Annotated in this window: 53 protein-coding genes (1 of these 53 only partly in view); 18 read left to right on the top strand and 35 right to left on the bottom strand. The window is 70.5% G+C overall.

The window, feature by feature from the left end:
* Positions 1–301 precede the first annotated feature (301 nt).
* Positions 302–1,408: an IS110 family transposase gene (locus ACO0LV_RS15990; RefSeq protein WP_424788012.1), complete on the bottom strand. Its 1,107-nt coding sequence runs from the start codon at positions 1,406–1,408 to the stop codon at positions 302–304.
* Between the two features lie 144 nt (positions 1,409–1,552).
* Between ACO0LV_RS15990 and ACO0LV_RS15995 the strand changes: the two genes are divergently transcribed.
* Positions 1,553–2,632, top strand: coding sequence for an LLM class flavin-dependent oxidoreductase (locus tag ACO0LV_RS15995; RefSeq protein ID WP_424788915.1), 1,080 nt, complete (start codon positions 1,553–1,555; stop codon positions 2,630–2,632).
* Between the two features lie 22 nt (positions 2,633–2,654).
* Here ACO0LV_RS15995 and ACO0LV_RS16000 read toward each other — a convergent pair whose 3' ends face one another.
* The 12 genes from ACO0LV_RS16000 to ACO0LV_RS16055 all read right to left on the bottom strand — a co-directional run bounded on the left by ACO0LV_RS16000 (position 2,655) and on the right by ACO0LV_RS16055 (position 16,132).
* Positions 2,655–3,560, bottom strand: a complete 906-nt coding sequence (locus ACO0LV_RS16000) for an NADP-dependent oxidoreductase (protein WP_424788916.1) — start codon at positions 3,558–3,560, stop codon at positions 2,655–2,657.
* A 23-nt stretch (positions 3,561–3,583) separates the two neighbouring features.
* Positions 3,584–3,823 (bottom strand): heavy-metal-associated domain-containing protein, encoded by a 240-nt coding sequence (locus ACO0LV_RS16005; protein ID WP_424788917.1) that lies wholly within the window; start codon positions 3,821–3,823, stop codon positions 3,584–3,586.
* A gap of 144 nt (positions 3,824–3,967) precedes the next feature.
* Positions 3,968–4,909, bottom strand: coding sequence for a 4-(cytidine 5'-diphospho)-2-C-methyl-D-erythritol kinase (locus ACO0LV_RS16010; RefSeq protein ID WP_424788918.1), 942 nt, complete (start codon positions 4,907–4,909; stop codon positions 3,968–3,970).
* On the bottom strand, positions 4,906–5,814 hold the full coding sequence (rsmA, locus tag ACO0LV_RS16015; RefSeq protein WP_424788919.1) for a 16S rRNA (adenine(1518)-N(6)/adenine(1519)-N(6))-dimethyltransferase RsmA: 909 nt from the start codon (positions 5,812–5,814) through the stop codon (positions 4,906–4,908). The genes ACO0LV_RS16010 and rsmA overlap by 4 nt, the downstream gene beginning before the upstream one ends.
* Before the next feature lie 2 nt (positions 5,815–5,816).
* Complete coding sequence (locus ACO0LV_RS16020; RefSeq protein ID WP_424788920.1) at positions 5,817–6,638, bottom strand: SDR family NAD(P)-dependent oxidoreductase; 822 nt, start codon at positions 6,636–6,638, stop codon at positions 5,817–5,819.
* An 83-nt stretch (positions 6,639–6,721) separates the two neighbouring features.
* A complete protein-coding gene (locus tag ACO0LV_RS16025) occupies positions 6,722–8,080 on the bottom strand; it encodes a transglycosylase family protein (protein WP_424788921.1) in 1,359 nt (452 codons plus the stop codon).
* Between the two features lie 178 nt (positions 8,081–8,258).
* The gene (locus ACO0LV_RS16030; protein ID WP_424788922.1) at positions 8,259–9,269 is read right to left on the bottom strand and encodes a G5 domain-containing protein; all 1,011 of its coding nucleotides are present in this window, start codon (positions 9,267–9,269) and stop codon (positions 8,259–8,261) included.
* 308 nt (positions 9,270–9,577) lie between these two features.
* Complete coding sequence (locus tag ACO0LV_RS16035; protein WP_424788923.1) at positions 9,578–10,480, bottom strand: TatD family hydrolase; 903 nt, start codon at positions 10,478–10,480, stop codon at positions 9,578–9,580.
* A 115-nt stretch (positions 10,481–10,595) separates the two neighbouring features.
* Positions 10,596–12,401: a methionine--tRNA ligase gene (gene metG / locus ACO0LV_RS16040; protein ID WP_424788924.1), complete on the bottom strand. Its 1,806-nt coding sequence runs from the start codon at positions 12,399–12,401 to the stop codon at positions 10,596–10,598.
* Between the two features lie 130 nt (positions 12,402–12,531).
* Positions 12,532–14,055 (bottom strand): MFS transporter, encoded by a 1,524-nt coding sequence (locus ACO0LV_RS16045; RefSeq protein WP_424788925.1) that lies wholly within the window; start codon positions 14,053–14,055, stop codon positions 12,532–12,534.
* A 158-nt stretch (positions 14,056–14,213) separates the two neighbouring features.
* Positions 14,214–14,945: a pyrimidine reductase family protein gene (locus tag ACO0LV_RS16050; RefSeq protein WP_424788926.1), complete on the bottom strand. Its 732-nt coding sequence runs from the start codon at positions 14,943–14,945 to the stop codon at positions 14,214–14,216.
* Entirely contained in the window at positions 14,942–16,132 is a 1,191-nt protein-coding gene (locus tag ACO0LV_RS16055; protein ID WP_424788927.1) for an aminotransferase class I/II-fold pyridoxal phosphate-dependent enzyme, read from the bottom strand. Before ACO0LV_RS16055 ends, ACO0LV_RS16050 begins: the two co-directional genes overlap by 4 nt.
* Positions 16,133–16,288: 156 nt before the next feature.
* On the opposite strand from ACO0LV_RS16055, the gene ACO0LV_RS16060 reads away from it, so the two are divergent.
* On the top strand, positions 16,289–16,867 hold the full coding sequence (locus ACO0LV_RS16060; RefSeq protein ID WP_424788928.1) for an isochorismatase family protein: 579 nt from the start codon (positions 16,289–16,291) through the stop codon (positions 16,865–16,867).
* A gap of 15 nt (positions 16,868–16,882) precedes the next feature.
* Here the strand turns inward: ACO0LV_RS16060 and ACO0LV_RS16065 are convergent, their stop codons facing one another.
* Together ACO0LV_RS16065 and ACO0LV_RS16070 are read right to left on the bottom strand one after the other, a co-directional pair.
* The gene (locus tag ACO0LV_RS16065; protein ID WP_424788929.1) at positions 16,883–17,905 is read right to left on the bottom strand and encodes a 6-phosphofructokinase; all 1,023 of its coding nucleotides are present in this window, start codon (positions 17,903–17,905) and stop codon (positions 16,883–16,885) included.
* A 175-nt stretch (positions 17,906–18,080) separates the two neighbouring features.
* On the bottom strand, positions 18,081–18,650 hold the full coding sequence (locus ACO0LV_RS16070; RefSeq protein WP_424788930.1) for a helix-turn-helix domain-containing protein: 570 nt from the start codon (positions 18,648–18,650) through the stop codon (positions 18,081–18,083).
* Between the two features lie 70 nt (positions 18,651–18,720).
* On the opposite strand from ACO0LV_RS16070, the gene ACO0LV_RS16075 reads away from it, so the two are divergent.
* Positions 18,721–19,725 (top strand): NAD(P)/FAD-dependent oxidoreductase, encoded by a 1,005-nt coding sequence (locus tag ACO0LV_RS16075; RefSeq protein ID WP_424788931.1) that lies wholly within the window; start codon positions 18,721–18,723, stop codon positions 19,723–19,725.
* Between the two features lie 92 nt (positions 19,726–19,817).
* Here ACO0LV_RS16075 and ACO0LV_RS16080 read toward each other — a convergent pair whose 3' ends face one another.
* Together ACO0LV_RS16080 and rsmI are read right to left on the bottom strand one after the other, a co-directional pair.
* Positions 19,818–20,423, bottom strand: a complete 606-nt coding sequence (locus tag ACO0LV_RS16080; RefSeq protein ID WP_424788932.1) for a class I SAM-dependent methyltransferase — start codon at positions 20,421–20,423, stop codon at positions 19,818–19,820.
* A gap of 181 nt (positions 20,424–20,604) precedes the next feature.
* Positions 20,605–21,522 (bottom strand): 16S rRNA (cytidine(1402)-2'-O)-methyltransferase, encoded by a 918-nt coding sequence (gene rsmI / locus ACO0LV_RS16085; protein WP_424789015.1) that lies wholly within the window; start codon positions 21,520–21,522, stop codon positions 20,605–20,607.
* 29 nt (positions 21,523–21,551) lie between these two features.
* On the opposite strand from rsmI, the gene ACO0LV_RS16090 reads away from it, so the two are divergent.
* Positions 21,552–23,288: a dolichyl-phosphate-mannose--protein mannosyltransferase gene (locus ACO0LV_RS16090; protein WP_424788933.1), complete on the top strand. Its 1,737-nt coding sequence runs from the start codon at positions 21,552–21,554 to the stop codon at positions 23,286–23,288.
* A gap of 44 nt (positions 23,289–23,332) precedes the next feature.
* Here the strand turns inward: ACO0LV_RS16090 and ACO0LV_RS16095 are convergent, their stop codons facing one another.
* Positions 23,333–24,163 (bottom strand): aldo/keto reductase, encoded by an 831-nt coding sequence (locus ACO0LV_RS16095; protein WP_424788934.1) that lies wholly within the window; start codon positions 24,161–24,163, stop codon positions 23,333–23,335.
* 85 nt (positions 24,164–24,248) lie between these two features.
* On the opposite strand from ACO0LV_RS16095, the gene ACO0LV_RS16100 reads away from it, so the two are divergent.
* Positions 24,249–25,301, top strand: coding sequence for a glutathione S-transferase family protein (locus ACO0LV_RS16100; protein ID WP_424788935.1), 1,053 nt, complete (start codon positions 24,249–24,251; stop codon positions 25,299–25,301).
* Between the two features lie 21 nt (positions 25,302–25,322).
* Here the strand turns inward: ACO0LV_RS16100 and ACO0LV_RS16105 are convergent, their stop codons facing one another.
* The 7 genes from ACO0LV_RS16105 to ACO0LV_RS16135 all read right to left on the bottom strand — a co-directional run bounded on the left by ACO0LV_RS16105 (position 25,323) and on the right by ACO0LV_RS16135 (position 31,167).
* Positions 25,323–25,994 carry an OmpA/MotB family protein gene (locus tag ACO0LV_RS16105; protein WP_424788936.1) on the bottom strand — a complete coding sequence of 224 codons (672 nt, stop codon included), beginning with the start codon at positions 25,992–25,994 and terminating at the stop codon, positions 25,323–25,325.
* Between the two features lie 5 nt (positions 25,995–25,999).
* The gene (locus tag ACO0LV_RS16110; RefSeq protein ID WP_424788937.1) at positions 26,000–26,686 is read right to left on the bottom strand and encodes a hypothetical protein; all 687 of its coding nucleotides are present in this window, start codon (positions 26,684–26,686) and stop codon (positions 26,000–26,002) included.
* 87 nt (positions 26,687–26,773) lie between these two features.
* Positions 26,774–28,093, bottom strand: coding sequence for a serine/threonine-protein kinase (locus tag ACO0LV_RS16115; RefSeq protein WP_424788938.1), 1,320 nt, complete (start codon positions 28,091–28,093; stop codon positions 26,774–26,776).
* A complete protein-coding gene (locus ACO0LV_RS16120) occupies positions 28,090–28,797 on the bottom strand; it encodes an RNA polymerase sigma factor (protein ID WP_424788939.1) in 708 nt (235 codons plus the stop codon). The genes ACO0LV_RS16115 and ACO0LV_RS16120 overlap by 4 nt, the downstream gene beginning before the upstream one ends.
* Before the next feature lie 58 nt (positions 28,798–28,855).
* Positions 28,856–29,203, bottom strand: coding sequence for a hypothetical protein (locus ACO0LV_RS16125; RefSeq protein WP_424788940.1), 348 nt, complete (start codon positions 29,201–29,203; stop codon positions 28,856–28,858).
* A 72-nt stretch (positions 29,204–29,275) separates the two neighbouring features.
* Positions 29,276–29,932 carry a LuxR C-terminal-related transcriptional regulator gene (locus ACO0LV_RS16130; protein WP_424788941.1) on the bottom strand — a complete coding sequence of 219 codons (657 nt, stop codon included), beginning with the start codon at positions 29,930–29,932 and terminating at the stop codon, positions 29,276–29,278.
* A complete protein-coding gene (locus ACO0LV_RS16135) occupies positions 29,929–31,167 on the bottom strand; it encodes a PspC domain-containing protein (RefSeq protein ID WP_424788942.1) in 1,239 nt (412 codons plus the stop codon). Before ACO0LV_RS16135 ends, ACO0LV_RS16130 begins: the two co-directional genes overlap by 4 nt.
* Positions 31,168–31,326: 159 nt before the next feature.
* On the opposite strand from ACO0LV_RS16135, the gene ACO0LV_RS16140 reads away from it, so the two are divergent.
* Together ACO0LV_RS16140 and ACO0LV_RS16145 are read left to right on the top strand one after the other, a co-directional pair.
* A complete protein-coding gene (locus ACO0LV_RS16140) occupies positions 31,327–32,928 on the top strand; it encodes a PspC domain-containing protein (protein WP_424788943.1) in 1,602 nt (533 codons plus the stop codon).
* Positions 32,929–33,025: 97 nt separating this feature from the next.
* A complete protein-coding gene (locus tag ACO0LV_RS16145; RefSeq protein ID WP_424788944.1) occupies positions 33,026–33,292 on the top strand; it encodes a hypothetical protein in 267 nt (88 codons plus the stop codon).
* Between the two features lie 89 nt (positions 33,293–33,381).
* Here the strand turns inward: ACO0LV_RS16145 and ACO0LV_RS16150 are convergent, their stop codons facing one another.
* Entirely contained in the window at positions 33,382–34,575 is a 1,194-nt protein-coding gene (locus ACO0LV_RS16150) for a glycosyltransferase family 4 protein (protein ID WP_424788945.1), read from the bottom strand.
* A 423-nt stretch (positions 34,576–34,998) separates the two neighbouring features.
* Between ACO0LV_RS16150 and ACO0LV_RS16155 the strand changes: the two genes are divergently transcribed.
* Positions 34,999–35,823: a methyltransferase domain-containing protein gene (locus tag ACO0LV_RS16155; RefSeq protein ID WP_424788946.1), complete on the top strand. Its 825-nt coding sequence runs from the start codon at positions 34,999–35,001 to the stop codon at positions 35,821–35,823.
* On the opposite strand, the gene ACO0LV_RS16160 is transcribed toward ACO0LV_RS16155, so the two are convergent.
* From ACO0LV_RS16160 to ACO0LV_RS16170, 3 genes are read right to left on the bottom strand one after another with little or no spacing between them, the layout of a single operon-like run.
* The gene (locus ACO0LV_RS16160) at positions 35,787–36,185 is read right to left on the bottom strand and encodes an MmcQ/YjbR family DNA-binding protein (protein WP_424788947.1); all 399 of its coding nucleotides are present in this window, start codon (positions 36,183–36,185) and stop codon (positions 35,787–35,789) included. The two genes, ACO0LV_RS16155 and ACO0LV_RS16160, sit on opposite strands and share 37 nt — an antisense overlap.
* Positions 36,186–36,226: 41 nt before the next feature.
* The gene (gene guaA, locus ACO0LV_RS16165; protein ID WP_424788948.1) at positions 36,227–37,801 is read right to left on the bottom strand and encodes a glutamine-hydrolyzing GMP synthase; all 1,575 of its coding nucleotides are present in this window, start codon (positions 37,799–37,801) and stop codon (positions 36,227–36,229) included.
* Positions 37,802–37,834: 33 nt separating this feature from the next.
* Positions 37,835–38,734: a DUF3626 domain-containing protein gene (locus ACO0LV_RS16170; protein WP_424788949.1), complete on the bottom strand. Its 900-nt coding sequence runs from the start codon at positions 38,732–38,734 to the stop codon at positions 37,835–37,837.
* A 153-nt stretch (positions 38,735–38,887) separates the two neighbouring features.
* Here ACO0LV_RS16170 and ACO0LV_RS16175 point away from each other — a divergent pair, with 153 nt between their 5' ends.
* Positions 38,888–40,054: a nucleotide sugar dehydrogenase gene (locus ACO0LV_RS16175; protein ID WP_424788950.1), complete on the top strand. Its 1,167-nt coding sequence runs from the start codon at positions 38,888–38,890 to the stop codon at positions 40,052–40,054.
* 61 nt (positions 40,055–40,115) lie between these two features.
* On the opposite strand, the gene ACO0LV_RS16180 is transcribed toward ACO0LV_RS16175, so the two are convergent.
* Positions 40,116–40,607, bottom strand: a complete 492-nt coding sequence (locus tag ACO0LV_RS16180; RefSeq protein WP_424788951.1) for a DUF3817 domain-containing protein — start codon at positions 40,605–40,607, stop codon at positions 40,116–40,118.
* Positions 40,608–40,797: 190 nt separating this feature from the next.
* On the opposite strand from ACO0LV_RS16180, the gene ACO0LV_RS16185 reads away from it, so the two are divergent.
* From ACO0LV_RS16185 to ACO0LV_RS16200, 4 genes are all read left to right on the top strand, one after another.
* The gene (locus ACO0LV_RS16185; protein WP_424788952.1) at positions 40,798–41,814 is read left to right on the top strand and encodes a hypothetical protein; all 1,017 of its coding nucleotides are present in this window, start codon (positions 40,798–40,800) and stop codon (positions 41,812–41,814) included.
* A 131-nt stretch (positions 41,815–41,945) separates the two neighbouring features.
* Positions 41,946–43,829 (top strand): ABC transporter ATP-binding protein, encoded by a 1,884-nt coding sequence (locus tag ACO0LV_RS16190; protein WP_424788953.1) that lies wholly within the window; start codon positions 41,946–41,948, stop codon positions 43,827–43,829.
* Positions 43,826–45,559: an ABC transporter ATP-binding protein gene (locus tag ACO0LV_RS16195; RefSeq protein WP_424788954.1), complete on the top strand. Its 1,734-nt coding sequence runs from the start codon at positions 43,826–43,828 to the stop codon at positions 45,557–45,559. The genes ACO0LV_RS16190 and ACO0LV_RS16195 overlap by 4 nt, the downstream gene beginning before the upstream one ends.
* A 70-nt stretch (positions 45,560–45,629) precedes the next feature.
* The gene (locus tag ACO0LV_RS16200; protein ID WP_424788955.1) at positions 45,630–46,235 is read left to right on the top strand and encodes a DUF1349 domain-containing protein; all 606 of its coding nucleotides are present in this window, start codon (positions 45,630–45,632) and stop codon (positions 46,233–46,235) included.
* A gap of 17 nt (positions 46,236–46,252) precedes the next feature.
* Here ACO0LV_RS16200 and ACO0LV_RS16205 read toward each other — a convergent pair whose 3' ends face one another.
* On the bottom strand, positions 46,253–47,179 hold the full coding sequence (locus ACO0LV_RS16205) for an SURF1 family protein (RefSeq protein WP_424788956.1): 927 nt from the start codon (positions 47,177–47,179) through the stop codon (positions 46,253–46,255).
* Positions 47,180–47,405: 226 nt separating this feature from the next.
* Here ACO0LV_RS16205 and pta point away from each other — a divergent pair, with 226 nt between their 5' ends.
* The 5 genes from pta to ACO0LV_RS16230 all read left to right on the top strand — a co-directional run bounded on the left by pta (position 47,406) and on the right by ACO0LV_RS16230 (position 53,071).
* Positions 47,406–49,511 carry a phosphate acetyltransferase gene (gene pta / locus ACO0LV_RS16210; protein ID WP_424788957.1) on the top strand — a complete coding sequence of 702 codons (2,106 nt, stop codon included), beginning with the start codon at positions 47,406–47,408 and terminating at the stop codon, positions 49,509–49,511.
* The gene (locus tag ACO0LV_RS16215; RefSeq protein WP_424788958.1) at positions 49,511–50,830 is read left to right on the top strand and encodes an acetate kinase; all 1,320 of its coding nucleotides are present in this window, start codon (positions 49,511–49,513) and stop codon (positions 50,828–50,830) included. The genes pta and ACO0LV_RS16215 overlap by 1 nt, the downstream gene beginning before the upstream one ends.
* A 178-nt stretch (positions 50,831–51,008) precedes the next feature.
* Positions 51,009–51,500, top strand: a complete 492-nt coding sequence (locus ACO0LV_RS16220) for a GNAT family N-acetyltransferase (protein WP_424788959.1) — start codon at positions 51,009–51,011, stop codon at positions 51,498–51,500.
* Positions 51,501–51,568: 68 nt separating this feature from the next.
* A complete protein-coding gene (locus tag ACO0LV_RS16225; protein ID WP_424788960.1) occupies positions 51,569–52,423 on the top strand; it encodes a sugar phosphate isomerase/epimerase family protein in 855 nt (284 codons plus the stop codon).
* A gap of 120 nt (positions 52,424–52,543) precedes the next feature.
* On the top strand, positions 52,544–53,071 hold the full coding sequence (locus tag ACO0LV_RS16230; protein WP_424788961.1) for an aminotransferase class V-fold PLP-dependent enzyme: 528 nt from the start codon (positions 52,544–52,546) through the stop codon (positions 53,069–53,071).
* A gap of 6 nt (positions 53,072–53,077) precedes the next feature.
* On the opposite strand, the gene ACO0LV_RS16235 is transcribed toward ACO0LV_RS16230, so the two are convergent.
* The 4 genes from ACO0LV_RS16235 to ACO0LV_RS16250 form a co-directional block, all read right to left on the bottom strand.
* On the bottom strand, positions 53,078–54,469 hold the full coding sequence (locus ACO0LV_RS16235) for a class II fumarate hydratase (RefSeq protein WP_424788962.1): 1,392 nt from the start codon (positions 54,467–54,469) through the stop codon (positions 53,078–53,080).
* 152 nt (positions 54,470–54,621) lie between these two features.
* Entirely contained in the window at positions 54,622–55,137 is a 516-nt protein-coding gene (locus ACO0LV_RS16240) for a hypothetical protein (RefSeq protein ID WP_424788963.1), read from the bottom strand.
* Positions 55,134–55,829 (bottom strand): GNAT family acetyltransferase, encoded by a 696-nt coding sequence (locus ACO0LV_RS16245; RefSeq protein WP_424788964.1) that lies wholly within the window; start codon positions 55,827–55,829, stop codon positions 55,134–55,136. The genes ACO0LV_RS16240 and ACO0LV_RS16245 overlap by 4 nt, the downstream gene beginning before the upstream one ends.
* A protein-coding gene (locus ACO0LV_RS16250) for a GuaB3 family IMP dehydrogenase-related protein (protein WP_424788965.1) crosses the window boundary here: on the bottom strand, positions 55,829–56,709 show its 3' portion. The gene runs 244 nt beyond the window's last position; only the last 881 of its 1,125 coding nucleotides appear in the window; its start codon lies beyond the right edge, outside the window; it ends in the stop codon at positions 55,829–55,831. The genes ACO0LV_RS16245 and ACO0LV_RS16250 overlap by 1 nt, the downstream gene beginning before the upstream one ends.

Consider the following 56,709-nt stretch of genomic DNA (forward strand, 5'->3'; position numbering starts at 1 on the left):
TCGCCTGATATGTGGGGCTTGTTTGTCAAGTGGGCAGGGTGAAGCGCCGCCGGACTGGCCGTGTCTGGCGGCGCTTCGTCGTTCGCTGGGGGCGGGTCGGGGTGCGGCGTGTCTGGTGACGCGTGGTCAGTCTGATATGCGCGGGTTGGTTACCGCATGACCGTGTTCCGGCGAGAGCGTCCGAGCGTGTCTGAGGTCGAGCGTGGCCGGCGGGTGCCGGCTGCTCACAGGCGAATCGCTGGTGCGCTCCTCACGCTGCATGCTCCCCGGCCCGGTGGCCGGCGAACGAGCTTTCGGGTGGCTAGTCCATGGTGGCCAGGGACCAGCACCAGCCGGCGAGTTCGCGGGCGATCGCGGTGTTGGCGATGGTGTGCTTCTTCTTGTGGCTGGTCAGGACCTGCCAGCGGTGGTGCAGGCGCCGGTTGCCGGCGTCGCCGCGCGCGGCCACGGTGGCGGGCGCCAGGGCCCACCGGTCCCGCATGGTCTTCCCGGGCCGGTAGGCGCTCTTGTGGTGCCAGGCGGCCTCGATCAGCAGCCGGCGGGCGTGGGTGTTGCCGGTCTTGGTGATCGCACCCAGGTGTCGGGTGCCGCCCGAGGAGTGCTCACTGGGCACCAGGCCGAGGTAGGAGGCGATGGTGCGGCCGGTGAACCGGTGCCAGTCGCCGATCTCCACCGCGAGGGCGAACCCGGTCAGGGTGGAGATCCCGCGCAGGCAGCCCAGCCGGCGAGTGGTCGCGGTGAACTCGCTGTCCGCGGCCGCGGTGAGGATCTCGCGGTCGAGGCGGTCCCGGCGGGCACCGATCGTGGTGACCGCGTCGTAGGCGGCGTCGAACGCCGCCAGAGTCCCGGCCCCGGCATCCTCGAGCCCCTCCCAGCGGACCCGCCGCAGCCACGCGTCGTGAACCCCGGTCCAGGCCGCCTTGCCCTGGTCGTAGACGATCCCCCGGCGCAGCAGCAGCTTGCTCAGCCGGTGCCTGGCAGCCATCAACTCCACCCGGGCGTCATCACGGGCACGCACCAGGTCCCGGGCGGCCTCCTCGGCCACCGTCGGGACGCGCACCGCCACCAGCTCCTCCATCCGCAGCAACCGCGCCAGAAGCAGCGCGTCGCGCTTGTCGGTCTTGACCCGCTCCCCGGCGGGACGCAGGATCTTCGATGGCGCCGCGACCGTGACCGGCACCCCCGCCGCGATCAGCTTCCGGGCGAGCCCGAAACCCGTCGGGCCCGCCTCGTACGCTGCGTGCACCGGCCCATGACCAGCCGCGATACCTGCCACCCACTCGGTGACCTGCCCGCCATCCGCAGGTAGCCCCACCTCGATCAACTCACCGGTCGAGGTGTCCAACGCCGCCGCTCGCACGCTACGCGCGTGCACATCCAACCCAATCGCCGTAACCTCACTGAACACCAGGGCCTCCGCTGCATGTCGGCACCCCCAGCCACTCTGGGGGATGATCCACGAATCTGCACCGTGAGGCCCTGGACCCGTCAAGACTCAGAACCCCACCACCCTCATATGGTCTGAGCCTGCGCCCGGGCGTATCGTGTCCGGATGAGTGAGTCGACGCCTCCGCTGCAGCCGGTCCTTGCCCCCTCCCAGGTCGAGTTGGGCCTCGACACCTTCGGGGACGTCACCGTCGACACCTCCGGCGCCCCGCGCACCCAGGCCCAGGTGCTGCGCGAGGTGGTCGAGCAGGGCGTGCTGGCCGACGAGGTCGGGGTGGGCGCGATCGGCCTGGGCGAGCACCACCGCGACGACTTCGCCATCTCCGCCCCGGAGATCGTGCTAGGGGCCATCGCCAGTAGGACCGAGCAGATCCTGCTGGGCACTGCCGTCACCGTGCTGAGCTCGGATGACCCGGTGCGGGTGTACGAGAAGATGGCCACCCTGGACGGCATCTCATCCGGGCGTGCCGAGGTCACGCTGGGGCGGGGATCGTTCACCGAGTCCTTCCCGCTGTTCGGCCTGGACCTGACCGACTACGAGAAATTGTTCAGCGAGAAGCTCGACCTGTTCGCCGACCTGCGCTCGGAGGGCCCGGTCAGCTGGGAGGGAACGGTTCGGGGTCCGCTGCAGGGCGCCCAGGTGTACCCCAAGACCGAGGCCGGGACGCTGCGCACCTGGATCGGGGTGGGCGGGTCCCCGGAGTCGGTGCTGCGGGCGGCGCGCTACAACATCCCGATGATGCTGGCGATCATCGGAGGCGACCCGGCCCGGTTCGCGCCCTTCGCCGACTTGTACCGGCGCGCCCTGGGCGAGTTCGGTCTGCAGGAACTCCCGGTGGGGGTGCACGCCCCGGGATTCGTGGCCGCCACCGACGATGAGGCGCGCGAGTTGATGTTCCCCCACTTCAAGGCCAACCGGGACCGGATCGGCGGGGAGCGTGGCTGGCCACCGACCACCCGCTCCGACTTCGAGGCCGAGGTGGCCTCCGGAGCGGTGTTCGCCGGATCACCGGAGACGGTGGCTGCCAAGATCGCCCGCACCGTGCGTCAACTCGGACTGTCCCGGTTCGATCTCAAGTACAGCAACGGGCCGATGCCGCACGTCCACACGATGGAGGCGATCCGACTGTACGGCACCGAGGTGATCCCGCGGGTGCGCGAGTTGCTCGCCGGCGGCGCCGACTAGCCGGGGCGACCAGTGGCGCCGGTCAGGGCTCGATGATCACCTTGCCGGTGGCGTGGCCGGACTCGACCAGGGCCAGCGCCTCGCGGGCCTGGTCCAGGCCGAAGGTGTGACTGACCTGAGGCGTGATCACCTGATAGCCGATCACATCGGTGATCTTGGAGAGGGACTCGGGGTCGGCCTCCCGCCCCGACCCACCGAGCGCAACCGCGGTGTCCCCGTCGGCCGCGGAGACGATCAGGCCCGGCGACTTGGCCACCGCGGCGAGGTCACGCAGGGCCTGCCCCCCGACCAGGTCCACCAGCAGGTCCGCGCCCTCGGGCAGCAGGTCGCGCACCGCGTCGGCCGCCCCCGCACCGGCTGCCACGAACACCGCGCCGGTGGACTCCACGAGTTCCCGCTTACCCTCGGAGGCCACACCGATCACGCGGAACTGGTGCACCCGACCGATCTCGGCGGCCAGGTGCCCGACCCCGCCGCCGGCGCCCAGGATCACCAGGCTCTGCCCCTCCTCCAGTTCGATCTGGTGGGTGAGGTCGTAGGCAGTCGTTCCGGCCACCGGGATCAGGGCGGCGGTGGCGAAGGAGATGTCCTCCGGCTTGGCCACCAGGTCGGCGGCGTCCAGGAGGGTGTGGTCGGCGAATCCGCCCTCGCCGTGAGCGACCAGCCCGAGCACCTCGTCCCCGGCCGTCAGGTCCGCCACGTCCGCGCCCACGGCGGTGACCACCCCGGCGACTTCCCGGCCCATCGGCACCGGAACCGGCTCGCGGGTGCCCAGCAGGCCCTGGCGGATCTTCCAGTCCACGGGGTTCACCCCGGCTGCCTTGACCTGCACGGTCACCTGGCCGGTACCCGGCTCGGGCACCGGCCGTTCGGTGAGTTTCTCGCCGTCGGGTCCGCCGTAGGTGGTGAAGACGTACTGCCTCGACATCGTGTGATTCTCCTCGGCTCGGTTCAGAAGGCGGATGGGCGCGCGGTGTAGCCGGCCTTGGCGATAGCGGCGACCAGATCGTCGGTGGTGGCGACCTCGGGGTCGTGCACGACCTCGACGCGGGCAGAGGCGAAGTGGACCTTCACCGAGTCCACACCCTTGACCTTGCCGACGCGCTTTTCGATCTTGGCCACGCACGAGGGGCAGGAGAAGCCTTCGGCCCGCAGGATCGTGGTGGTCGTGTTACTGGTGGTGGCGCTCATCGTGGCGCTCCTTTCGTGGTTGTCTGGGTCCGTTCCGGACACCTCGCCCGGGCTGGTGATACTCAAACTACGCACGTTGGGACTCCATCTCCTTGATACAGATCAAGTCCGACGGCAGTCCCGCCCGGTTCCTCGTGGCCGGGTTCAGCGATCGGTACGGACCTGCTCGGTGAGCCGAGCACCCGGCACCGGCCCGTGCACCACAAGCACCTCATCGGCCACCCGGGACCGGCGCACCTGCTCGGCGATCGCCACCGCCGCGGTGTGATCGGCCGCGAGCGCGGCGATGGTGGGACCGGACCCGGAGACGATTGTGGCCAGGGCATCGGTACCCTCGAACGCGGCCAGCACCTGCGTCAGGTGTGGGCGCAGGTGCACCGCCGGTTCGGCCAGGTCGTTGACCAGGTGACGGGTGAGTCGACTGGGTTCCCCGGTCAGCAACGCCTTCATCATCGACGGCGGCACGCTCACCCGTCGGTTGGGCGGGATCGTTCCGGAGGCGTCCAGGGAAGCGAACACCTCGGGGGTGGGCAGCCCGGTCTCGCTGACCGCCAGCGCCCAGTGGTATCGCCCACGCGCCAACGCCGGCGTGAGCATGTCTCCCCTGCCCACGCCCAGCGCGGTCTGCCCGGTCAGCGCGAACGGCACGTCCGCGCCGAGTTCGGCGGCCAGGTGGCCCAGTTCCTCCCGGTCCAGGCCGGTGCCCCACAGCTGATCGCACGCCAGCAGCGTGGCGGCGGCGTCGGCGGAGCCACCCCCCATGCCGCCGGCCACCGGGACCTCCTTGGTGATGTGCAGGTGCACCCCCGCGCTGGTGCCGGTGGCATCGGCCAGCAGGGTGGCCGCGCGATGGGCCAGGTTCCGCTCATCGGTGGGCACCCGCTCGGCGTGCCGGCCGCTGACGCTGACGGAGATGTCATCGGCGACCCGGGCGTGCACGTCCTCGAACAGGCTGACCGCTTGGAACACCGTGGCCAACGGGTGGTAACCGTCCCGGCGGACCGGGCCCACTCGCAGACGCAGGTTGATCTTGCCGGGTGCGCGCACATGCACCGCATCCGGCCGGGGCATGGTGGCCGCGCTCACCGGGACTCCTCCGTGCCCTGGGCGGCGCGCTCGCCGGTGCTGCCCACCGCGACTCCGGCTGCCGCGATAGCGGCGAAGCCCGTGATGTCCACCCGCTCCCCACGCAGGGTGGGCTCGATCCCGGCGCGACGCAGCACCTGCTCGGCCCGCGCCGTCGTCCCGGCCCAGGGGGCCAGCGCCGAGCGCAGCATCTTGCGACGCTGGGCGAACGCGGCATCGATCACCCCGAACACCTGCTCCCGGGTGGCGGTGGTGGGCGGCGGATCCCGCCGGACCAGGCGCACCAGGGCCGAGTCCACATTGGGCGCCGGCCAGAACACCGAGCGCCCGATCGATCCGGCTCTGCCGGCCGAGGCGTACCAGGCCACCTTGGCCGAGGGCACCCCGTAGGTGCGCGATCCGGGCGGTGCCGCGAGCCGGTCGGCGACCTCCGACTGGACCATCACCAGGACCTCGCGCAGGCTGGGGAAACGCTCCAGGAAGGTCAACAGCACCGGGACGGCCACGTTGTATGGCAGGTTCGAGACCAGTTTCACCGGATCGGCCGGCAACTCCCCAGGGTCCAGCGCGTCCATGGTGAGCACGGTCAGGTCGGCGCCGCTGCCGGGCGCCTGCACCGCCACCGTCTCCGGCAGCGCCCCGGCCAGCACGGGATCGACCTCCACCGCGATTACCCGGGCACCGGCGTCCAACAGTCCCAACGTGAGGGAGCCCAGACCCGGCCCCACCTCCACCACCACCTCCCCGGGGGTGACCGCGGCGGCGCGCACGATCCGGCGCACGGTGCCGGGGTCGGTGACGAAGTTCTGCCCGAGCGCCTTGGTGGGACGCACGCCCAGGCGCTGGACGAGGTCGCGCACGTCGGAGCCGGTGAGCAGGCGGACATCGGCTGTGGACTGGCTCACACTCACGACCCTAGGGCAGACCCGTCGCCGGTGGCGTCCAGGTAGTCCCGCCACGCGGCGGTGGTGGTGATCTGGCGCGGACCGGTCAGCATCCCGCCGTCCACCGGCAGGGTGATGCCGGTGATCCACGCGGCGTCGGCGGATGCGAGGAACGCGATCGCCGCGGCGATGTCCTCGGGTTCACCGGGGCGGCCCAGCGGGATCAGCGGGGCGTTCCGGTCCGCACCACCGCGCTGACCGTCCCACACCCGGGTGCGCACCGTGCCCGGAGCCACCACGTTGATCCGTAGCCCCCGCGCGGCCAGATCGATCGCCAGGTTCCTGGTCAGGGCAGTCAGGCCCGCCTTCGCCGAGGAGTACGGCTCAGAGCCGAAGGCGGCGAGGCCGTTGATCGAGCTGACCGAGACGATCGAGCCACCCTCCCGCAAGTGCGGTACCACCGCCCGGATACAGCGCATCACCCCGGTCAGGTTCAGATCAAGTTCGTGCGCCCACTCGTCGTCGTCCATCTCCTGGATCGGGGGGTGCGGCCGGGCTCCTCCGGCCACGTTTGCCAACACGTCCAAGCCGCCCGCCCATCGGGCGCCGGTGGTGACCGCCTCGTTCACACTCTCGGTGTTGGTGACGTCGCAGGCCAGGGCCAGGGCGTGGTCGCCCGGGTACTGTGCGGCCACCTCGCCCGCCGCATCGGCGTCGACGTCGGCGAGCACCACCCGGGCACCCTCGGCCAGGAATCGTTGTGCGGTGGCACGTCCGATCCCGTGCCCGGCGCCGGTGACCAGGACGGTGGAACCGGTGAAACGATCCGGAATGGGTGCGGGCATCGAGTACTCCATCGGGTCGGCGGTGCAGGCTCGGTCAGCCTAGCGACCGGACCGACCGACCGCCCGCCCGGGACCGGCTCGCGTCAGCGCAGCCCGAGCACCGAGGAGCAGTGCGGCCACTGGCCCCAACCGGAGCGGGCCTGCAGCGCCTGAGCGCGCTGGGTCTGCTCCGCCGGGGAGGCCTCCGAGGGCAGCCCCGAGCCGCCCACGGACTGCCACGTGGCCACCGAGAACTGGTAGAGCCCGTGGTAGGTGCCCGAGGGGGAGACCGCACGGGGGTTCCCGCCGGACTCGCACTGGGCCAACCGGGCCCAGACGTCACCTGAGACAGAGCCACCACCGGTGGAGTCCGAACCGGACGAACCCGACGAACCGGAGGAACTGGACGAACCCGACGAGCCCGAACCGGACGAACCCGACGAACTTGTGCCGCTGGAACGCGTGGGGGCCGGCTGCGGCGCCGGGCGTACGGCGGTGCCGACTTCCACGACCCGGTCCTGGGGTTCGGTGGTGACCTCCACCCCGATGTGCTTGGTGGACTCGACCTCACCGTCCACCAGGACCTGGGCACTGGTGTAGGTGCGTTCGCCGTCGGCGCCCTCGGCTACCACCCGGGATTGGCCGCGGTACAGGTCGGCGGTCTCGCGCTGGACCGATTCGTGCTCGATGGTCTCGGTGTGGGTGACGCGTTCGTTCTGAACCCGCTGCACGGTCAGTACCGGGGTGCCCTGGTCTCCCATGCTCAGGCTCACCCGGTCGGCCGGGTTGATCTCGATCTCGGCAAGGCGCAGCACACCGGCCAGATCGGCGGTGCCGCTGGGTGAGACGGTGCGCTCCTCACCGTCGATGTGGATCTGCACCGGGCCACCCTGGGTCAGCGGCATGGCCAGTTCGGCACGCCCGGAGGAGCGGGAGGCGGTCATGGCCACCTCGCGGCCGCTGGCTGCGAGGTGCTCCAGGGCCTCATCCGCGGTGAGCGCGGTGGTCCACAGGGTCTCGAACTCACCCTCGACCTGGAACTCGATCTGCTGGGCGCTGCGCACCACCACCTGGGTTCCGTCGCGCAGACGCTCCTGCGGGGCCGGCACCACCAGGTCACGCTCGGCCGGTTCGATGCCCTCGGCCACCAGGAGTGCCTCGATGTCCCGGCTGAACGTGGACACCTCGTGGATCTGCCCGTCGACGTCCAGTTCGACCGTCTTGTGTGCCGCGGCGGTCAGTCCGCCTGCTGCGCCCAGGGCCACGACCAGTACCCCGGCCGCCACCAGCCTGCGACGTCGACGCGGCGTGGCCGCGCCGGCTCCGGCGTCCTCCGTGGCGTGGTCACCGGTGTCCGGCTGCGGGTGGGAACCGTCGTTCGCGGCGGGGGCGTCGGCGGTTACGTCGACGTCGGACCGCGATTGGTCAGGGCTGTCGGATCGCGACTTACGGAAGAGACTCACAAACGTCCTACGGGTCGTGCCGGATCACCGGCGGGAGGGATAGCCGAGTTGGTGCTGAGCGGTCGTCGCGCGGGGCGCAACGTCACCGCGCGACTGTAATCGAATCGTGACCGTCGGGCCAGGGTCTGTGAGCGCACTCACGACCGGCCCAGGGCCAGTCGGCACGGGTTGGCGCCCCTCAGTACCAGTTCCGCTGCTGGGAGTGCGCCCAGGCTGCACAGGGGTTGCCGTACCGGCCGGAGATGTAGTTCAGGCCCCAGGTGATCTGGGTGGCGGGGTTGGTGCGCCAGTCCGAACCGGCCGAGGCCATCTTGCTACCGGGCAGCGACTGCGGGATCCCGTAGGCGCCCGAGGAAGGGTTCTGGGCGCGGTGGTTCCAGTTCGACTCCTTCTGCCAGAGCCGGTCCAGACAGCTGAACTGGTCACTGCCCCAGCCGCGGTCGGCGACCATCTGCCGGGCGATCGACCGGGGGTCACCGGAGTAGGAGCCCGAGGAGGAGGGCTCCGACGAACTGGAGCCGGAGGAACTCGAGGAACTAGAACTTGAGGAACTCGAGGAGCCGGAGCTCGAGGAGCCGGAACTGGTGGGCGTGGGGGTGGGCGCGGGCCGGGGTGCGGCAGTACCGACCAGGACCACCTCGGTGACCGGAGCGCTGGCCAGGATCTCGGACTGGACGGTGCGGGAGACCTCCTCGCCGTCCTCGTAGGTGGCGACGTAGGTGCGGACCCGCTCGCCGTTCACGCCGGCCGTCTGGACCTGGCGGTTCCCCCGGGTCAGCGAACTCGTGTAACGCTCCTCGGTCTCATAGGCGATCTCCTCCGTCTCGGCACCGAAGACGGTGCCCACGCGGGTCACCTCGACCTCGTCCCCATCCTCTGGCGGCTTGTTCATCGGCGCGGAGACGTCATCATCCAGACCCACTAGGATTCCGTGATCGATCAACGCATCGGCAAGGGTGGGAGCCCCGGAGGTGATCTCCAGTTCGTCACCGTCGATGGTGGCGATGAAGGTGACCGGGTCGGCCTCCAGGGAGTCCAGGTCGGTCCGCTCATCGCCACTGCGGGAGACCTGGGACCAGACGCCGCGGGCGTCCAGGTCCGGTCCGGCTGCGGGCTCCTGATCAGTGGATCCCCCGCTCAGCGGCGCGAAACCCCCGGTGAAGGAGGCGAAACCGACCGAGCCGGCCATGATCACTGCCAGGGCACCGGCACCGATGGCCCGTTTCAGGGACCTCGGTAGCCCAGCGGTCGTCGAACCGGCCGCACGGTGGCGGCGCTCGGACCCGGATGCAGTTGACTCAGAATTGGATGACACAGAAACGGGCGTCCTTCGGCTACGTGGCGACTGTGGAGGGTACAGCCACCCCCGACCGTAACCGATCTGTGACCTTCTCGGCCAGCCCGGGAGAGGATATTCCTACCCGGCTGGTGACCCGGAGAGTCCGGGTCAACGCGCGGGCATCCCGGGTCCCGCTACGTCCCCGTGCCGCTGAGCCCTCACCAGGACCCGTAGATCTCCTCGCTGGTGCGGGTGATCGCCGCGCCCAGGACGGCCGGGTCCTCACCGCGCACCTGCGCCAGGGCCCGCACCGTGTGCGGAACCAGGTACGGGCCGTTCGGAGCGCCCCGCCACGGGTGCGGGGTCAGGAACGGGGCGTCGCTCTCCACCAGCAACTGGCTCGGCGGCACCGCCAGCGCCGCCTCGCGCAGGTAGTGGGCGTTCTTGAAGGTCACCGTGCCGGCGAAGGACAGGAAGAAGCCGCGCTCCGCGCACTCCCGCGCGAAGTCGGCGTCACCGGAGAAGCAGTGCAGCACCGTGACCGGAGGTGGCCCGTCCGCGTCGAGCACGGCCAGGATCTCCGCGTGCGCCTCGCGATCATGCACCTGCATCGGTAGGTCCAGCTCCTTGGCCAGGGCGATGTGCTCACGGAAGGAGCGGCGCTGGCTGGCCCGGCCTCGCTCACCGGTACGGAAGAAGTCCAGTCCGGTCTCGGCGATGGTGCGCACCCGTTCGTGACCGGCCAGGCCGGCGATCTGTGCGATGGCCTCGTCCAGACCGACTCGGTGCCGCTCCAGCACGTGCGGCTCCAGTCCGTCCGGTGCCACCTCCCGCACCCCGTCGTGCAGCGGTGCCTCGTTGGGGTGGATCGCCACACCGGCCAGCACCTCCGAGTGCTCGGCCGCCATGACCACACTGGCAGGGGCGCTGTCCAGGTCACAGCCCACCTGTAGCACCCGGCCCACCCCGACGGCCGCTGCCCGGCGCAGGTGCGCTGCCACGCCCGGGTCACCCACGCCGTCGTCCAGTACGTCACCGACGTGAGTCAGGTGAGTGTGGTTGTCCACCAGCGGGACGTCGAACGGCTCGGGGTCCGGTGGCCACCCGCGCGACCGTGCCATCAGCGCTTCCCGCGATGCGGCAAGCGCGCGATCGGGCGGGCCGGGTGAGCCCGGCGGTGCTGGAGGCAGGTCATCCGGTGACGCCGGCGGCCCCAGCGGTGCACTCGGCAGACCATCAGGACGCCGGGATCCCGAGCCGCGCTCGTTCGGACTCGACCACCTCGGTGTCCAGTTTGGTGAACACCGGTGTGGGCGCATCGATCGTGGTACCCGGGGTCACCGGCACCGATGCCCACGGCGGGGTCAGGGTGTACTCACCGGTGATCACCATGTAGTCGCGGGTGGCGTCGTCCATGTCGTCCACGCGCTCACTGCGCGGCATCGGCATGAACTCACCGGTCCCGCCGAGCACAGTGTGCACACGGTTGGTGGCGTGCGGCAGGAACGGGGCCAGGATCCGGTTCAGGTCACTGACCGCCTGGGCCAGCACGTGCAGGACGGTGCCCAGCCGGTCCCGCTGCTCGGGTGCCTTGAGTTTGAACGGTTCGGTGACCGAGATGTACTTGTTCACCTCACCCACCACCGCCATCGCCTCGGCGATCGCGGCGCGCTGGCGGTGCCGCTCGATCAGGTCGCCCACGGTCCCGAAAGCGGCGCGCACGCGGGAGAGCACCGCGGTGTCCACCGGCTCCAGGTCGGCTACCGGGGGGATCTCCCCGAAGTTGCGGTGGATCATCGTGGCGGTGCGGTTCACCAGGTTTCCCCAGCCGCCCACCAGTTCTGCGTTGTTGCGCTGGACGAACTCGGCCCAGGAGAAGTCGGCATCGGCCGTCTCGGGCCCGTTGGCGCTGATGAAGTAGCGCAGCGGGTCCGGTCCGTACCGCTCCAGCACGTCGCGTACGTAGATCACGTGGGAACGCGAGGTGGAGAAGGCCCGGCCCTCCATCGTCATGAACTCCGACGCCACCACCTGGGTGGGCAGGTTCAGCTTCCCGTAGGTTCCCGGCTCCCCTCCGGCGTCGCCGGCTCCGGCGTAGGCGAGTAACTCGGCCGGCCAGATCTGGGAGTGGAAGGTGATGTTGTCCTTGCCCTGGAAGTAGTAGGACTGGGCCTCCGGATCGGACCACCAGTCCCGCCAGCGCTCCGGCTCACCGATCCGGCGGGCCCACTCGATCGAGGCGGAGAGGTACCCGATCACGGCGTCGAACCAGACGTACAGCCGCTTGTTCGGGTTGTCCCGCCATCCCTCCAGCGGGATGGGGATCCCCCAGTCGATATCGCGGCTCATCGCCCGGGGGCGCATGTCCTTGAGCAGGTTCAGGGAGAAGTTGATGACGTTGGGGCGCCAGGTGCCTGAGGCCGCGCGCTCCTCCAGCCATTCCTGCATCGTCTCAGCCAGGGCGGGCAGATCGAGGAAGAAGTGGTTGGTCTCGATGAACTCGGGCGTCTCGCCGTTGACCTTGGAACGGGGATCGATTAGGTCGGTGGGGTCGAGTTGGTTGCCGCAGTTGTCGCACTGGTCCCCGCGGGCGTCCGGGTAGGCACAGATGGGGCAGGTGCCCTCGATGTACCGGTCCGGCAGGGTCCGCCCGGTGGAGGGACTGATCGCACCGGAGGTGGTCTGCTCGATCATGTAGCCGTTGCGGTGGCAGGTGGTGAACATCTCCTGCACCACCTCGATGTGATTGGCGGTGGTGGTGCGGGTGAACAGGTCATAGGACAAGCCCAGGTTCACCAGGTCGGCGACGATGATCTCGTTGTTCTCATCAGCCAACTCCTGCGGGCTCACACCCTGGGCGTCGGCGGTGACCAGGATCGGGGTCCCGTGTTCATCGGTCCCGGAGACCATCAGCACCTCGTGGCCGGACATGCGCATGTACCGGCTGAACACGTCGGAGGGAACGCCGAAGCCGGCGACATGGCCGATGTGCCGGGGGCCGTTGGCATAGGGCCAGGCCACCGCGGAGAGTATGCGGGTCATGTCTCCCGATCCTAACGGCCGGTCGCCGTCGTTCCCGACGGCGACCGGCCGTTACAGTCCGGCCCGCGCAGCGTGCGCCGTCTCAGCCCCGCCGCCCTCGTGCACCGTCTCAAACGGCTCGCGCAGCGCGTCAGTCCGCATCGCGCAACGCGCGCATCGCGATGGCCGACGCCAGCAGCATCAGCACCACCCCGATGGCCGAGGTGATGACCACCCCGGAGTCGAAGGCATGCTGGGCCGACTCGAGCAGACGCTGGCCGGTGGGGCCCGGGAGCCCGCGCGCGACCTCGGTGGCCCCGCCCAGCGTCTCGCCGGCGGCCCGGGCATCGGCGCCGCTCACCGAGGCGGGCACCACCACGTTCGAGCGGTAGACGGCGGTGAGGATGCTCCCCAGCACCGCCGTGCCCAGCACGGCACCGAGTTCGTACGCCGTCTCCGAGACCGCCGAGGCCGCACCTGCCTTGGCCGGTGGGACGCTGGTCAGGATGAGGTCGTTGGAGATCGTCTCGGCGCCACCGACCCCGGCACCGAGGATGACGAAGGCCACCATCAGCCCGAGGTCGGAACCGTTGACGCCGCTGGCGAGCACGACACCGTAGCCCACGGCGTTCAGCAGTAGCCCGCCGGCCACCACGTGGGCGGGACGGACCCGGCGCACCAGGCGCACCACGGTGAGACCGGCCGCCACCGTCGCCATCAGCCCGGGGATGAGGAAGAGCCCGGCCTCCAACGGGCTGCGACCGCTGACCAGTTGCAGGTGCTGGGCGACGAAGAAGATGAAGCCGACCAACGAGAAGACACTGAGCAGGTTGGCCGCCACCGACCCGCTGAAGACGGGGTTGGCGAACAGCCGGACGTCCAGCAGCGGCGTGGTCCGATGCAGCTGCCGCAGCACGAAGCCCGCGCCCAGAATCACGCCGACCGGGATGAGCACGGGCCCGGCGCTTGCCCAGCCCGACTCGGCGATGGTCTTGATCCCGTACACGAACGGAACCATCGCCCCCATGGCGAGCGCGATGCTCAACGGGTCGATCGGGCCGGGCGCGGGGTCGCGCGACTCCGGAACGAGCACGGGACCCAGCAGCAACAGTGGCACCAGCACCGGTACCGCGATGAGGAAGACCGATCCCCACCAGAAGTGCTCCAGCAGAACCCCGCCCACCACCGGCCCGAGCGCCGAGCCGGCCGAGAACCCGGAGGCCCAGATGGCTACCGCCTTCCGGCGCCGGGGAGGGTCGGTGAAGATGTTGCGGATCAGCGACAATGTGGCCGGCATCAGCATCGCGCCGAAGAAGCCCAGGCCGGCGCGGGCGGCGATGAGCAGGCCCGCGGTAGGGGCGAAGGCTGCCAGCACCGACACCATGGCGAACCCGCTGGAGCCGACCAGGAGCAGCCGCCGCCGTCCGATGCGATCGCCGAGGCTACCCATCGGCACCAGCAGCCCGGCCAGCACCAGTGGATAGACATCCACGATCCAGAGCAACTCGGTGCCACCAGGGCGCAGCGACCCCGAGATCGACGGCACAGCGAAACTGAGGACGGTGTTGTCCACCGAGATCAGCAGTACCGGCAGCATCAGTACCGCCAGAGCCGCCCAGGGCCTGGCGGCTGGGGAGGCCGACACCGGGGTGCGCGGCGTGGTCGTGGCGGACATGACCCTTCCTCAGGGAGGGCTCGGCGTGGCCGGGCGTCGGTGGATGGTGAGGCCGCGGCGCGGCCCGGGCGCCCGGACGAACGACGACGGCGCACCATCGAGGAGTGTAAGTGCTACTCGGCCGGCTCGGCCGGCCTTCCTGCGCCGGCCGCGGCGGCTCAGCGGGCCGGAGCCAGTTCCGGGCGCACGTACCGCAGGATCAGCATGTCCTCGGCGCGCAGCAGGGAGAGCAGCGACATCGCACTGGTGCGCTGGCGACCGTCGCGCACGATCCGGGTGGCATCGCCCCCCTCCAGCAGGGGACTCAGGGTCAGGCACATCTCATCGACCGCATCGTGCTCGATCATGGTGGCGAACCAGGCCGGCCCGCCCTCGCTGAGGATCTGTGGAAGGCCGCGCCTGGTCAGTTCGGCGACCACCTGCCCGGGCTCGACCGACCCGCTTCCGGCACTGACGACGTCGGCCACCTCACCCAGCCGGCTGCGCGGGCCCTCGGGGGCCTCGGTGGTGGTGAAGACGATCGGCCGCACCGGGGCACGGGTGAACAGCGGGGCGCCCGGATCCAGATCGAGGGTGCGGGACACCACGGCCATCACCGGGTGCGGGGGCCACCCCTGCGCCGTGCGCCAGTCGGCCCGAGCATCGGTGACGGCCAACTCCTCATAGCCCTCGTTGCGTACCGTGCCGGCACCGACCAGGACCACGTCGGCCAGCATGCGCAGGGTGTGGAACACCTGGTGGTCGGCCTCGTTGTTCAGGCCCTGCGTCAGCCCGTTGTGGGTTGCGGCCCCGTCCAGGCTGGTGACGAAGTTCGTCCGCAGATGTGTCCGGGACCGGTCCGGCACCTGGTACCGGGTCAGCAGATCATCCAGGTCGAAAACATCGGTCACGGTGCCTCCAGTCGGGTCAGCCCGCGGCGCAGGCCCCGGACCGCTTGGCCGATCCGGTGTTCGTTCTCGATCAGGGCGAACCGGACGAACTCCTCCCCGCCGGCACCGAACCCGATTCCCGGTGAGACCGCGACGTCACATTCGTGCACCAGATGTGTTGCGAAGGCGATGGAGTCCATGTCGGCGTAGGCCGGGGGGATCCGGGCCCAGGCGAACATCGTGCCACGGGGTCTGACGATCTCCCAACCGATTCGGCTCAGTCCCTCGTGCAGAGCGTTGCGCCGGGACTCATACACCTCGCTCAGTTCTGCCGGATAGTCCTGGGCCTCGTTCAGCGTGACCGTGGCGGCGATCTGGATCGGCTGGAAGGTGCCGTAATCCAGATAGCTCTTCAACTGGGAGAGGGCGTGGATCACGTCCCGGCGCCCGACCATGAACGCCACCCGCCAGCCGGCCATGGAGAAGGACTTGGTCATCGAATACAACTCGACGCCCACTTCGGCGCCGCCGGCGCACTGCATCAGGGAGGGCGGCTTCCACCCGTCGAAGCACATGTCCGCGTAGGCCAGATCGTGCACGAGGACTACCTCGCGTTCGCGGGCCCAGTCCACCAGCCGTTGCAGATCGGCGAGATCCACCACGGAGGTGGTCGGGTTGTGCGGGAAGGAGAGCACCACCACCCGCGGTTTGGGCCGGCCCATCTCCCAGGCCTCGATCACCCGGTCGAAGTATCCGGGTCCGTCGGTGCCGTCGCCCATCGGCACCTGGCGGGCCTCGGCACCGGCGAAGTACGGGCCCCAGATGTGGATCGGGTACGAGGGAGTGGGCACGATCGCGGCGTCACCGGGCTCGAGCAGCACCCACATCAGATGGCTGAATCCCTCCTTCGCGCCGATGGTGGAGTGCACCTGGGTGTCCGGGTCGAGAGTGACGCCGAAACGTCGCTGGTACAACCGCGCCACGGCCAGGCGCAGGTTCGGGATGCCCCGGGAGGAGGAGTACCGGTGGTTCCGGGTCTTCCGCGCGGCCTCGGCCAGTTTGTCCACCGCAATCTGCGGAGAGGGCAGGTCCGGATTCCCGAAGCCGAGGTCCACCACATCCCGACCGGCTCGACGCGCCTGCTGCTTCAGCCCGTCGATGATGGTGAACACGTAGGGCGGCAGGCCCTGGATACGACGGAACTCCATGACGGTCCAGCCTACTGGCGATCCAACGGCGTCGCCGGGGGTGGCCGAGCCCACTCCGCCCGAGAATCGGGCGGCATGGTTGTGGCAGCGGTCCCGGTTGGGTGCGAATCAACGCCAGACCTAGCCGGGACGCCCGGTGCCTGGCAGAGTCGGGGTATGGCTACCCAACGCGCGCTCCTCGTGGTCGACGTCCAACCCACGTTCTGCGAGGGCGGCGCCCTGGGCGTCGAGGGCGGGAACGCGGTGGCCGAGCAGATCGCGCGCTACACCGCCGAGCACCGGGACCGGTACGACCTGGTTGTGACGACCCAGGACTGGCACATCGACCCCGGTGACCACTTCTCCGACAACCCCGACTTCATCGACACCTGGCCCCCGCACGGGGTCGCCGGCACCGCCGAGGCCGAACTGCACCCCGCGCTGGTGGACCTGGCTCCGGACGACTCGGTGAAGAAGGGCGAGTACGAGGCGGCCTACTCCGGTTTCGAGGGCACGAACCCCGACGGTGAGCACCTGGCGGAGATCCTGCAACGCGGCGGGATCACAGCGGTCGACGTGGTGGGCCTCGCCGAATCCCACTGCGTGAAGGAGACGGCGCTGGATGCGATCAAGTCCGGTCTGCGCGCCCGGGTCCTGACCGATCTCACCGAGCCGGTCAGCGCCGAACTCGGCCAACAGGCCCGGGAGCGGATGGCCGCCGCGGGCGTCGAACTGGTGCCCTCCGGCGCCCTCTGAGCCGCAGGGTAGGCCTCAGGCCAGCGCGCGGGCCGCGCTGAGCAGTTCCTGCGGCACGGTCTTGAGCTTGCCCGCGATGTCGCGCAACGGCACCAGTTCCACTTGTTCCCCGCGCACCGCGGTCATCACCTCGGAGTGTCCATGGTTCAGCGCCTCGACCGCGGCGTGGCCGAACCGGGATGCCAGCACCCGGTCGCTGGGCAGCGGGGTGCCGCCGCGTTGGATGTGACCGAGCACCGTGACCCGGGTCTCGAACCCGGTGCGCTCGGCGATCTCCCCCGCGACCCGCTCAGCGGTGGCGCCGGCGACGATCTGTCCGAGCTCATCGCGTTCGGTGGTGTATGTCATGGCGGTGTCCGGTGCCGGGACCGCGCCCTCGGCCACCACGACGATGGAGAATGAGGCGTGCGCGCGGTGCCGGTGCCGGAGCGCGCGGGCGATGGCCTCGATGTCGAACGGGTGCTCGGGTGCCAGCATGATCTCGGCACCACCGGCGATACCGGCGTGCACCGCGATCCAGCCGGCATCGCGGCCCATCACCTCCACCACCATCACCCGGTTGTGGGACTCCGCGGTGGTGTGCAGCCTGTCGACCGCCTCGGTGGCCACGTGCACCGCAGTGTCGAACCCGATGGCCTTGTCGGTCCCCCAGACGTCGTTGTCGATGGTCTTGGGAATTCCCACCACCTTGACCCCGGACTCGGCGACCTTACTGGCCGCATGCAGGGTGCCATCGCCCCCGATGCAGATCAGCGCCTCCACCCGCTCCTGCTCCAGGGTGGCGTGCACCGCCTCCACGCCACCCTCCTCGCGGTGCGGGTGGAACCGGGCCGTGCCCAACATGGTGCCGCCCAGCGGGAGGACGTTGCGCACATCGGACCGGCTCAGATGCAGTACATCGCCTTCGGCCACGCCCTTCCACCCGTTCCGGAACCCGACGATGGAGTGCCCTGAACCGGTGCCGTGTTTGACCACCGCACGGATCGCGGCGTTCAGGCCAGCGCAGTCTCCGCCACCAGTGATCAGGCCGATGCGCATGAGGACTCCAACTACAGTTCGGGGAGGATGGCGGACGCTCCCATCCTATGGACCCACCCCACGCCCCGGCCCCGATCCGGTGGGCGGGCGGTATCGCGCTCAGCCATCGTCGCCGGGGCACGTCGCCGCCGCCCCACGCACGGGGGGCACATATCTCGGATGCCGGGCCGCGCTCTCAGGCGGGCTTGACGTCGCGGTGGCCGCGGCGGGCGGCCCGGTCGAAGATGCCCAGGACCTCGGTGGGGGCGTGCTCGGCGCCGAGCGCGTGCGGGAGCATCGTGGGGAACTCGGCGGCCTGGTTCGTCTCGAGGCGGTAGCGGCGCTGGCCCAGCATGAGGGTCGCGGTGCCGGAGATGACCACCAACCACTCCCGGCCGGGGTGGGCGTGCATCCGCGCCGGGTTGGCCGCCGGCGGCTCGGTCAGGCGCTGGCGTACCACGGTCATGCCGGGGTCGGCCCGGACCTGCCAACGCAGCCACCCGTGGCTCCGGTCGGTGACCGGGGAGATGACCACGTCGTCGGGAGCGGCCTCGACCAGTTGGTCCACGGTGGTACCCAGGGCGCGGGCCACGCCCACGAGCTGGTCCAGCGCGAGGCGCCGCTGCCCGGTCTCGATGCGCGAGAGCGTCGAGGCGCTGAGGTTGGCCCGGGTGGCCAGTTCCTCCAGCGACCAGCCGTGCGACACCCGCAGACCGCGGATCCGGTTGCGCACGAGGCCCTCCAGTCCCCCATCTCCTTGCGTCATACGCACAATGCTATGCCGTCACCGCAATGCAGGCATAGCGTGGCGAGCCCGCACCCGAACAGGAGACACCATGGACCAGACCACCACCAAGACCCGGAACGACCAGTTGCCGGCCGGGCTCGTCGACGTCGCCGTGATCGGCGGCGGGGCAGCCGGCCTGAACGGCGCGCTGATGCTCGCCCGCTCGCGCCGCACCGTCGTCGTCATCGACTCCGCGAGTCCGCGCAACGCCCCGGCCGAAGGGGTGCACGGGCTGCTCGGACTCGAGGGCATCGCGCCCGCCGAGTTGTACCGGCGCGGGCGCGAGGAGGTCCGCAGTTACGGCGGGCTCGTCGTGGACGGTGCGGTCGCCGCCGCCGTCCCCGCTGCCCCCGGCCCGGATGGCGACCTCCGCTTCACCCTCACCCTGGCCGACGGTCGCACGCTCACCGCGCGGCGCATCCTGGTCGCCACCGGGGTACGCGATGTGCTGCCCGACATCCCCGGTCTGGCTCAGCACTGGGGCGTCGGCCTGGTGCACTGTCCCTACTGCCACGGCTGGGAGGTGCGCGACGAGCCGATCGGGATCCTCGCCGTCGGGCCGGGATCGCGACACGCCACGTTGCTGTTCCGCCAGTTGAGCGAGGACGTCATCGTGTTCGCCAACGGGACAGACCTCGATGCCGATACCCGTGCCCGGTTCGCCGTGCGGGGCACCGAGGTGATCGACGGGGCGGTGACCGAGGTCGTGGCGGACGAGGCCGGCGGGATCGCCGGCGTGCGGCTGGACGACGGCACGGTGGTGGCCCGCCGGGTGCTCACGGTGATGACACAGTTGCGGGTGCGCACCGAGGGCCTGGACGGTCTGCAGTTGCCGATGGCCGACCTGCCCGGCGGGACGGGCCGGCACTTCGTCACCGAGATGGCCGGCAGTACGGCTGTGCCCGGGGTGTGGGTGGCCGGCAACGCAGCCGAGCCGATGACCCAGGTGGGCGCCTCGGCCGCCGCCGGCGCCCTGGCCGGAGGGCACATCAACGCCGACCTCGTCGGTGCCGATACCGATGCGGCCCTCGGGGCGGCGGCGCGGGCAGCATGATCGTGGCGGTACCGCCTGCCACGAACCGTGGCCGGCGAGATCGCGTGCTCCTCGGGGTGGCCCCACGCCGGCCGGCGCCCCTTACCCGCGCGTCAGGCGTGGCCAAGGATGGCGACCAGGAAGTCGGAGTCCTCGGTGTAGGGGCGCAGGTCCCAGGTGGACAGCAACAGGTCCGGGGCCAGTCCGGCGTCGTGGGCGTCATCGAGGAAGTCGGCGACGTCATAACCCCGGCCGGCGCCGAACCCGATCGCCGCCCGACCCTCTGCGCGTAGGTGCCGGGCCATCCGACGCAGGGTCTCCCGCCGGGTGCTCGGGGCCAGGAACGTCATCACGTTGCCGGCGCACAGGATCGCGTCGAACCCTTCGGAGACGCCACGGGCGGGAAGGTCGAGCTCGGCCAGATCCCCCACGAGCCAGGTGGGCCCGGGGAAGTCCTCCTTGGCGGCGGCGATGAGCACCGGGTCCACGTCCACGCCGACCACCTCGTGGCCCGCCTCGGCGAGGTAGCCACCGTGCCGCCCGGGCCCGCACCCGGCGTCCAGCACCCGGGCGCCGCGCGGGACCATCGCGTCGATCAACCGCGCCTCCCCCACGAGGTCGGCCCCGGCGGCCGCCATGGCGCGGAAGCGCTCGATGTACCAGGTGGAGTGGTCGGGGTTCGCTTGGGTCATCTGGACCCACTTGCTCGGTTCTGCCATGCCACCATCCTGCACTGCCGGTCCGCTGCGTCCAGCCCGGTCGACCACCCGACCGGTTGGACGCGAGGCCGGTGGCACCGCAACCGGCCGGTCTCGGCGGCGGGGTGGGTGCGCGGATAGGTGGGTGCGCGGACGGGCGGGTGCGCGGGCGGGTGGGTGAACCGGGGGCGGGGCGGCTGGGTCAGTCGGGGCGGCGGGCCTGCAGGGCCGCCTCGTACAGTTCCCGTTTGCTGGCCCCGGTGAGTGCGGCGACCTCGGTGGCGGCGTCCTTGAGCCGCTGGCCGCCCTGCACCCGGTCCAGCACCGCGCCCAGGGCGTCGGCGGCATCGGGGATCGTCGGCTCGGCACCGGCGACCACCACGGTCACCTCCCCCAGCAACCCCTGCCCGGCCCACGCCGCCAACTCGTCCAGGGTGCCGCGCCGAACCTGCTCGTGGGTCTTGGTCAACTCCCGGCACACCGCCGCGGCACGGTCCGCACCGAATGCGTGCGCCATGGCCTCCAGCGTGGGCCCGGCCCGGCGGGGGGACTCGAAGAAGACCATGGTGCGTTCCTGGGTGGCCAGCGCCGCGAGCACGCGGGTGCGCTCCCCTGGCCTGCGGGGCAGGAAACCCTCGAACGTGAACCGGTCACTGGGCAGCCCGGACAGGGCAAGAGCAGTCAGGACCGCGCTCGGTCCGGGTACGGCCGTGACCGGCACGCCGGCCTGCGCCGCCGCCCGCACCACGCGGTACCCGGGGTCCGACACCCCCGGCATGCCCGCGTCGGAGACCACCAATACGGTGGCACCGGCTGCCGCCTCGGCCACCAGTTCGGCCGCCCGGGCGGCCTCGTTGTGCTCGTGGTAGGAGACCACCTTGGCCGTCACCTCCACCTGCAGCCGGCCGGCAAGGTCCCGGAGCCGGCGAGTGTCCTCGGCGGCGATCAGATCGGCGCTTTCCAGGAGGCGGCCCAACCGCGGTGAGGCGTCGGCGACGTTACCGATCGGGGTGCCCGCCAGCGTGATGGACCCGGCCGTGCCTTCTTCCCGGGCGCCCAGCCGACCAGGCCCGCCGTCCGCGCCCGGGCGCGCATCGCCGTCGTCCATCACGCTCACCATCCCAGTGTGCCCCACCTAGACTCACCTGCGTGTCTGCCGCCCGCCATTCCGCCACCGGCGGTGCCGGGGTGCCCGGCCGGGCGCGGGATGGCCGACGGCGACTGCCGGGCCTGGGGATCGTGCGCACCTGGCCGGGCCGATGGCGCCGACGCCTGCACATCGACCCGCCGGCCAGTGCCGGGCGGTCGGCCGAGGCGGTGGAGCAGGACCTGCTCGCCCGGCTGCTCACCCCGGTGCGCGACCGCTCGTGGGTCGGTTGGGTGGTGGCCCTGGTGGTGGCGGCCCTCGCGGCCGTGCTGCGGCTGGTGCACCTGGACCGCCCCGGCCGGCTGGTGTTCGACGAGACCTACTACGTCAAGCAGGCCTACTCCCTGCTCGCGCTGGGTTATGAGGGGGTGTGGAACGAGGAACCCGATACCGCTTTCGAGGTCGGGGACTTCTCCGACCTGAACCCCCAGGCCGATTACGTGGTGCACCCGCCCCTGGGCAAATGGATGATCGCGCTCGGAATGCGCCTGGTGGGGGCGGACAACCCGGTCGGGTGGCGTCTCAGCGCGGCGATCGTGGGGGCGCTCAGCGTGCTGATGCTGGTGCGTATCGGCCGGAGGTTGTTCAACTCCACCCTGCTGGGAGCCGTGGCGGGCCTGCTCCTGGCCGTGGACGGGGTGCACCTGGTCATGTCGCGCATCTCGATCCTGGACATCTTCCTGCAGTTCTGGATCCTGGCGGCCTTCGGGGCGCTGTTGCTGGACCGAGACTCCCACCGGCGCCGCCTGGCCCGTACCGGGGCGCGGGAACTGACCTCCCACGGCGGCTTCGCCCATGCGTGGGGGCCACGGGTGGGGATGCGTTGGTGGCTGCTCGCCACCGGGGTGCTGGGCGGGCTGGGCACCGGGGTGAAGTGGTCCGGGATCTACGCCGTCGCGGTGTTCGGGCTGTTCGCGGTGGCCTGGAGCATCAGCGCCCGCCAAGCGATCGGCGTGCGTTTCTGGGCCGGTTCGGGTGTGCTGCGCGACGGCGTGCCGGCCTTCGTCACGATGGTGCCCGCGGCCGCGGCGGCCTACCTGGCCACCTGGGCGAACTGGTTCGCGCACCCCGAGTCCTACAACCGGCATTGGGCCCGGGATGTGAATGCCTTGGCCGAGGATCCGGTGCGCACCTGGTTGCCCGATGCGCTGAACTCCTGGTGGGAGTACCACCTGCGGATGTGGGACTTCCACACCGGTCTGACGTCCGAGCACACCTATCAGGCCCATCCGGCGGGGTGGTTGATCCAGTGGCGGCCCACGTCCTTCGCGTGGCGCACGGTGGAGGCCGAGCACGGTGCCTGGGACGTGTGCGGAGCGGAGAAGTGTGCCGCAGCGATCACGTCTCTGGGCAATCCGGTGATCTGGTGGGGCGCGGCACTGGCGCTGGTGCTGGTGCTGTGGGCGGCCCTGGTGCGCAGGGACTGGCGGGCCTGGGCGATCCTGGCCGGGTACCTGGCCACCTACGTCCCGTGGCTGCTGTACACCGAGCGCACGATCTTCACCTTCTACACCGTGGCGTTGGTGCCGTTCGTGGTGCTCGCCCTGACCTACGCCCTGGGGGAACTGCTCGGCCCGGACTCGGTGCCACTACCGCAGCGCCGGCCGGGGATCTGGGTGGCCGCGCTGATCGTGGTGCTCGCCCTGGCGGTCAGCGCGTGGTTCTGGCCGGTCTGGACCAACCAATGGGTGCCGTATTCGATCTGGCACCTGCACATGTGGTTGCCGAACTGGGTGTGAGCCGGCGCCCACAGGCATTCGGGCACCGGCTCCGGCCCTTCGGTTCAGCCCTTGTCCGGGTCCCCGCCGAACCGCACGCCGCGGTCCAGGGCGGCGATCGTGGCCAACTCCTCCTCGGTCAGTTCCACACCGGCTGCCCCGAGGTTCTCCTCGATGCGTGCCGGGGTGACGGACTTGGGGATGGTGACCACACCGAGCGCAAGGTGCCAGGCGAGCACCAACTGAGCGGTGGTCACGCCCTTGGTCTCGGCCAGCGCGGTCAGGTCCGCGTCCTCGAGCAGACCCTTCCCGCTACCCAGCGGGGAGTAGGACTGGGTGACGATGCCCCGGTCGGCGTTGATCGCCCGGAGGCCGGCCTGCTGGAGGTAGGGGTGCATCTCGACCTGGTTGATCACCGGTGCTTGTCCGGTCTCGTCGATGATCCGGTCCAGGTGCGCCTCGTGGAAGTTGGACACCCCGATGGAGCGCACCCGACCCTCCTCCTGCAACGCCACCAGGGCCTTCCAGGTGGCGGAGTAGTTGTCCTGGGACGGGAGCGGCCAGTGGATCAGGTACAGGTCCACCGTCTCCAGACCCAGGCGCGCCAGGCTCTCGTCGTAGGCGCGCATCGTTGAGTCATAGCCCTGGTCGGGGTTGGCGAGTTTGGTGGTCACGTAGACCTCATCGCGCGACAGGCCACTGGCCCGGAGCGCCCGGCCCACGCCGGCCTCGTTCTCATAGGCCTGGGCGGTATCGATCATCCGGTACCCCACCGACAGGGCGTGCTCGACGGCACCCTGTGCTTCGTCGTCGGGCACCTGCCAGACCCCGTACCCGAGCTGGGGGATGGATGTGCTATCGGACAGGGACACCTGGGGAATCTCGTTGTTCGTCACGCCCCCAGGATAGCGGTTACCCGCGCTGGACACCCGCGGAGGAACTGCACCTGCACGCTCGGTGGGACGCACCTACGCTGGGGGTATGAGCCAGGATGAGTACAGCACCGAGGGGTCCTACGTCACCGCGGGCGAGGAGTTCAACCGCGACACCGACTACATCGAGACCCGGATCACCGCCGATGAGCGGGACGGCTACCCGGTCGAGGCCGGCCGGTACCGGCTGGTCGCGGCGCGGGCCTGCCCGTGGGCCAACCGCACCATCATCGTGCGGCGGCTACTGGGGTTGGAGGACGCGATCTCCCTGGGGATGCCCGGGCCCACACACGACTCCCGCTCCTGGACCTTCGACCTCGACCCCGGCGGGGTGGACCCGGTGCTGGGGATCGAACGGTTGCAGCAGGCCTACTTCGCTCGGTTCCCCGACTATCCCAAGGGCATCACCGTGCCCGCGATCGTGGACGTGCCCACCGGTGCCGTGGTCACCAATGACTACCCGCAGATCACCCTGGATTTCTCCACCGAGTGGACCGCGTTCCACCGCCAGGGTGCCCCGGACCTGTATCCGGAGGCGCACCGGGAGGAGATCGACCGGATCGCCCAGGAGATCTACACCGAGGTGAACAACGGGGTGTACCGGTGCGGGTTCGCCGGCTCCCAGGAGGCCTACGAGCGGGCCTATCACCGCCTGTTCGCGGCGTTGGACTCCCTCAGCGAGCGTCTGGCCACCCAGCGCTACCTGGTCGGGGACACCATCACCGAGGCCGATGTGCGCCTGTTCACCACGCTGGTGCGGTTCGATCCGGTCTACCACGGGCACTTCAAGTGCAACCGGGCGAAACTCACCGAGATGCCGGTGCTGTGGGCCTACGCACGGGACCTGTTCCAGACCCCGGGCTTCGGGGACACGGTGGACTTCACCCAGATCAAGGAGCACTACTACGTGGTGCACACGGACATCAATCCCTCCCAGATCGTGCCCACCGGACCGGAACTGGCCGACTGGCTGAGCCCGCACGGACGGGAGGAACTCGGTGGGCGTCCCTTCGGTGAGGGCTCACCCCCCGGGCCGGTCGCGGAGGGTGAGCGGGTGCCGGCCGATGCGAACCCGCTCAGCGCGCTGGCCGAGCAGCAGTAGCAGGGCCTGCGACGGCGTACCTCACCCCTCGTAGGCGATCTCCACCCGGCGGTTGGCCGCGAAGGTGGACGGGTCGTCCGGGTCCTCCCGCTCGGCCGGTTCGGCGTCCCCCACCCCGGAGACCTCCAGGTCCAGATCTGGCCGTTCATCGCGCAGGGCGCCGGCGACGGCCTCAGCGCGTTCTTGCGACAGTTCGACGTTGTCGAAGTCCGCGCCGGTGGGTACCGAATCGGTGTGCCCGGTCACCTGCACGGTCGCCCCCTGGGGCACGTCGGAGACCAGATCGGCGATCTTGCCCGGGGCGCTGGCCGGTAGTTCCCAACTGTTCGGCGGGAACAACAGGTCCGAGGACAACGAGATCACCGACGTGTCGCCGACGACCTCGACACCGTCGCCGAGGCTGGTCACGCTGCCATCGATGCTGAAGACGCGCACGGCATCAGTGCTGAAGACGCGCACGGCGTCGGTGCTGAAGACGCGCACCGAACCACGTTTGTCGCTACCGGAGATCCCGCCCTCCGGCTCCGGGGGCGGGCCGTCATCCACCACTGCCGTAGCGGCCGCACCGGTGGCCACCACCAGCAGCAGCGCCGCGCAGGCGGACCGGATGCCGCGCTGCAGCCCAGGCAACCGCAGCGCGGAACCTTTCGGCTGGACGGCGCCGGTCGGTCGGGCCGTGTGCAGGGTCCGCATCCGACTCACCACTCGACCTGCGCGTCGGAGAACTCCACCAGACCGTCGATCACCAGGACGTCGATGGTGTCAATGTCGTCCTCGGGGGCGGCGTAGTATGCGTGGTACATCAGCGTCTGGCCGCTCTCGACCTTGGTCCCCCCGGGAGTGGAGTCGGAACTCCAGGTGTCGCCGCTTCCCTCCAGGACCGAGTACTGCTTGAGGTTCTCCCGGTCGTTCAGGACGGGACGGAGCCTGCGATTCTGGTTGAGGGTGTAGAGGGTGTAGTCGCTATCGCGGCCACCCTCCGGGCTGAAGGACAGGTCCAGGCGCATGACGTCGCCCTCCACCTGCAGGGAGTGCAGCCCGACTGTGACCTGCATCTCGCCGTCCGGCAGGTCATAGGTGATGGTCGCGGCGGCGTCCTCCGGGCCGCGCACATAAGTGCCGCCGGAGGCCGCGTCGACCTCCTCTGCCTGGGGGTCGTCGGCGGTGCCCTTCTCGTCGTCGTCCGCGTCCTGTTCGTCTTCGTCAGGGCCATCCGCCACGTCGGGCGCCTGCTCCACATCCTCGGCGGGCTCCTGGGTCTGGTCGGCGGGTTCGAACTCGGCGGAATCCTCGGGACCGCAGGCAGCCAGGGTGCCGGCTGCCAGGGTCACACCGGCAATCGCGCCGAGCAGGCGCCGGGACGGGGAGATACGGGACGTGGTCACAGGGTTCTCCTTGTTGGTGGGTGGTGAGTCTCGCCCGTAAGTCGCAGGCCGGGGCTGAAAAGTTGCACGACCCGAGTGTGAGATGGCTCACTCGGTGACAGTGAGGTGGTGCACGGCCTCCAGGTCGGTGCCATCCGGGGCCCGGGCTCGCAGGACCACGGTTGCCCGTCCGGGTGCGGCAGCGGTGATGGAGACGCTCGGGTGGTCCACCAGGTGTTGTCCGGTGGGCAGCGTCCACACCCAACTCTCCACCTGGGCGGCCTCGGCCGAGAAGGTGGCAGGTTGTCCCACCGCTACCTCGCTGGGACCAGTGATCGCAATGCCGGCCTGACCCGAACGGTCTGTGGGTCCTGGGCCGAGGAGGGAACCGGCGAGCCAACCGGCACCGGCGGCGAGGACCACGGCGAGCAGCGCGACGGTGAAGAGGGGCCACCGGCGGCGGTGTCGGGGCTGGCGGCTGGGTGCGCTCGAGGAGGCGGCGTCGGATGTTCCGGCATCTGCAGACGTCGGTGCTGCCGCGTCGGTGCCGGAATCACGTGGCTCAGAGGGCGCATGGCCGGCAGGTGCCGGTGGTGCCGATACCGCAGTGGGTGCCGGTGGCATCGAGGCAGCTTCGACGTCGGCGAGCCAGCAGGCCACGTCCGGGTGCCGGTCGGCTGGGTCGGTGGCGGTGCTGCGGCGTAGGGCCTCGAACAGCGCCTCGGGCAACTCCGCGCCGCCGCTGCCGCCCTGGTGGCACAGCCACAGCAGCAGGGCGGACATAGCCCACAGATCCGCCCGGGTATCGATGATGCCCGGGCCCTGCTGTTCCGGTGGTCGGAAGCCGGCGGTGCCACCGGCCACGGTCAGCCCGGAGTTCAGGGCGAGGTCCTTGCACATGCCCAGGTCGGCGACCACCAGCCGCTCTCCCGGGGCCACCACGGCGGCGCGTGCACCGTCACCACGGTCCGCACCGCCGGGGTCTGGTTCGCTGGTGAGCAGCACATTGCCCGGGCTCAGGTCCCGGTGCACCAGGCCGGCTCGGTGCACCGCATTGATCGCGGCAGCCAGCGATCGGGCAACGGTCAGCACATCCGCGCGGGCTGGTGACCAACCCCGGGTGCGCAGGTAGCCCACCCGCTCGGCCAACGTGCCACGGTCGGCGTGCTGGAGCACCAGGTAGGGCTGTTGGCGCTCGGACTCACCGATGTCGTGGATCGCGATCACGTGCGGACTGCGGATCCGGCGCAGGCTGCGCCCCTCAGCGATGAACCGCTCCCGCACCTCCGGATTGAGGCTGTGATTCTCGGCGAGCATCTTCACCACCACCACATCATCCAGGCGGGTGTCCACCGCCCGGTGCACCGTGGCGAACGAGCCCACCCCGATCACGCCCTCCAGCCGGTACCGGCCCACCTGGTTACTCATGGGCACCTCCCTGACCGGCGGGCTCGATCGTCACCCTCATGCCAGTGCGCCGCGACCAGGGCGCGGCCACGGGCGATCCGGGACTTGGTGGCGCTCAGGCCCACACCCAGCCGCTGCGCCACCTCGGTGTAGGACAGGCCCTGGACATCGCGCAGCACCACGGGTTCACGATAGTGAGCCGGCAGCAAGCCGAGCACCTCGGTGATCGTGGCGCGGGTGGCGATCACCGAACTGATCCGCACCCCCGGACCCACGTCATCGGCGGGCAACGGCGCAGTGGCGCGTTGCCGCCGCAGATGATCGACTACCCGGTTGCGCACGATCCGGTGCACCCACGTGCTCAGTTGCGAGTTACCGCGGAACGACCCGATGGATTCGGCGATGGAGATCAGGCTGTCCTGCGTCACGTCGTCCACCGCAGCGTGATCCAGTAGTGCCTGGTGGGCGAACCGGCGCACCAAACCGGAGGCATCGAGGTTCTCGATCAGTAGTTCCGTCGCTAGCGGTGCGCCGTCACCCCCGGCAGCGGCCACCTGCGCCAGTGTCTCGAGCACCCGTGCCGGCATGACCGGTGGGTTCGTGTCGTCGTGGTTCGTACCGTCGTCCTCGCGACCGGCGCTGCCGGCTTCGGCGAGCGCCCCCAGCACGCGGCGGGCGGCCAAGGGGTCACCGGAGCGCACCGCGTGGTTCAGTTCGCTGAGCACGCTCGATCCCCCTGGTATTCGCCCGGCCGGCAGTGACGCCGACGTCCTCCCGGTTACCTCACCACAGAACGGCGAGTGCCACGTTCACTGCGATCAGACCGGCGATCCCGCCGAGGTAACCGCGGGCGATCGTCTTCTCATGGTTGCGTCCGCCGAAGATCACCATCGCGGTGACCGCGAGGGCGATGATGAGCTTCACCGTGATCTTGGTGTGGTTGATGTCCGGTCCAGCCACTCCCGCCGAGGCCACCCCGACCAGGATGATGCCGGTGAACAGGGCGGTGAGCACACCGTGCAGCACCCCGGAGTTGAGCACGGGCTTGCGCATGCCGGCGACTACCCCGCCGAAGGCGATCGCCCAGCCGAGCAGGTGCAGCACCACGAGAATCAGGTACACAGTTTCCATGCCTGCACCCTACTGGCCAGTACCGATGTCCCGGCCCGCACCGGCGCCCCGCCGGTCCAGGTGCGGCCCACATCACAGCAACCGGCGAGCCGCCGCCCAGTGGGTGAGTTCGTTGCGGGAGGACAGCTGCAGTTTGCGTAGCACCGCCGAGACGTGGGTTTCCACGGTCTTGATGGAGATGAACAGTTCCGAGCCGACCTCCCGGTAGGTGTATCCGCGGGCGATCAGCCGCATCACCTCCTGCTCCCGGGCCGAGAGCCGGTCCAGTTCGTCGTCGTGGGTGGCTACATCGGAGGCGGCGGTGCCGAAGGCGTCCAGGACAAAGCCGGCCAGGCGCGGGGAGAAAACTGCATCCCCCTCGGCCACCCGGCGCACAGCATCGGACAATTCGGCTCCATCGATGGACTTGGTGACGTATCCCCGGGCCCCGGCCCGGATCACCGAAACCACGTCCTCGGCGGCATCGGAGACCGACAGCGCCAGGAATCGCACCCGATCGAGCAGGTCGGCGCATCCGGCGATCACCTCCGCTCCCCCGCCACCACGGCCCCCGGGCAGATGCACGTCCAGGAGCACCACGTCCGGCAGGGCATCCCGCACCACCGCGATCGCCCCGGGCACGTCCTCGGCCTCCCCGACGACCTCCAGGCCCTCGCCCAGTTCGCCGCGCACGCCGGTGCGCACCAGCCGGTGATCATCGACCAGCACCACCCGCAGTCCCTGACTCATCCTTGCTTCCCTCCATTGACCGGCATCCGCAGGTGCACCTCGGTGCCGCGGCCGGGATCACTGCGCACCTGTGCGCTACCCCCGTGGCGGTGCATCCGCCCGATGATCGAATCGCGCACGCCGTGCCGGTCGGCACCGACCTGTTCCGTGTCGAACCCCTCACCACGGTCACGCACGAACACCTCGGTGGCCGTCTCGTTCACCTGCACGTAGAGCGACACCGGTGCGGCCCCGTGCACCACGGCGTTCACCAGCGCCTCCCGGGTCGCAGCCATCAGCGGTTCGGTGCCGGCCGACGGCGAGCCGTCGCCGGCGGTGACGACGTCGATGACCGCCCCGTGCAGGTCCTCCACCTCGGCCGCCAGGCTACTCAGGTCCGCCGCGATGGAGTCACCCGGTTCGGGGCGATCCCGATAGAGCCAGTCCCGTAGTTCCCGCTCCTGGGCCCGGGCCAGGCGCTGAACCATGCCCGGGTCGTGGCTGCGGGACCGGATCAACGAGAGGGTCTGCAGGACCGAGTCGTGCAGGTGGGCGGCGATATCTGCCCGCTCGGACTCCCGGGCGCGTGCGGCCCGTTCGGCGATGAGTTCGCGCCACAACCGCAGCCACCACGGCGCCAGCACCAGTGCCGCACCGGCCAGCACCACCATCCCGGCGAGCAGGCCGCGCAGCACCTGGCCGGCGCCCTGCCCCTGCCCGATCAGCAGCACCACGCCGACCACCGACAACGCCACGCCACCGCCCACACGCACCAGCACAGCGCCTCGGGACTGGTTCCCCTCACCGGCACCACCGACGGAATCGAGTTGGCTCCACGCCAGCGCGGCCCCCGCCAGCAACACCACCACCGGGAGCAGCCAGGTGCCCATCGCGTCGGCCCCGAACCGGATCGCCACCAGGCTCGCGGCGATCAACAGCAGAATCCCACCCAGGGACACCTGGCCGACGACGCCCTGGGTCGCCGGCGTGCGCAGGGCCGGAATCAGCCGCGCCAGTCGCGGGGGCTGCGCACTCGCCGAGCCGTGGGGGACGGTCAGGGCCAGCCAGAGGTACATCAGCGCCCCGGCACCGGCTGCGAGGGTGGTGAGAGCGAAGATCCATCGGATGGTCCGCACCGGAACGTCCAGGTGCACCGCAAGCCCGGCGCCTACGCCGGACAGGATCCGGCCACGCTCCGGGCGGCGCAGGGGTGGCCTGGCCCGGCTGCTCGCGACTGCCGGTGCGGGTGCATTCACTCCGTCATCGTGCCACGCGGGTCGGCACAGCGGCAGGGCAGAACCAGCAAATCAGGGGACCCCCGGGCCGATCTCCCGGCTTCAGGAAGCGTAATCCAGGGGCAGGTCAGGGTGATCCCCGATGGTGCCCGTCGGTGGCACCGGAGTTGACTGTCGGGTATGGATCACGACCGTCGGCAAGACCCTGTCGAACCGCAGGGCCCGCCCGGGCACGAGCACGCGCCGTCCGGTGGCGCCGAGTACGCCCATGAGCACAGTCCGGGCACCGGAGCCGAGCGGCCCAGCCACGGCGGTCCCGGCGTCTCCTTCTTCGACTCCCTGCGCCGCAGCGGATTGATCCGTACCGCTGAGCGCTGGATCGGTGGTGTCGCCGGCGGGGTGGCGCGCCGTCTCGACGTCGACCCGCTGCTGGTGCGCGGGGCGTTCGTGGTGCTCACCTTCTTCGGTGGGCTCGGACTGCTCCTGTACGGCCTCAGTTGGGCGCTGCTCGCCGAGGAGACCGACGGCCGGATCCACCTGCAGGAAGCCCTGCGTGGCCGGTTCGACGCCGGACTGGCCGGGGCGCTGGTGCTGGTGATCATCGGTCTGAACCGGCCCGGCCTGTGGTGGCACGGGTTCTGGTGGGGGGACTCGTGGGCCACCTTCGGGTTCCTGGTCGTCACCGCGCTGGTGCTGGTGGTGCTGCTGTGGATCCTGCCCAGGGCCCGAGGTGAACGTGGTGACGCGCCCGCCCCGGGGACGGGTACCCCGCCCGCCTCACCGGATCCGGGCGGATCCGCGCCTTCCGCTCCATCCTCCGGCGCGCCGGGTGGTCCCGCGTCGGAGCCTCGTCCTGCACCACCGCCTCCCGCCCTTGCCAGGTCCACCGGCGGGCACGACTCTTCCCGATCGACCGGCCACAGCGGTACCGCTGGCACCTACGGAGCCGGGCACGGCGTTGCCGGATCACCCAGCCATCAGGGTGCCCCTGGCACCTACGGAGCCCGGCACGGCGCTGCCGCGGCGAGCACCCCGACGGCGACGAGCGCACCCGCGTACGTTCCGTCGTCGGCTCCGCCGGACGGACGCCACCGTTCGATCGTCTACGCGATCGCCGGGCTTGCCCTGATCGGGATGGCCGTGGTGCAGATCCTGGGCCGGGTGCTGGAGTGGGAGGTCTCGCTCTGGCTGCTGAGCGGGGGCGTGGTTCTGTCCGTACTCGGTGTGGGCCTGGTGATCAACGGCGCACGGGGCCGGCGCGCCGGGGCCCTCGGCGGCTGGTCCGTGCTGGTCGCCCTGGTTGTGGTACCGCTGACCCTGGCGCTGGCGGTCGCCCCCCAGGTGCGCGACGCGCTCACCCTGGCCCCGGGCAATGTCGGGGATGCCTACTGGGCACCGTCCTCGGCGGACGCCCTGGAGGCCGGACACGTCCACACGGCCGGAAGACTGCGAGCCGACCTGAGCGCGCTACCTCCCGACACGTCGCTGGCCGAGCCGGTGGAGATCACCCTGGCCGCCGGGCAACTGGTCCTGGACGTTCCGCAGGGCCTGGACGTGGACGTCAATGTCCAAGGCACCGGATCGCTGCGGGTGGAGCAGCCGGGCACCTGGTTCGCCGAGAGCGCCCGCGTCCGCACCGATGCCGATGTGGTCCTGCTACGGGACCTCTCCCTGCGCTCCGCCGGCGGATCGGGCCCGCCCGATATTGAACTTGACGTGGCGGTGGGGGCCGGGGCGATCGTGATCCGGCAGGTACCCCCGGCGGGAACCGAAGCAGGCTGAGAAGGCGACCGAACGACCAACGATTTCACACGAGGGGTGAAGCACGATGAGACCGACCGAACCGATTTCCACGTCCCCGCCGGCGGCGGATGGCGCCGTGACCGAACCGCACGGCTACGCCAACCCCGGGAGCCCGCAGGGTCCCCCTCCGGCCCGCACCGGCACGATGGTCTGGGGCCTGGTCGCGGTTCTGGTTGGCCTGGGTGCGATCGCCGTGGCCACCGGCCGACGGGTCGACCTGGAGATCGCCCTGATCTCGCTGTTCATCATCGCAGGGTTCGGGCTACTGATCGGGTCCGCCGTGTCGGCCCTGCGCAGTTCCAGCCGCGAGCGCAAGGGCGGACAGGGTCGTCAGGGCCAGTGACAAGCGCCGCGCCCGGCGGACCGGTGGGGTGACCTGCCCCGCTCCAGGCCGGTCTAACGCCGCGAGGCCGGCCTCGGCTGCGGCAGGTCTCACCGGCGGCGACCGGTCTCGGTGGAGCGTGGCAGAGCGCGGGCACGCTGGTACAGCCCGTCCACCCGTTCCAGCACATCCGGCCAACCCAGCGCCGGCGGTTCGGCCCGGTTGTTGGTGGTGATCGTGCGGAGCAACCCGGGCTCACGCGCCAGCCGCACCAGCGCGTCGGCCATACCGGCGTCACCGCGGACCAGCAGGCCTTCGACACCGTCGGTGATGAACTCGGCGATCCCGCTGTCCCGCATGCCCACCACGGCAAGACCGGCTGCACGGGCCTCCAGTGCGGCCAGTCCGAAGGCCTCCAGGGAAGTCGGGGAAACGAATACGTCCTGCGCCCGGTAGAGGGTCGGCAGCACGTCGCGGGGCACCCTGCCCAGCAAGGTGATCACATCGTCCAGTTCGGCGGCGGCGACCCGCGAACGCACCGCGGCCATGCCGGGCCCGTCCCCGGCCAGCGTCAGGTGGATACGTGGGGTGTCCCGCTCGGTGCGGCCGAGGCGCTCGTGTACCTGGGCGATCACCCGGATCAGGGGCACGGTTCGCTTGCGCGAGGCCATCCGCTGGCTCGCCACCACCCGCAGCACGCCGGGCTCGGCACCGGGCTCGGGTCGGACGGCTACCCCGCGCCAGGGGGCCAGGTCCAATCCGTTCGGCACCACCTGCACGTCCGAGCGACCCAATGCCTGGGCGACCTGCCCGGCCACCAAGCCACTGACCGCGCTGGGGGCGAACGCTGCGGTGTCCCACTGCGTCGCCCGTGCGCCCCAGCCCAGCAGGTGCCGGGCACCGGAGAGCACGCAGTGCCAGGTAATGGCTAACGGGAGGCCCACATCCCGGGCCGCCATGGCGCCGGCGTAGGCGAAGGGCGAGACCACCCCGGCGTGCACGTGCACCACGTCGGGTTTGAGCAACCGCAGCGCCCGGGTGATCAGCCCTCGTCCCCGCGGATGCACCGGGACCCCGAAGGTAGCCGGGGTGGCCAGTCGGTGCACCCGCAGCCCACCGTCCTCGGTGCTGGAGAACCGGTGCCGGGAACGCCCCGGTGGCACCGCGGCACGGTCCTGTGCGGTGGCGGTCAGGACGTGGACGGCGTGGCCGGCCCGCGCTTGCTGGATCCCCAGATCCTGGACCTGGTTCTCGATGCCGCCCAGCCGTGGGGCGAAGCAGTCGGAGATGTGGACGATGCGCACCCGCTCACTGTAACCAGCGCGCCGCCCCGGCGACCGCTCACGCAGCGCCCACACGCCGCGCCGCTCGCGCCGCACCGCTCGCGCCCCACACGCCACGCCGCGCCCCGCACGCCGCGCCCCGCACGCCACGCCGCGCCCCGCACGCCACGCCGCGCCCCGCACGCCACGCCGGTCGCGCCCCACACGCCGCACCGCTCGCGCCGCGCGCCACAACAGTCCAATTGGATCGTTGTAGCGCTCACAACGAGCCCGAAGGCGCTGTAACGGACCAATTGGATTGTTTGGGCGCGGCCGGTGGCGACCGGGGCGTGCTCGGGGGCGCGGCCGGGGGCGGCCCGACGCGCTTGTGGGGACCGGACGCGCTGGGGGGATCCAGGACGTTTATCTTGACGTCGAGATAAATGGGGAGGGAGAATGCCACCGATGAGCGCGACCTGGAACCCGGCCACCTACCTGCACTACGCCGACGAACGTTCCCGGCCCTTCGCCGAACTGCTCGCCCGGGTCCCCACCGAACCGGCCACCATCGCCGATCTGGGCTGCGGACCGGGCCACCTGTCGCGGCTCCTGCGGGCGCGCTGGCCGCACGCACGTATCGACGCGCTCGACTCCTCTGCCGAGATGATCGAGCGAGCCCGGACCGAGCACCAGGCCCCCGGCGTGCACTACCACCTGGGCGACCTGCGCACCTGGCGCCCCCCGGCGCCTGTGGATCTGCTGATCTCCAACGCCACGTTCCAATGGGTGCCCGATCACCTGGACCTGCTGCGCGACCTCACCGAGCACGTCGCCGATCAGGGCACACTTGCGTTCTCGGTGCCGGGCAACTTCGATGGCCCGAGCCACCGGTTGCTACGCAGCCTGGCCAGGAGCGACCCTTACGCCGCGCACACCGAGAACGTGACCTTTCCCGAGGCGCACGACCCCGACGTCTATCTGGAGGCCCTGGCCGCGCGGGGGTGGCGGGTGGACGCCTGGGAGACCACCTACTTGCACGTCCTGACCGGACCCGACCCGGTGCTGACCTGGATCAGCGCCACCGGCGCGCGCGAGGTCCTCGCGGCCCTGCCGCCGCAGTTGCTCGAGCGGTTCCGCGCCGAGTACGGCGCGGCGTTGCGGCAGGCCTACCCCGAGACCGAGCACGGCACCGTGCTGCCCTTCCGCCGGGTATTCGTGGTGGCTCGGCGTCCCGGTCGCACCGACCCGGCGGCTCAACCTGCGCCATCGAGCCCCCGCTCAGCCAAATAGGCCCGGGCCGTCCGCTTGGGAGCGCGGGACAGCCAGGCCTCGACGATCAGTTCGTGGAGTTCGTCGGCCGGCAGTTCCCCGAGCCGGGCGAGCACCATGGGGAATCCGTCGAAGTGCGGCGTGGTGAAGTACACCTCGGGCGAGGTGGACAACAGCATCTCCTTCACGCCCAGATCGGGCACGTACGCGCCCAGGATGGGACCCTGTGGCGCAGCCTGACCGAGTGCCTCGTGATCGGACTTGCACAGCGGACGCTCCAACGCGAACAACTTCGACCGCACGCGCCACTCGTGCCTGTCCTCGCGCTGCTCGGCCTCGGGTAGCGCGTTGGCGACCCTTCGGACCTCGTCCCAGGTGGCCATGTCCCATCGTATCGAACACAGTCAGCCGGGCCCCGCCCGGCTCACTCCCACTCGATGGTGCCCGGCGGCTTACTGGTGACATCCAGCACCACCCGGTTCACCTCAGCCACCTCGTTGGTGATCCGGGTGGAGATCCGGGAGAGCACCTCGTACGGCAACCGGGTCCAGTCCGCCGTCATGGCGTCCTCGGAGGAGACCGGCCGCAACACGATCGGGTGGCCGTAGGTGCGCCCATCACCCTGGACCCCCACCGAGCGCACAGCGGCCAGCAGCACCACCGGGCATTGCCAGATGTCCCGGTCCAGGCCCGCGCGGGTCAGTTCGGACCGCACGATCGCGTCGGCGCGGCGCAGGATGTCCAACCGCTCACCGGTCACCTCCCCCACGATCCGAATCCCCAGCCCGGGCCCGGGGAACGGCTGGCGCCACACGATCGACTCCGGCACCCCCAGTTCCAGAGCCACCGCGCGCACCTCGTCCTTGAACAGCGTGCGCAGCGGCTCAATCAGGTCGAACTGCAGGTCATCGGGCAGGCCGCCCACGTTGTGGTGGGACTTGATGTTGGCCGATCCGTCAGCGCCGGACTCGACCACGTCCGGGTACAGCGTGCCCTGCACCAGGTATCGCACCTCGTCGTCGAACCTCCCGGCGGCCTCGACCACCTCCCGGGCGGCCTGCTCGAACACCCGGATGAACTCCCGTCCGATGATCTTGCGCTTCTCCTCCGGGTCACTCACCCCCGCCAGGGCATCGAGGAAGCGCTGCCGGGCATCGACCACCATGAGTTTGACGCCGGTGGCCTCCACGAAGTCTTCCTCCACCTGCTCCGCCTCCCCGTCGCGCAGCAGACCGTGATCGACGAACACGCACGTCAACTGGTCCCCGACCGCCTCGTGCACCAGGGCGGCGGCCACGGAGGAGTCGACTCCACCGGACAGCCCGCAGATCACCCGATCGGTGCCCACCTGGGCACGGATGGCTTCGACGGTCTCGGCCACGACATTTCCCGCGGTCCACTCCGCTGCCAACCCGGCCCCGCGGTAGAGGAAGTTCTCCAGCGTGGCCTGGCCCAGTTCGGAGTGGCGCACCTCAGGGTGCCACTGCATCCCGTACAGGCCGCGGGCGGCATCCTCGAACGCTGCCACCGGGGAGCCCGCGGAGGTGGCCAGCACCGTGAACCCCTCGGGCGCCTCGTGCACCGCATCGCCGTGGGACATCCAGGTGGACTGCTCCGGGGTGGACCCATCGAGCAGCGTTCCGGTGTGCTGTACCTGGACCACCGTGCCGCCGTACTCACGGGTCCCGGTCCGTGCCACGGTGCCACCGAGGGCTGCGGCCATCACCTGGAACCCGTAGCAGATTCCCAGCACCGGGACCCCGGCGGTGAACAGGGCCGGATCCACCGACGGAGCATCGTCGGCGTACACCGAGGCCGGGCCCCCGGACAGGATGATCGCGGCCGGGTCCTTCGCCAGCATCTGCTCCACCGTGGTGGTGCGCGGAACGATCTCGGAGTAGACCGACGCCTCGCGGACGCGGCGGGCGATCAGCTGGGCGTACTGGGCCCCGTAGTCAACGACGAGTACCGGTCTGGAGGTCTGCGGCGCGATGGTCACGACCCCAGGATAGGGCGCCAGGGCCGGCCGCATTCACCGTCCGAACCGCGCCACCAGGTGCCAGACCCGCTTCAGATCCTGCTCGTGCGCGCGCCCGGTGGCCGCGGCACGTCCGATCACCGCCGCATCCAACCGTCCGCCCTCGGCGATCTGTTCACCGACGGCGACGATCCCAGCGCCACGGAAGTCCGGATGTCGCCGCAGCTCGGCGACGGTCAGGACGCGACCCTCGTGCCACGCCACCGGCACACCGAGGGCGTGCGCCTGATCCTGCACCAGGGTCCCGGCGTAACAGGGATCCAGGACGAGTGCCTCGACGTCGGTTGCCAGGTGGATCGGCCCGTGCACGTGGGCCTCGATGTAGTCGTCCAACGCACCACCCAGGGCCGCCTCCTGCGCCTCGGTGCGTGGCGTTGCGGCGAACTCCTCGGCCAGGGGAATCAGGTCACAGGACTGGGCGGTGGCGAAGTCCTGCGGGTTCAGCACCGAATCCGGGAAGCAGAACGTGGTGCGCGCCAGAGTGTGCCGGGCCAGGCGCAGGTGGGCCGACCCGAACCGGGGGGCCGCCCCGATGGAGCGCCGGCGGTGGTTCAACGCGCCGTACTTGGGTCGCTGGGCCGGTGGTGCGTCGTCATAGGCGCCATCGAAGATCCGCTGCTCCCAGCGCCACCGGTCGCCGCCGGGGTGGGCGCTCAGCCCACCGGCGGAGGTGCCGGTCTCGAACTGGCTGCGGTAGGTACCGTGCTCGGCCATCTGCGCCAGCACCGTCCGCCCATTCGTGAGCCGGTCGGGGTGGAAGTTCAGCGTCACCCGCAGGTCCCCTTCCAGCGCCGGACCGCGGGCTCGCCTGCGCACCGCCGCCACCGCACGGCAGGCCCAATCGGTCATCTCGCCCGCCGTGCCGGCGGCAGCGCCCGGGGTGACATCGCTCATCACCAGCACTATGCCGCCGCCACCCACTGGCCACAACAGCACCCGCACGCGTGATCCCCGCCTCAGTACTTCTCCCGGTGGTGGGGTCGGTGACACACTGAGGCTGCGTCGTCGTCGGGCACTGCCCGGCGCACAGAGAGTGAGGAGCGCTGGGTGAGGATCGCTGTGGTGGGCACCGGGTATGTCGGGCTGTCCCTGGCCGTCATGCTGGCTCAGCATCATCAGGTGGTGGGCCTGGACATCGATGCTGAGAAGGTGGCCCAGATCAACGCCGGCCACTCCCCGATCATCGATGCGCTGCTCCAGGAGTACCTGTCCACCAAGGAGCTGAACCTGCGCGCCACCACCGAGGCCACCGAGGCGCTGGAGGGGGCGCACGTGGTGATCGTGGCCACCCCCACCAACTACGACGAGGTGTCCAACTACTTCGACACCTCCTCGGTGGAGAAGGTGCTGGTGCAGGTCGGCGAGTTGGCCCCGGAGGCCACCGTGGTGATCAAGTCCACCATCCCGGTGGGATTCACTTCACAGATGCGCACCGAGCACCCGGGCCTGAACGTGCTCTTCTCCCCGGAGTTCCTACGCGAGGGCCGGGCGCTGGAGGACAACCTCTACCCCTCCCGGATCGTGGTGGGTGAGCAGTCCGAGCGCGGGCGGGCCTTCGCCGATCTCCTGCTGGAGGGGTCCCTGGCCAAGGATGTGCCGGTGCTGCTGACCGGGTCCACCGAGGCCGAGGCGATCAAACTCTTCGCCAACACCTACCTCGCGCTGCGAGTGGCCTACTTCAACGAGTTGGACACCTACGCCGCGGCCCACGGGCTGAGCACCCGCCAGATCATCGACGGGGTGGGCCTGGACCCGCGGATCGGGGCCCACTACAACAACCCCTCCTTCGGCTACGGCGGGTACTGCCTGCCCAAGGACACCAAACAGCTGCTGGCCAACTACGACGAGGTCCCGCAGAACCTGATCCGAGCGGTCGTCGATGCCAACACCACCCGCAAGGACTTCGTGGCCGCCGACGTGCTGCGCCGCAACCCGCAGGTGGTGGGGGTCTACCGGTTGATCATGAAGGCCGGGTCGGACAACTTCCGCACCTCCTCCATCCAGGGCATCATGAAGCGAATCAAGGCCAAGGGCGTGGAGGTCATCGTCTACGAGCCGAACCTGGATGAACCGGACTTCTACCACTCCGAAGTGGTCAACGACCTGGAGGACTTCAAGGCCCGCGCCGACGTGATCGTGGCCAACCGGCCCACCGATGAACTGCAGGACGTGGCAGCCAAGGTCTACACCCGCGACCTGTTCGGCCGGGACTGAGCACGACCGCGGGCCACCCCGGCGGCCAGACCGCGGGCCACCCCGGCGGCGCGCCCGGGCCTCAGGCGTTCTCGGCCGAGGTCTCGCCGGAGCCGTGGCGCGTGGCGAGGGTCTCCTCGAACCAGGTGCGGGCGTTGCGTTCCATCACGAACGACAGCACCGGCACCACCCCACCGGCGATCAGGGCGACGATCCGACCGAAGCCCCAGCGCATCCGCGACCACAGGTCGAACACCGACACCAGATAGACCACATAGATCCATCCGTGGACGAACGCGATCCAGTTGCCCAGCACCGGAGCGGCGCTTCCATCGGCCTGCACTCCGTTGAGTTGCAGTGCGTACTTGAGGAACATCTCCACCACGAGCAACAACAGGAATCCGCCGGTGATGAAGGCCATCACCCGGTAGCGGGCGAAGGAACCACGGTCCCTGGAATCCACCAGGGCCTCGCTGGTGTCCCGTCCACCATGGCCGTCCGGCGTATCGGACGAACTGCCGGCCGGGCGGTCGCTGCTGCGATCCACGGGCTGGGAGGGCGTGGGCTCAGTCATGCCCCCATTGTGTCACCGCCCCGTGCGTAACCGACCAGGAGGCCCTTCCCCACGCCCCGGCGGCATCCGGATCTCCCCCACCAGGCCACGACGGGCTGATCCCGGGTGCGCGCACCTGGGTGCCTATGGGCCGGACCCACGGTGACCATGGCACGCTAGGGCACGCCCGCCCCTCGACCAGGAGCCACACGTGCCCGCCGAACCCACCCCGTCCCGGCCGTCGCCGCGCACCCGCCGGCTGCTGCTGCCGGTGACCATGGCGGTGGTGGCGATCGTGGTCGCGGTGATGCTGCTGAACCGGGAGAGCCCGGACGACGTGCAGCGCCAGGACCAGGTCCGTGCCTGGACGGCGGACCTGGATGCCTGGGCCGAGGCCACCACAGAACGGCTCGGCCCGGCCGGCACCCCCGTGGCCGGCGAGCACGACCTCGCCGCGCTGTTCGAACCGGACTGGACCCAACCCGTGCGCTACCCGGTGCAACCCAGCACCGCAGGCTGGGCCGAGGTCGATGCCGTCAACGCCGCGTGCACCGCCTATACCTCCTTCATCCAGTCCGGGCAGGAGGCCGTCCAACCCCCGGCGCCACCGACGGGTCTGGACACCGAGCACCCAGACGCCGGCGAGACCGGCCAGCGTTTCGGCGACTACCAGCTGGCGGTGGCGGACTTCCAGCGCAGCACCGGAGCCATCGAGTCGGCGGTGCGGACCTTCTGCGGAACCTACCCGGCGCTGGTGGCCGCGCACGCCGCTGCCGCGGAGGCACAGGCAGACCTGGAAGAGGTGCTCCGGTGCACCGAGGCCGGCTGCGCACACTCCCCCGACACCGCCACTACCCCGGGCGACCTCGTCGAGGGCTCCGAAGCCGCGGCGGCGATCCCGAACGAACAGATCCAAGCCTCGCTGAGCACCCAGTGCTATCTGGCGGAACTGGCACCGGTGTGCGCCGCCGACGCCCTCGAGGCCGCGGACCTGGCCCGGGCCTGGCGCGCCTGGGACGGGGAACTGACCGACGGCGGGCCCGACGACGACGTGGCCGGGACAGGGACCATCATCGAGGCCGCGCGGGCCGACTTCGACGCCCCTGGCGCCGACCTGGACCGCGCCGGTGCCGGCGAGCTCGCACAACAGCATCTGGAGGAGCTCGGCTCGACGCTGTCCGGCGCCGCCACCGAACTCTCCGCGGCCCTGGATCGGGCCCCGGCATGAGCCGGTGATGGCGGCCACCACGCCGGGCCGCACGACAGCGCCGTAGCCAGACCGCGCCCTTCCCGCCACCGGGGCCGGGTGACCGAAAAGACATGGCTCGCCCGGTCCGGGCTGGCCTAACCTTGACCCTCGTGCGAGCCCTCCCTCACCCCGATCCGGGTCGCCCTCCGCTGACCGGTCCCGCCGCCTTCATCTGGTGGCAGGCCAAGCGGCAGTGGCCGGTGCTGCTGGGGGCCATCGGATTCGGGGTCCTCGGTGCCCTGTGCCAGGCTGCGCTGCCCTACATCCTGGGCCGCGCGGTCGATGAGGGTCTGGCCGCGGGCGTGGTCGAGCAGTTGATCTTCTGGTGCATGGTGCTGCTGGGTGTCGGTGCCGTCGCGATCGTGGCCAACGCCGTCGGGCACCGCTTCGATGTGGCCAACTGGCTGCGCGCTTCTCTGAACGCCTCCCAGTTGCTGGGCCACCGCGTGACCAGGTCCGGTGCGGCCATCACCAAGGAGCTGCCCACCGGTGAGGTGGTCGCCACCGTGGCCACCGACGCGCTGCGTTTCGGTGAGCTCTTCGCCGGCATGGCCCGGTTCCTGGGTGGCGTGGTGACCTACATCGTCGTCGCCCTGGTACTGCTGAACAGTTCGCCGGCGCTGGGACTGACCGTGCTGATCGGGCTGCCGGTGGTGGCCGCGATCCTGGCGCTGCTGGTCCGGCCGCTGCAGCGCCGCCAGGCCGCACAGCGAGAGGCCCAGGGCCGGTTGACCACGCTGGGTTCAGACACCGTCTCCGGCCTGCGGATCCTGCGCGGGATCGGCGGGGAGGACGTGTTCGCCCAGCGTTACCGCGACCAGTCCCAGCAGGTGCGCCGGCGCGGGACCGCCGTGGCGCAGACCCAGTCGACCCTGGACGCGTTGCAGGTACTGCTACCCGGGTTGTTCCTGGCGCTGGTGGTGTTCCTCGGCGCGCACCTGACCGTGCGCGGGGAACTGACGCCGGGTCAGCTGGTCACCTTCTACGGCTACGGGGTGTTCCTGACCCAACCACTGCGCGCGGCCACGATGGTGGTGCAGCACGGCACCCGCGCGGTGGTGGCCGCCCGGAAGATGATCAAGGTTCTGCAGGTGGTCCCGGACGTCGCCGACGAGGGCACCACAGCGGCACCGGCACCGGGTGCCACCCTGGTTGACCTGCGCTCGGGTCTGGAGGCCAAGCCAGGTCAGGTCCTGGCCGTGGTGGCTGCAGACCCCGACGCCAGCGCCGATGTGCTGATCCGGATGTCCCGGCTGATCGACACCGACACCACGGTGTGCTGGGACGGCCAGGACATCCGCTCCTACCCACTGGCCGCCGTGCGCGAGCGGATCGTGCTCGGTGAGCCCACACCCGCCCTGTTCACCGGCACGTTGGCCACCGAGGTCGACGCCCGCGGTGGGTCCACGCCGGAGGAACTGCTGGCGGCCCTGGACGTCGCCGACGCCGGTGACGTGCTGGAGTCGCTGCCGCAGGGCCTGCACGGGCGGATCGCCGAGAAGGGCCGGTCCCTCTCGGGTGGGCAGCGTCAGCGCGTGGCCCTGGCCCGGGCGCTGACCACCGATGCCGAGATCCTGCTGCTGATCGAGCCCACCTCAGCGGTTGACGCCCACACCGAGGCCCGGATCGCGGCGAACCTGCGCACCGCGCGAGCCGGACGAACCACGGTGATCGTCTCGGCCAGCCCGCTGCTGCTGGAGCACGTCGATGAGGTGGCCTTCCTGGGCTCCGACGGCGTGGTGCGGGCCCGCGGAGGTCACCACGAACTGCTCGAGGCCGCCGAGGCCGGGTTCGAGCACGCCCGGAGTTACCGGGACGTGGTCAGCCGCAGCATGGGCGAGCCCGGTGAGAGCACGCCCGAGGACGACGAGCTCGCAGACGGCGGACCCGGGCTCGGGGAGACCGGTGACGGCGAGGAGGCCGGGGTTGACCAGACCCTGTCCCGCGACTCCACCGAACCTGCCGGAGCCACCGGGAAAGGAGTGCCGCGATGACATTGCCGGTAGCCGACTCGGCGACGGTTCGCTCGCGCACCGGCGCCCTGCTGCGCCAGCACTCGGCGAAACTGACCGGTGTGGTCAGCCTGCACACCCTGGCGGCGCTGGCCGGCCTGGTGGGGCCGTGGCTGCTGGGCCGGATCATCGACGACGTCACCAGCGGCACCACCGCCGCCGCGCTGAACACCATGGTGGCCATCCTGGTGGCGGCCGTGCTCGCCCAGACGGTCCTGGTGCGCTTTGCCCAGCGCAACGCGATGATCCTGGGTGAGGAGGTCTTCGCCGACCTGCGCGAGGACTTCATCGCCAAGATCACCGCCCTGCCGCTTTCCACGGTGGAGCAGACCGGCACCGGTGACCTGGTGGCTCGTACCACCAACGACATCGACCGGGTGCAGTACACGGTGCGCTTCGGTGTGCCACGGGTGCTGGTGTGCCTGGCCACGATCCTGCTGACCGTGGTGGCCGGGCTGCTCACCAACGCGCTGGTGGCGCTGGCCACCTTCGTGGGGGTACCGGTGCTGGTGCTGGCCACGCGGTGGTACCTGCGCCGGGCCACCCCGGCCTACCTGCGCGAGTCAGCCTCCTATGCCGCCATCAACGGCTCCCTGACCGAGTCGGTCGAGGGCGCCCGGACGGTGGACGCCTTGTCCCTGGGAAAGCGGCGGCGCGAACGGATCGACGCCGACATCTCCGAGGCGTTCAAGGCCGAGAAGTACACCCTGTGGCTGCGTACCGTGCTGTTCCCCGGGATCGACGCTGCGTTCATCCTGCCGATCGTGGCCGTCCTGCTGTGGGGCGGGTACCTGGTCGCAAACGGGCACGCCACCATCGGTGCGGTCACCACGATCGCCCTGTACGCCATGCAGATGATGAACCCGATCGAGGAGTTGATCTTCTGGCTCGATGAGATCCAGGTGGGCGCGGCGTCCATCTCCCGGATCTTCGGATTGGAACTGGTCGAGAAGGACCGCACCGCCTCCGGTGAGCAGCCCGAGGACCAGCAGATCAGGACTGAGGACCTGCGGTACGCCTACCGGGAGGGCCAGGATGTGCTGCACGGCATCGACCTGGACCTGCAGCCGGGCGAGCGGCTGGCGGTGGTGGGCCCCTCCGGGGCGGGCAAATCCACCCTGGGCCGGATGCTGGCCGGGATCCACCCGCCCACCGGCGGCACGGCGGCCGTCGGGGGGGTGCGGTTGGTGGACCTGCCGCTGGAGGACCTGCGCAAGCAGGTGGCCCTGGTGACCCAGGAGCACCACGTGTTCGTGGGCTCACTGGCCCAGAATCTGCGCCTGGCCAAGAACGAGGCCGACGACGACGAACTGCACCGGGCCCTGGCTGCGGTGGACGCACTGGGGTGGGCCCGGCGCCTGCCACGCGGTCTGGACACCGAGGTCGGCTCCGGCGGAGTCGCCCTGAGCCCGGCGCAGGCCCAGCAGGTGGCGCTGGCCCGGTTGGTGCTGATGGACCCGCACACCCTGGTGCTCGATGAGGCCACCTCGCTGCTGGATCCGCGGGCGGCCCGGCATCTGGAGCGTTCCCTCTCGGCGGTGCTGCACGGGCGCACCGTGGTGGCGATCGCACACCGGCTCTACACGGCCCACGACGCCGACCGGGTGGCCGTCGTCGACGCCGGCCTCATCTCCGAGATCGGCCCGCACCACGACCTGGTCGAGGCCGGCGGGGACTATGCCGCCCTGTGGGAGTCCTGGAACCAGGAGTAGCCCACCGACGGTCGGGGACGCGCTCTGGCAGGCTGTGCTCATCACCAACCGCCTACGCAAGGAGACACCGATGAGCGCCCCCCGCCTGGATGGCCTACCCGACCTCACCTGGACCAACGGCCCTGGTCAGTGGGATCTCACCGACGGTGTTCTCACCCTGACCTCGGCGGCCCGGGTGGACTGGATCAACTACGCCTCCGCGGGAGACCAGCCCTCCCGGCAGACCGCCACCAGCCTGGGGTTCGTCCCGGAGGGGGACTTCCAGTTCTCCGCCCGGGTGCAGGTGCCCGGTCCCCGGACCACCTTCGATGCCGGTGTGCTGACCCTGTGGGCCGACGCCGAGCACTGGGCGAAACTGTGCTTCGAGTACTCGCCGCAGGGTGAGGCGATGGTGGTCAGCGTGGTCACGAACGGCTACTCCGACGACGCGAACTCCTGGGTGGTCGACGGCGACACGGTCCATCTGCGCATCGCCCGGATCGGTCCGGCGTACGCCATGCACGCCTCCAGCGATGGAGACAGGTGGGACTTCGTGCGCGTGTTCCGGTTGGCCACCACCGACGCGGTGGCGGTGGGGATGCTCGCCCAGGCACCGACCGGTGACTCCGGCACCGCACGTTTCAGTGACATCACGTTCACCGAGACCACGCTCGCCGCACTCCGCGACGGCTCCTGACCGCGCCGCCGTTCTACTCAGGGGGCGGGCACACGCGCGCGCACGACGTCGTCGTCGGCATGTTGTGTGCTGGCAGCACCGGTGGGTCCGGCTCGGCGCGCCTCCTCCTCCTCGTCGTCACCGCCGGGCCCACCACCGGGCGCACCGGCCGGCGCGGAGGCGCGGCTCTTCGCGGCCTGCTCGCGGTCGTACCGGACCTCATCGCGCACCATGCGCCACCACAGGAACAGTGCGAACCCGCCGAAGATCCACCACTCGGCGGCGTAGGCCAGGTTCTGGATGTTCAGTCCGGCGTCGGCGATCTCGGGTGGGCCGACCTGCGCCATCGGTGGCCCGACCTCGGGTTCGGCGGAGATCAGGCGCAGGTGCGCCGAGTAGATCGGACCGCCCCACACGTTCACCAACTGGGCTGAGCTCACCGCGTCCACCAGGTGTGGCTCAGGCAGCCGGGCCCCGGCCCCCTCCGAGGGGGCCAGGTACGCCAGCACCCGCACCGGCTCGCTCGGCACCTCGGTGAGCAGGTCCGGATCGGCCTCGGGAACCCAGCCGCGCACCACCGGAACCACGGCTCCGGCGTGCTCGCCCTCTCCGAGCACCAACGCGGTCAGCACCCAGTACCCCACCTGACCCTCGTGGGAGCGACCGACCACGAGGAACTGATCCTCCTGCTCATACACTCCCTCGGCGATCACGCGCAGACCCACCATCTCCTGGACGAGTTGGGTCTGCGGACCCACCACCTCGCCCAACGGCTGCGGGGGCGCGCTCTCACGTTCGGCCTGCTCCATCGCCGCAACCTGGTCCCCGCGGACCTGGGCACGCTCCAACTGCCACATCCCCAACCGCACGCACACCATCGCACCGATCAGCAGGATCACCAGGATTCCGAGCAGGCGAGGCTTGGTCGCTGCTCGCAACCACTGCCGCCACACCCCTTGATCCACCCACCCAGCCTACGCCGCGTCGCGGCCGGAATCACCACGCCGAGGGCGCCCCGCCGGCACACCCCCAAGCCGCAACCGGGCACTCTCGGGCATCCGCGCACCCGCTGGCCGCGGCGCCCTGCACAACGTCAGCCAGCCCACACCCGCTCCCGCCGCGGGAGCATCCGGTGGCCGATAGCCTGCGGGGTAGGCAGCCGCACTGAACTCCACCCGAGGAGCAGATCCCATGGTCTCCAGCGTCTACGTCACCTCGCCCGAAGGGCACACCGGGAAGTCATCGGTGGCCCTGGGACTGGTGGATCTGTTCGTGCGGCGGGTCACCCGGGTGGGCGTCTTCCGCCCCGTGGCCCGCAGCGGCACCGAACCGGACTCGGTGCTCCAACTGCTGCTCAGCCACGACGGCGTGGACCTGTCCTACGACGAGTGCGTGGGGGTGACGTATGAGGACGTGCACGCCGATCCCGACGCGGCGCTGAACACGATCATCCGCAAGTACCGGCTGGTGGAACGACAGTGCGAGATGGTGGTGATCGTCGGCTCGGACTACACCGACGTGGCCGGCCCGACCGAACTGGCTTTCAACGCCCGCGTCGCAACCAACCTGGGTTCCGCCGTCGTGCTTGTCACCTCCGCAGTCGACCGGCCTGCTGAGGCGGTGCGCTCGATGGTGGACGTGGCCACCGCCGAACTGCACTCCGCGCACGCCAAGGTGGTCGCGGTGGTCGCCAACCGCGCCAACCCCGATGAGTTGCCCAAGGTACGTGAGGCGCTGGCCGATCTGCCGCTGCCGGCCTGGGTGATGCCCGATATTCCGCTGCTGTCGGCGCCACTGGTGCGGGACCTGATGCAGGCCGTCGACGGCACCCTGATCGCCGGTGAGGAGGCGCTCCTGGAGCGGGAGGCAGAAGGGGTGATCGTGGGCGGGATGACCATGGAGCACATTCTCGACCGGCTCACCGAGGGGGCGATCGTGATCGTGCCCGGCGACCGCTCCGACGTGATCCTGGCGGTGCTGTCGGCGAACCGTGCCGAGTCCTTCCCCACCCTGTCCGGGCTGATCCTGAACGGCGGCTTCCGCCCGCCCGAGCCGGTCCGGCGGTTGCTGGACGGGCTGTCGCTGCAACTTCCGGTCATCACCACCGACCTGGGCACGTACGAGACCGCCAGCGAGGTCGCCAGGACCCGGGGACTGCTCTCCGCGGGCACCCAGCGCAAACTCGACCTCGCCCGAGCCACCTTCGCCACCCATGTCGACGGCGAGCAACTCCTGGATGCGGTCGACATCCCCAGGACCGACGTCGTGACGCCGTTGATGTTCGAGTACGACCTGCTCGAACGCGCCCACCAGGCCGGCAAGCACGTGGTGCTGCCGGAGGGCGCCGACGATCGCATCCTGCGCGCAGCATCCTCCCTGCTCGCCCGCGACGTGGCCGCCTTGACGCTGCTGGGTGAGGAGTCCGAGGTACGCGGTCGGGCCCGCCGTCTCGGCCTGGACCTGGACGCCGCGCAGGTGCTCTCCCCCACCGATCCCGACCTGACCGAGCGCTTCGCCGCCGAGTACACCGCGCTTCGCGCCCACCGGGGCATGACCATGGACCGGGCCCGGGAGATCGTCACCGACGTGTCCTACTTCGGCACCATGATGGTGCACCTGGGTCTGGCTGACGGGATGGTCTCCGGCGCACAGCACACCACCGCACACACCATCCGCCCGGCCTTCCAGATCATCAAGACCGTCCCGGGCGTCTCGATCGTCTCCTCGGTCTTCTTCATGGCCCTGGCCGACCGGGTGCTGGTGTACGGCGACTGCGCGGTCAACCCCGACCCGACCGCCGAGCAACTGGCCGACATCGCCATCTCCTCAGCCCGCACGGCCGCCCAGTTCGGGGTGGACCCAAGGATCGCGATGCTGTCCTACTCCACCGGGGAATCCGGGGCCGGGGCCGAGGTGGACAAGGTTCGCACCGCCACCGAACTGGTGCGCGAGCGCCGCCCGGACCTCGTGGTCGAGGGGCCGATCCAGTACGACGCGGCCGTGGACGTGTCGGTGGCCAAGGCGAAACTGCCCGGTAGCGCCGTGGCCGGCCGCGCCACGGTGTTCATCTTCCCGGACCTGAACACCGGCAACAACACCTACAAGGCGGTCCAGCGCAGCGCCGGTGCGGTGGCGGTGGGACCGGTACTGCAGGGCCTCAACAAACCGGTCAACGACCTCTCCCGCGGGGCGCTGGTGCAGGACATCGTCACCACGGTGGCGATCACCGCCGTGCAGGCCGAGGCCGCTGCTCAAGCCGGGCACGACCAGGCGGTGCAGACCGAAGGGATCGGGTGATGGTGAACGACGACGGTCGCGACGGCGGCGCGAACCCGGGTGCGGACGCCCGCGACGGCGGCGCTCCCCCTGGCCGCGCAACCACCAGCGACGACGGCGCAACCGCTGCTGGCAGCGCGCGCGGGTCCAGCGGGGTGGTCCTGGTGATCAACTCCGGTTCCTCCTCACTGAAGTACCAGGTGGTGGACACCGGCGCCGAGCAAGCCCTGGCTACCGGCCTGATCGAACGCATCGGCCAACCGCTGGGCATCTGCACCCACTCCAACGGTGGCCGGGCCCAGCGCACCGAACAGCCCGTGCCGGACCACGAGGCGGCCATGGCCCTGATGCGGTCCGCCTTCGACCAGCACGGTCCGGACCTGGACGATTCGGACCTGGCCGCGGTGGGTCACCGGGTGGTCCAGGGCGGGGCCAGGTTCGGGGGGCCGGTGCTCATCGACGACGAGGCCATTGAGATCATCGAGAGCCTCGTGGACCTGGCGCCACTGCACAATCCCGCGAACCTGCAGGGCATCCGCGCCGCCCGGGAGTACTTCCCGCAGATGAAACACGTGGCGGTCTTCGACACCGCTTTCCATCTGACCATGCCCGACTACGCCGCCACCTATGCCATCGACCAGGCGGTGGCGGCCGAGCACCGCATCCACCGATACGGCGCGCACGGCACCTCCCACCAGTACGTCTCCCGGGAGGCCGCCCGGTTCCTGGGCATGGGGCCCGAGGAGGCGAACCTGATCGTGCTGCACCTGGGCAACGGGGCCTCGGCCACCGCGGTGCGTCAGGGCCGCTCGGTGGACACCTCGATGGGCCTGACGCCGCTGGAGGGCCTGGTCATGGGCACCCGCTCGGGTGATATCGACCCGGCGGTGGTGTTCCACCTGGCCCGCACCGCGGGGATGGGCATCAACGAGATCGACGAACTGCTGAACCGCCGCTCCGGCATGCTCGGCCTGAGCGGGCATGCCGACATGCGCGACGTGGACGCGGCGATCACCGCCGGGGACGCCGATGCGCGCCTGGCCCGGCAGATCTACACCTACCGCATCCGCAAGTATGTGGGGGCCTACACCGCGGCACTGGGGCACGTGCACGCCATCGTCTTCACCGCCGGGATCGGGGAGAACGACACGGCGGTGCGCGCTGAGTCCCTGGCCGGGCTGGAACGCATGGGGATCGAGGTGGACCCCCAGCGCAACACCGCACCGGTGCGGGGCACCCGCGTGATCTCCACCGACGACTCCGCGGTGGCGGTGCTGGTCGTACCCACGAACGAGGAACTGGAGATCGCCGGCCAGGCGCTTTCGGTGGTCAGCGATTGAGGCCGTTTCTGCGCTGCGGTGCCGGGGCACCGATCTGCCCTCCCGCGACCGGGGCACCGCTCGGTACGCGTGCCGCGACGGCCCGGGCTGTGGTCGCGATGAGGATGTCGGGCCTCGAGTTCGCTGCGCCGGCGTGCCCGCCGAACTACCATGGGGGTGATTCCAGGGAGGTGGCCAGGTGACCGAGGACAGGGCAGACGTGGTGCTTCGTGAGGTGACCGACTCGGATCTTCCGGTGTTCTTCGGGCACCTGCGCGATCCGCAGGCCGCCGCGATGGCCGCGATCGCCGATGATCACCCCAACGATCAGCACGCCTTCGAGACCAGATGGGCAAAGTTGCTCCGCGATCCCGAGGTGCATGCGCGCACCATCACCTACGCCGCGAGTGACGAGGTACTCGGCCACATCGTGGGCCTGCCTGTGGACGGGGAGTTCCGGGTCTCCTACTGGGTGGACCGGGCCCACTGGGGGCAGGGGGTGGCCACCGCAGCGTTGCGCGCGTTCCTGGACGAAGTGCCGATCCGGCCGATGGTGGCTCGCGCCCCGCGGCACAATGACGCCGCCGTGGTGGTCCTCAAGCGCAACGGCTTCCAGATGGTGGGCGAGGAGTCCGGGTACGTGCTCGAACGCGGCACCGTCATCGATGAACTGATTCTGCGCCACGCCTGAGACCGGGCCTGGCGGCGCGACGCGTCCGGCCGTTTTGACGAGCCATCCCAGCAAGCGAGAGGAAAACAATGCCCACGATCGGTGTGCAGGCCATGATGCTGCGCGACCACGCCAAGGAGCACGGCGTAGGTGAGTCCCTGCGCCGGGTGGCCGAACTCGGTTACCGCGCGGTGGAGATGTCCCAGATCCCGATGACGCCGACGAACGTGGAGGCGATGGAGCGAGCCCAGCAGGACCTGGGTATCGACATCGCCTCGTTGTCCGCCTCCTACCTGCCTCAGCGTGGTTCGGACAGTCTCAGCGAGGATCTGGACAAGATCAGCGCCGACTGCGAGCGCCTGGGCGTGCGGTACCTCCGCATCGGGATGGCACCGCTGCAGTACCTGACCAGCATCAGCGATGTGGCCGACTTCTGCGCCGGTGTGGACAAGGTCGCGATGGAACTGGCCCAACGGGGGGTGCGGTTGTACTACCACAACCACCACGTGGAGTACGGACGCCTGGAGGGGCGCACGCTGCTGGACATCATCTACGATTCCGCGCCGAACCTGGGCCTGGAGGTGGACGTGCACTGGGTGCAACGCGGCGGGGACGACCCGGTGCGGGCGCTGCACCGCTACGGCGAGCGGACCGAGTTGGTGCACCTGAAGGACTACCGGATCGCCATCATGCCGCCCGAGGCGATCGAGGCCCGCGAGGCCGGGGACTTCGCCGCCTTCGGTGAGGCCTGGCGGGACCTGGTCCAGTTCGCCGAGGTGGGGGAGGGCACCCTGGACTTCCCCTCGATCATCACCGCCTCGGCCGAGATCGGCGCGGAGTACCTTTTCGTGGAGCAGGACCAGTTCTACGGCCGGGACGTGTTCGAGTGCCTGCGCATCTCTCGCGACAACCTCATCGCCATGGGCTTCGGGGAGATGTTCTGAAACTGGAGTGCTGATGGACCGGTCCGGTGACTTCGACGCCACCACGGTCTACCTGAACACTGCCTCGATGGGGCTGCCTCCGCGCACCACCCGGAACGCGTTGGCCCGCGCGCTGCGGCAGTGGGCGACACCGCGGGGGTGGCGGTCTCCGCGGTGCAGTCGGCCACCGGTGAGATCGCTGATCTGGATGCCCTGGAATCCGCGTGTGCCCGCCATGGGGCGGATCTGGTCGTGGATCTGACCCAGTCCGCCGGCTGGCTGGACGTGCACGCGGGCAGGTTCGCTGCCACCGTCTGCGGGGCCTACAAGTGGTTGCTCAGCCCCCGGGGCAGCGCGTTCCTCACGGTGGGTCCGGAACTGGCGCAGCGGCTCCGGCCCCTGGCGGCGAACTGGTTCGCCGGTGACGACGTGTGGCAGAGCACCTACGGCCTACCGCTACGCCTGGCCACACACGCGCGCCGGTTCGACGTCTCCCCCGCGTGGCACAGTTGGGTGGGCACCGAGGCATCGCTGCGATATCTGCACCGGATCGGGACGGGGCACTGCACGCCCACGCCACCGACCTGGCACGCACCTTCGAGGAGGCCGCGGATCTGGAGCCGGGCGCCTCCCCGCCCGGGTGGGGCCGGCGCCGTCAGTGGGGCGTGATGGCGGTCAGGGCTGGGTCATCGTGGTGACGTCCAGGGCGGCGTCGAGCTGGTCCGGTGTCACCTCGCCGCGTTCGATGTAACCCAGGTCCTCCACGGCCTGCCGCACGGTGATCCCCTCGGTCACCGAGTGCTTGGCGATCTTCGCGGCGGCCTCGTATCCGATCAGCCGGTTCAGCGGGGTCACGATCGAGGGTGAGGACTCGGCCAGTTCCCGTGCCCGCTCGACGTTCGCGGTGATGCCGTCGACGCACTTGTGCGCCAGGTGCTCACTGGCCCGGGCCAGGATCGTGGTGGACTCCAGAATGTTGCGGGCCAACACCGGCAGCATCACGTTGAGTTCGAAGGACCCGGTGGTTCCACCGAAGGCGATCGCCGCGTCGTTCCCGATCACCTGGGCGCACACCATCAGCACCGCCTCGGGGATCACCGGGTTCACCTTGCCCGGCATGATCGAGGAACCCGGCTGCAGGTCCGGGATGGCGATCTCGGCCAGCCCGGTGTTGGGTCCGGAACCCATCCAGCGCAGGTCGTTGCAGATCTTCACCAGCGACACGGCCACGGTGCGCAGGTGCCCGGAGGCCTCCACCAGGGAGTCCTGGGCGCTCTGTGCCTCGAAGTGGTTGGGCGCCTCGGTCAGCGGGAGTCCGGTGTGCTCGGCGATCAACTCGGTCACCAGGGCGCCGAACCCCACCGGGGTGTTGATCCCGGTGCCGACCGCGGTGCCCCCCAGGGGCAGTTCGGCCAGTCGGGGAAGCGCCGAGCGCACTCGCTCGATGCCGTTGCGGATCTGCTGGGCGTAGCCGCCGAACTCCTGCCCGAGGGTGACCGGGGTCGCGTCCATCAGGTGGGTGCGGCCGGCCTTGACCACCTCGGCATACTCGGTCGCCTTGGCCTCCAGTGCGGCGGCCAGGGTCTCCAGCGCGGGCAGCAGTTCGGTGGTGACCGCCTGGGTGGCGGCGATGTGGATGGAGGCGGGGAAGACGTCGTTGGAGGACTGGGAGGCGTTCACGTGGTCATTCGGGTGCACCTGCACCCCGGAGCGACTCGCCAGCGTCGCGATCACCTCGTTGGTGTTCATGTTGGAGGAGGTGCCCGAGCCGGTCTGGAACACGTCGATGGGGAAGTCGTGGTCGAACTCACCGGCGATCACCCGGTCGGCGGCCGCCACGATCGCCTCGGCCCGGTCCTGGTCCAGCACGCCCAGTTCGGCGTTGGCCAGCGCAGCGGCACGCTTGACCTGGGCCAGTGCGGCGATGTGGTGCCGGGAGATCGGGATCCCCGAGATCGCGAAGTTCTCCACCGCCCGCTGGGTCTGAGCGCGGTAGGTGGCGTTCTTGGGCACCCGGACCTCGCCCATGGTGTCGTGCTCGATCCGGTACTCGGTCTCCTGGTTCACTTCTTCCACCTTCACGCTCGGAAACGTCGCCGTCAGCCTATCTCGCCGGCGTGCCCACCGGCGCCTCAGCGGATCCGGGTCGCGGCCCTGGCGGTGCGCACGCGACTATCGATCGCAGCCTCCCTCATAGGGGCTTGCGGCCCCGCTCACCGCTAGCGCCGGCCGGCCCCGTCGCCCTCGATCAAAGGCCACAGCAACCGCAGCTCCAGGGCCGGGACGCGCGAGGCACCCACGTGCCAGGGCCGTGGCGATGCATCCGGTGGGTACCACCGCGCCCGGGAACCGTCGCGGTCGATGACCGCTCCGGGTGCGGTGCGGTAGTCCATGGTCCGGGTGAAAACTCGCGGCGCCCCGGGACGGTAGTCCCGCGGCGGGTAGGTGCGGTGCGTGCGCAGATGCACACGACGTGCGGTACAGATCACCACCGAGCCCTCCTCGGACCACCACGCTCCAGGGTGTTCGACGGTGAGCACCTCCTGCCCCTCGTCAAAACTCACCTGCAGTGAACCGGCACCGGTGCTGACTGCATCTGCGGTGAACCACTCATCGAGTGGCTTGCCACCGGGCCAGTGCCCGAACATGACCGGGACGCACGACGGCGGGCCCTCCGGGGGGAGCAGCAGGGCCTCGATCGCGGCGGCCAACTCGCCGAGGTGGCCGGTCGTCATGGCGTACTCGTTCCGCGCTCGGAGGCACGCAGGGCGAGTGGATCCTTCGATTCCCCGGTGAGCCAGCGGCCCAGCACCGTCACCGATTGGTCGGTGTAGCCATGGCGGGCGTAGAAGGACGCCACCGGGTTGTCCTGGCGCACCATCAACTGCACCTTGCGGGCGCCGTGCCCGGCCAGCCACTCCTCACACGCCGTCAACATCTGGCTCCCGTAGCCGCGGCCGCGCATCCGGGGGTCGGTGGCGAAGTAGTAGATCCACCCGCGATGTCCGTCTACGCCCACCATGGCGGTCGTCACGATGTCTCCGTGCTGGGGCGAGGCCTCCGGAGTCCCGGCCACCCGGTGCTGCTCGATCACCGCCGGCCGCGGTAGGCGGGCGATCAGCACGGTGGAGACCGGGCTGGTGCTGGCCTGGTGGAAGTCGGAACCGGGATGATTCCATGGCCGGGTCAGGCCCGCGCGATGCCACAGCGCGATGACCTCGGCGGCATCCGACCGGTCCGCCTCGGTGACGCGCACCTGCGGGAGGTGAACGCCGCCGCTCCCGGCGTCGCCGTCGGGCATCACATCGGACCCGCGCGCCGTGCCGGCAGACCCCCCGGACGTCACACCCGGCGCACCCGGACCCACACCGGAGGAACCTCCACCGGCCGGACCCAGGCCGGCCGGATTCCCGCCGGGGGCCGACATCACCGCGGGTGGTAGGGAGAGACGACGACCTCCACGCGCTGGAACTCCTTGACGTCGGAGTACCCGGTGGTGGCCATCGCCCGGCGCAGCGCGCCGAACATGTTCACGGTGCCGTCGGCCTTGGTGCCCGGGCCGAGCAGGACCTCCTCCATGGTGCCCACCGAGCCAACCTGCACCCGTTCCCCGCGGGGGAGCTGGGGGTGGTGCGCCTCCGGTCCCCAGTGCCACCCTCGGCCCGGTGCCTCATCTGCCCGCGCCAGTGCCGCGCCGAGCATGACCGCATCGGCCCCGCAGGCGATCGCCTTGACCAGGTCGCCGCTGCGGCCCACACCGCCGTCGGCGATCACGTGCACGTACCGGCCGCCGGACTCGTCCAGGTAGTCACGCCGGGCCGCGGCCACATCAGCCACCGCCGAGGCCATCGGGGCGTGGATGCCCAGTGTGGTGCGGGTGGTGTGCGCCGCTCCCCCGCCGAAACCGACCAGCACCCCGGCGGCGCCGGTGCGCATCAGGTGTAACGCCGCAGTGTAGGTGGAGGCCCCGCCCACGATCACCGGCACGTCGAGTTCATAGATGAAGCGTTTGAGGTTCAGCGGCTCGGCCTGGCCGGAGACGTGCTCGGCGCTGACCGTGGTGCCGCGGATGACGAAGAGGTCCACGCCGGCCTCGACCACGGTGCGCCAGTGCTCCTGGGTGCGCTGGGGTGACAGCGACCCGGACACGGTCACCCCGGCGTCACGGATCTCCTGCAGCCGCTGGGTGATCAGTTCAGGAATGATCGGGGCCGAGTAGATCTCCTGCATCCGCTCCGTTGCGCCGGCGGCCGGCAGCTCGGCGATCTCCTGCAGCAGTCGCTCGGGGTTCTCGTACCGGGTCCACA

Source organism: Pseudactinotalea sp. Z1739 (genome assembly GCF_049725055.1).
Lineage (GTDB): Bacteria > Actinomycetota > Actinomycetes > Actinomycetales > Beutenbergiaceae > CALKWS01.

Coding starts and splice junctions, on each gene's coding strand:
- ACO0LV_RS16225 (WP_424788960.1), top strand. CDS start 51,569: ATGCCCACGATCGGTGTGCAGGCCATGATGCTGCGCGACCACGCCAAG.
- ACO0LV_RS16195 (WP_424788954.1), top strand. CDS start 43,826: ATGACATTGCCGGTAGCCGACTCGGCGACGGTTCGCTCGCGCACCGGC.
- ACO0LV_RS16125 (WP_424788940.1), bottom strand. CDS start 29,203: ATGGAAACTGTGTACCTGATTCTCGTGGTGCTGCACCTGCTCGGCTGG.
- ACO0LV_RS16200 (WP_424788955.1), top strand. CDS start 45,630: ATGAGCGCCCCCCGCCTGGATGGCCTACCCGACCTCACCTGGACCAAC.
- ACO0LV_RS16100 (WP_424788935.1), top strand. CDS start 24,249: ATGAGCCAGGATGAGTACAGCACCGAGGGGTCCTACGTCACCGCGGGC.
- ACO0LV_RS16115 (WP_424788938.1), bottom strand. CDS start 28,093: ATGAGTAACCAGGTGGGCCGGTACCGGCTGGAGGGCGTGATCGGGGTG.
- ACO0LV_RS16140 (WP_424788943.1), top strand. CDS start 31,327: ATGGATCACGACCGTCGGCAAGACCCTGTCGAACCGCAGGGCCCGCCC.
- ACO0LV_RS16045 (WP_424788925.1), bottom strand. CDS start 14,055: ATGTCCGCCACGACCACGCCGCGCACCCCGGTGTCGGCCTCCCCAGCC.
- ACO0LV_RS16240 (WP_424788963.1), bottom strand. CDS start 55,137: ATGACGACCGGCCACCTCGGCGAGTTGGCCGCCGCGATCGAGGCCCTG.
- ACO0LV_RS16020 (WP_424788920.1), bottom strand. CDS start 6,638: ATGCCCGCACCCATTCCGGATCGTTTCACCGGTTCCACCGTCCTGGTC.
- ACO0LV_RS16160 (WP_424788947.1), bottom strand. CDS start 36,185: ATGGCCACCTGGGACGAGGTCCGAAGGGTCGCCAACGCGCTACCCGAG.
- pta (WP_424788957.1), top strand. CDS start 47,406: ATGGTCTCCAGCGTCTACGTCACCTCGCCCGAAGGGCACACCGGGAAG.
- ACO0LV_RS16060 (WP_424788928.1), top strand. CDS start 16,289: ATGGCTACCCAACGCGCGCTCCTCGTGGTCGACGTCCAACCCACGTTC.
- ACO0LV_RS16245 (WP_424788964.1), bottom strand. CDS start 55,829: ATGTCGGCCCCCGGCGGGAATCCGGCCGGCCTGGGTCCGGCCGGTGGA.
- ACO0LV_RS15995 (WP_424788915.1), top strand. CDS start 1,553: ATGAGTGAGTCGACGCCTCCGCTGCAGCCGGTCCTTGCCCCCTCCCAG.
- ACO0LV_RS16215 (WP_424788958.1), top strand. CDS start 49,511: ATGGTGAACGACGACGGTCGCGACGGCGGCGCGAACCCGGGTGCGGAC.
- ACO0LV_RS16130 (WP_424788941.1), bottom strand. CDS start 29,932: ATGAGTCAGGGACTGCGGGTGGTGCTGGTCGATGATCACCGGCTGGTG.
- ACO0LV_RS16105 (WP_424788936.1), bottom strand. CDS start 25,994: ATGCGGACCCTGCACACGGCCCGACCGACCGGCGCCGTCCAGCCGAAA.
- metG (WP_424788924.1), bottom strand. CDS start 12,401: ATGACCCGCATACTCTCCGCGGTGGCCTGGCCCTATGCCAACGGCCCC.
- ACO0LV_RS16155 (WP_424788946.1), top strand. CDS start 34,999: ATGAGCGCGACCTGGAACCCGGCCACCTACCTGCACTACGCCGACGAA.
- ACO0LV_RS16035 (WP_424788923.1), bottom strand. CDS start 10,480: ATGGCACGGTCGCGCGGGTGGCCACCGGACCCCGAGCCGTTCGACGTC.
- ACO0LV_RS16030 (WP_424788922.1), bottom strand. CDS start 9,269: ATGGCCGGCTCGGTCGGTTTCGCCTCCTTCACCGGGGGTTTCGCGCCG.
- ACO0LV_RS16065 (WP_424788929.1), bottom strand. CDS start 17,905: ATGCGCATCGGCCTGATCACTGGTGGCGGAGACTGCGCTGGCCTGAAC.
- ACO0LV_RS16075 (WP_424788931.1), top strand. CDS start 18,721: ATGGACCAGACCACCACCAAGACCCGGAACGACCAGTTGCCGGCCGGG.
- ACO0LV_RS16055 (WP_424788927.1), bottom strand. CDS start 16,132: ATGGAGTTCCGTCGTATCCAGGGCCTGCCGCCCTACGTGTTCACCATC.
- ACO0LV_RS16070 (WP_424788930.1), bottom strand. CDS start 18,650: ATGACGCAAGGAGATGGGGGACTGGAGGGCCTCGTGCGCAACCGGATC.
- ACO0LV_RS16000 (WP_424788916.1), bottom strand. CDS start 3,560: ATGTCGAGGCAGTACGTCTTCACCACCTACGGCGGACCCGACGGCGAG.
- ACO0LV_RS16080 (WP_424788932.1), bottom strand. CDS start 20,423: ATGGCAGAACCGAGCAAGTGGGTCCAGATGACCCAAGCGAACCCCGAC.
- ACO0LV_RS16180 (WP_424788951.1), bottom strand. CDS start 40,607: ATGACTGAGCCCACGCCCTCCCAGCCCGTGGATCGCAGCAGCGACCGC.
- rsmI (WP_424789015.1), bottom strand. CDS start 21,522: ATGGTGAGCGTGATGGACGACGGCGATGCGCGCCCGGGCGCGGACGGC.
- ACO0LV_RS16005 (WP_424788917.1), bottom strand. CDS start 3,823: ATGAGCGCCACCACCAGTAACACGACCACCACGATCCTGCGGGCCGAA.
- ACO0LV_RS16170 (WP_424788949.1), bottom strand. CDS start 38,734: ATGAGCGATGTCACCCCGGGCGCTGCCGCCGGCACGGCGGGCGAGATG.